This is a genomic window from Clostridium malenominatum (assembly GCF_039521365.1).
GTDB lineage: Bacteria > Bacillota > Clostridia > Clostridiales > Clostridiaceae > Clostridium_AW > Clostridium_AW malenominatum.
Genome location: NZ_BAAACF010000001.1, coordinates 1,614,797 through 1,672,467 on the forward strand (window position 1 = coordinate 1,614,797; position 57,671 = coordinate 1,672,467).

Here is a 57,671-nt window from a genome sequence, read left to right on the forward strand (position 1 = left end):
AGAATTACACCTATTAAATTATATAGCTAATAATCCTAGAGTAAATCCCCAGGGTTTATTATTCTATATCAAATATAATCCTTACTTGTATAATCTTTCTAATGCTGATAATATATAGTTATACATGTTATCAAGGGGGAATTAGTATGAAGAAATTAATAAAATCTTTCATGTTATTATTAACTTTATCCTTATCTGTATTTTTTTTAACTGGTTGTGCCGCAAAACCTGAGGACACAGTTACTAACTTTATGACTGCAATAGCACAACTAGATTTTGATAAAGCTGTAACCTATTTAAAAAATGATGGAAATAAAATTAATCTAAAATATGATGATGAAGATCAGGAAAAACTCATTAAATCCATTTTTTCTAAGATTGAATATCAAATAGATAATACTACTAAAGATGGTAGTACTGCTACAGTAAAAGCTAAAATTACATCTGTAGATTTGCCAAATATAACTACAAAAATGTTTACGGAGTTGTTGCCTACTTTAATGGCTCAAGCATTTTCCGGACAACCTATAAATGAAGATAAGCAAGATGAAGCAATCATGCAATACTATTTAAATGCCATAAATTCGCCTACTGCACCTAAAACTGTTACCGAAATAGAAATTAAATTAGTTAAAGAAAAAGAAGGTTGGTTAATTGAGCCAACTGATAATTTATTTGATGCTATGACAGGTAATATACAGAAAGCCTTTGAAGCTTTTCAATAAAGGCAATAAATACACATAGAAAACCCTGGAGTAAATCTCCAGGGTTTATTTTTTATTAATTTATAATCTAATTACTTAGTATAAATTTCACACTTTCTATTCCAGATTTAAGTTCTCAGCAGACGTAAGAATGGTATTCTATACTACTAAGGCTTTATATTTAGCCACTAATGCACCCTTTTCTTAGGGTGCTCTTCACATGTAATTAATTATTCATTATATACAAATTAGGGCATGGGGCATCTCTTGATCTCCATGCCTTAAAATAATTATCATAGAAAGCTATTTACAGAATAACTTTCACACTCTTAACAATTATATCTATTTTCCTTTCTTTCATCTTTAAACTAATCTCTCTGCCATAATATTAGCAAGATTTAATTTTTCTATTCTATTTTTAATTTGTTCATTATTGGTAGAATACAACTCTAAATCCTTCATCCTATTAAAATATTCAGCTCCTGCGAAAGTATATCTCTTCCTTCTGCCTTCCTTTGTTTCCATTTGGAAATTAGCGTAGGAAATTAAATCTCCTATAGCAGTAGCCTTAGGTAGGATAAGAAGTGGCATACCTAGCAAGTGTCTAACTGCATTATGCCCTGCTAAAGACCCTGTACACATTGCTTCAGTGTGGCCTACGAATAATCCTGACTTCTCTCCTGCACAAAGTAAATTATCTAAGCCTTTTACTCTCATATCGTCAGTTCTTTGGGCTACAGAAAGATATCTTATTGAGTTTCCTTTTCCTCCTGCATAAGGATCTATATATTTTGCTTTTTCTAGTCCCATAATTTTTCTAAGTTTATCTAGTGGGTAAAATGGAGTCATTAGTTTAATGTGACCCGTATCTAGGAGCACAATGTTTTCTGCAAACTCTCTTAAAGCATACTGTTGGCACACTTTTAATTTTAATTTATCTATGTTTATATCTTCTGGTGGTACCTTTAATACCACACCGCCTTTTTCTTCAATTTCTTTTAGTAAATCTTCTGCTATACTATCTTTACAAAGCTTACAAGAACCACTAAATGCTCCATATACATCTTCTTCCCTTTCACCTTGTAAATCTTCTGCTCCAGCTCTAGCACTTATACTTACTCTTGGTCCAAAAGCTGGGCATCTTAGTACACACATAGAGCAACCATTTCCATATCTCAAACAATTCCCCATAGGTCCTGTAGATCCCGTAGCTTCTATAAACACATCGCCTTTTACATAGGTTCCATCGGATAAATAAACTCCTATTATCTTATTCCCAATCTTTTCAACATCTACCACTCTACTTGTAAAGTTCAATTCTATACCTAGATTAATTAAATGATTTCTAACTTCTGGCTCTATCTTATTTACGTCGTACAACCATGCATGACCATGTCCTGGAAACTCAATATTTTTATGTCTAGTATTTTTATCTGTAATATTTATTAAGTCACCTGCTCCTAAGTTAATCAATTCTTCAGAAGCAGTGTATCTTCCGTTATTTCTCATTATTCCACCAACATTACCTAATCCAATTAGCATGTCTGTTTTTTCATATAAAAGCACCTTTGCTCCTGCTTTTTTTGCACTTATGGCAGCTGCACAACCTGCCCATCCTCCACCTATAATTATAACCTTCATAGTAATTTTCTACCCTCCAAAATATTTCTTGGATCTATTTGAAGCTTGCAAGATCTTTCAATAGTAAAGTACTTATTTTTTACACTGCAACTTCCACATACTCCTTCGCCGCAGCACATTTTACCATTATTACAACAAGAAAATTCAACGCTTTCGCCTACCAACTTCATTATATTATAATTAACAATGTCGGCAGCTGATGTGTGTATCACATTAACCTTTTCATTTTTTAAAATAGATATTAATATATTTTTAAGTTCTGGTGGGATTTCTCCCTTATCATCTATAACCTTGGTTTCTATATATTCGCAGTTGTATTTATCTACATATTTTTTAATGAACATATCTTCGTAGGGAGCTTTATCAACAATAACATATATTTTATTTCCATTTGAATAGAGCTTTTTTAAGACTGGAACTATTGGCGCTTGACCAATACCCCTAGAAATTACAACAGCAACTCCATCTTTAGTTTTTTCTAGATTTTTCATTCCTAAAATACCATTCCAATAGGGCCCTTTAAGCATTATATCTTCTCCAACTTTAATGCCATCAAGATTTTTTGTCTTTACTCCTTTTATCTCAATTGCTAGTACAATTCTATTTTCCTCTACATTTACTTCCATGACGGAAATAGGTGTTGAAAAGAAATATTCACTTTCTGGCTTTCTTAAAAACACAAAACTTCCTGGCCTATTTAATTCTTTGGCAAGCTTATGAGGTACTGATATTGTATATAACACCAAATCTTCATAAACATACTCTTTATTTAACAGCACACTCTCTATTTCACATCTTCCATCCTTAGGCTTTGTTCCATTCCATATAAATTCTTGATATATGCATACTCCTTTCCAATTAATGCAATCACAAAAATTTTCGCCTCTTAATTGGGAACATAATAAGCATTCTCCACTTTCTGCAAGATGGCATGGACAAAATTCACTTCCTGCGTCCATACAATCTCTTACTTCATAGTTCATCTTACCCCCCCTAATAATTGTTTTACCTACAATAACAATTTATTTCATAATTAGTATTTTGTTACTGAAAAATATCATTAATTATTTACCAATCATTATGTAAATTCACATTTTAATATAATGTCCGCATAGAGTTTACTTTTAAAATTTCAACAAAAACAATTTATTACAGCTTCTCTATTATATCTACAAAATTTAAAATATAACTATGTAATAAAACAAACTTTGTCTACTATAAATCCCATTATTTTATATAGTTTTTTTATTCATTTTAGCTATATTCAAAAAAAATACATACATTATTTTATGAAGCTAAATTGCTCTAATACCTTGATTTCGCATATTGCGGACAAGTTATAATTATGATATACTTTCTTCATTGGCAAAATACTTTGTCAATTCAAAAAATTTAATTGGGGGAAAGAATATGAGTAAACAATTAAAATTAGGATTGATTCCAAAGATCATTATCGGTATCTTACTTGGTGTAATTATCGGTAAATTTCTACCAGAAGCAATTATTCGTATCTTTGTTACATTTAGCTCAGGTTTTGGTAGCTTTCTTGGTTTCATAGTTCCACTGTTAATACTTGGATTCGTTACCGCCGGTATTGCAGAGCTAGGCACCGGCGCAGGAAAACTATTAGCTATAACTGTAGGACTATCTTATGGTTTCACATTAATTTCTGGTTTATTTGCTTATACCCTTGGTAAATCATTTTTGCCAAAGTTTATAAGTGCCGAAGCTGCAAAAACCATAGGAGAGGCTGGCGCTGAACTTAAACCTTACTTTTCTATGCCAATGCCACCTGTTATGGGGGTAACTACTGCATTGATATTAGCATTTATCCTAGGGCTTGGTATTGCTGCTATTAAGAGTGAAGATCTAAAAAAATTAGCTCTAGACTTCCAAAAAATTATAACAAAAGTAATTGAAAATATTGTTATTCCATTACTTCCACTACACATCTTGGGTATATTTGCAAATATGACAAAGTCCGGACAAGTTGTTTCGGTGTTCTCAGTGTTTGGAAAAGTATTCCTTATGGTAATAATAGCTCACATTACTATAATAGTATTCCAATTTGTTATAGGTGCAGCAATTGGCAAGAAGAACTTATTTGAATGTCTAAAATTCCAAGTTCCTGGCTACCTTACTGCATTAGGCACTCAATCTTCTGCAGCAACAATTCCTGTTAACGTACAGTGTTCTGAAAAAATGGGAATTTCCAAAGGTGTAAGAGAGTTTGTTATTCCTTTATGTGCAACTACTCACATGTCAGGTAGTACAATAACCTTAACAACCTGTGCTATGGCTGTTATGATGTTAAATGGAATGCCAATTCAATTTAATGGTTTCTTTGGATTTATAGCTATGCTTGGAATATCCATAGTTGCAGCACCTGGAGTACCTGGTGGAGCAGTTATGGCTTCCTTAGGACTTCTTGAGTCTATGCTTGGTTTTAACCAGACCATGTTATCTTTAATGATAGCACTTTATATAGCACAAGATAGCTTTGGTACTGCTTGTAACGTAACAGGTGACCAAGCTGTTGCCATGATAGTTGACAGAGTTTACGAAGATAAAACCGTTTCGGTTAGTGTATAAAAAGCAAAGTGGCTTAATTCTAAGCCACTTTATTTTTTATAAATAATATTTGTAAAAACTTTTATAGCTAAGGGCATAATAGTAATCACTGTTACTAATCTCATTAAGTGAAGCAAAGCCACCTTAGTTATATCTGCTCCATATGCTTCTGATATTAATGTCATATCTGTTATCCCACCAGGAGCACTACTAAATAGTGCTGTTATTAAATCAATTCCACTTATCTTATGTATTATAAAACCTAATGAAAGACTAAATACCGTTAATCCTACAACTAATATAACAGAAGGAAGTATTATCTTTTTTATCTGCTGCACACTGTCTATAGTAAAGTTTAAGCCAATCATTCCCCCTACTACAATTTGACTTAATAATTTAAAATTGTATGGTATCTCACCCTTTCCAGTGTAAATGTTATATATAGCTACAGAAATCATAGCCCCCACTAGGGCACCTGCTGGAATTTTAGCTTTTATACCAATAATTCCTCCAATAAACGCTATTAATAAAGTATAAAATATCTTTTCCATAAAACATCCTCCATAATATCCCTAAAAATTAACTTTATAACTTAAATTCCATATTATAAATATAATTGTAACACATTGTAAGGAAACTTCATATTTTTTAATATCAGATATAATATTATAGGAGGCTTATATATGGCTGTTAGTTTAAATTCCTTACACTACATTTATTTGTTGTTTATTATAGTTATCTTTCTGTTTATGACTTTTAAAAAAGATATTACTATAGTATGTGTTCTTGGTATTTTTACGTTGGGTATTTTTGCCACAGGCTCTATTTCCAGTGCAATCACTGGTATATTTAGTAGTTTTGCCTTAGCAATAAATGAGCTTATAGGAACTATTTTGATAATTTCTTTAATTACCGCCATGGGCGTTGTTTTGCAGAAAACTGGAATTAACGAAACTATGGTTAAGCCTTTTACTAAACTAATGAAAACTCCTACTCTAGCCTATTGGATTATCGGTATATTTATGATGGTAATTTCTTTGTTCTTTTGGCCTTCACCTGCTGTTGCTCTTATAGGTGCTATACTGGTTCCAGCCGCAGTAAAAGCAGGATTACCCGCTTTAGGCGCTGCCGTTGCAATGAATTTATTTGGCCATGGTATAGCTTTATCTGGCGACTTTGTAATTCAAGGGGCTCCTAATCTTACATCAGACGGAGCAGGTATTCCTGTAGGAGAAGTGGTTTCCGCTTCTGTACCTCTAGTTCTTATAATGGGTATTGTAACCACTGTAGTTGCATTTTATATGATAAAAAAAGATATGAAAACCGGGCTATTGAAATTAGATAGTAGCGAATATGATATAAATGATACTGATAGAGAGTTTCAATCTTTAATAAGTCCTAGTCTCAAGAAGATTTTTGCTATTATCATTACACTTACGTTTGCTATTGACATAGTATTAATGTATAAATTGAATCTTCAAGGTGGAGATGCAACTGCTTTAATAGGCGGAACAGCTTTAATAATATTAATTTTAATAACAGTATTTATAAAGAAAAAGGAAGCCTCTTCCCTTGTTATTTCTTATATAGTAGAAGGATTTACTTTTGGTTTTAAAGTATTTGGTCCTGTTATTCCTATAGCTGCATTTTTCTTTTTAGGTGATTCAGGATTTTTAAGTGTTTTTGGTGAAGTGTTACCTAAAGGTTCTTCAGGCCTTGTAAATGACCTAGGAGTATTTATAGCAAACGCAGTTCCTCTAAATGCTCCCATCGGCGCAACAACTCTTACTACCGTTGGCATAATAACAGGACTAGATGGTTCGGGGTTCTCCGGTATATCCCTAGCAGGTTCTGTAGCCAAAATATTTGGTATTGCACTAGGAAGAGGAACTGCAACCTTAACAGCTCTAGGTCAACTAGCTGGAATTTGGGTTGGAGGTGGGACCATTATCCCTTGGGCATTAATCCCTGTTGCTGCTATTTGTAAGGTAGACCCTTTTGAGCTAGCTAGACGTAACTTCAAACCTGTAGCTATAGGTTTAGTTATAACAACAATCCTAGCAATGTTCTTGATTTAGTTTATTTAAGAATTGAATTCACTCATATGCTTCCAATATCTTTTAGGCATCATTCTCTTTTGAAGCCTATGGTTTTTTCTCTCTTTAATTGAAACACTAGTAAAATACTCTTTCCATAACTTGTTATATAATTCATCATTGTTTATTTGAGGAATATCTTCTAGATATAGTGTGTGTATATGCCATTTTCCCTTTTCCTTAGAATATATTCCTCCTATTTTTCTTTTTATATCATGAATTATAAAGTTTTCCTCTTTAAATCTTTGAGAAAAGTGCGGCATTATAAGTTCTAATATATTGTGGTCTGGCTCTATCTTACTATAAAATAAACTTTCCCCAATAGACGCAAATCTTACAAAGCCTACCACTCTATGCTTTTCATATTCCACTTTTTTAATTACTTTATGAACTTCAAAAATCATGGCATTATACATATGTAAATCTACATCTTTTCCAATTTTAAAGGCTAATTTAGTATATTCAATGATTAGCCTTTCTATATTTTTTAATTCAGAAAGATGTAATAAATATATGTTCCTTAAAACTGCTCCAGATATCTTTATTTTGATAGCTTCATATACCTTTTTCCACTTGTTTTCATCTGAAGATATTTCTATTACATTATGTAAAAAATTATGTACATACTCTTCTTTCTTAAAGACAACCTCTGGTTTATCTTTGTTATAGTATACTTCATAAATAACCGTTAAAAGTCCTTCAAAACTTCCATCATACACATATACTGTCATTATATATCACCTAACAATCTACTGTTTCTTTCTAAGTCAAACAAGGATATTTGCTGATAGTTATCTTTACTATCACCATTCAATATTTTGAATTTAATACTCTCCTCCTGAAATTTTATGTCCCCATAATATTTACCCTTGCAAGTTACGAAATATTTAGCTCTTTTCAATACTACCCCAATACTTTTTAAATCTTCAAAAGCAATGGTATGTACCTTTCTAATTTTAATAATTTTATTTACAGACCTAACCCCAACTCCTGGTATTCTTAACAGTTGTTCTGGAGAAGCCTTATTAACTTCTATTGGAAAATACTCTAAATGATTTAATGCCCATTGAGTCTTAGGATCAAAGTCTAAGCTTAAATTGCTCTCTTTTCCATCTAGAATTTCATGAGAAGAAAATCCGTAAAACCTTATTAGCCAATCCGCTTGATAAAGTCTATGTTCTCTTAATAATGGAGGATTTTTTATATCAATTAACCTCTTATCCATGGATACAGGGACATATGCAGAATAATATACTCTTTTTAATCCAAAACTATTATATAGATTTTGGGAAAGATTTAAAATTTCTCTATCGTTTTCTTTTGTTGCCCCTACAATAAGCTGAGTGCTTTGACCTCCTGGAACAAAGTTAGGTGAGTTTTTATATTTAATCTTTTCCTCTTTATTGTTATCAATCTGATTTTTTATAAATTTCATAGGAGTTATTATACTACTTATTTCCTTTTGAGGTGCTAAGAGTTTTAAGCTATTATTGCTTGGCAATTCAATATTAACGCTAAGCCTATCCACTAATTCTCCTAATCTTTTAATTAATAGTGGATCCGACCCAGGTATGGCTTTCATATGAATATAACCATTAAATTTATGAACATTCCTAAGTAATAGAGCCACCTTTGTTAATAGTTCCATAGTATAATTTGCATTTTTATATACAGCAGAGCTTAAGAATAAACCCTCAATATAATTTCTTTTATAAAAATTAATAGTTATATCTGCAATTTCTTCTGGGGTAAAAATACCTCTTTCTACATCATTTGAAATTCTATTTACGCAATAAGCGCAGTCATAAGAGCAATAATTAGTTAGCAAAATCTTTAATAAAGATATACACCTACCATCCTCAGTAAAACTATGGCATATCCCTGACGGACTAGCATTACCTAATCCATTATTTTTATTTTTTCTATTGCTTCCGCTAGAGGAGCAGGACACATCATATTTTGCAGCATCTGAAAGTATTCTTAGCTTTTCCTTTAATTCCATAAATATCACCCCAATTACAATTATACAGAACATATGTTCTTTTGTAAATATAAAAAAAGGAGCTTTAAACTCCTTTTTGACTTTATCTATATAATTATTATTTAAACAAATCTTTAAACAGCTCTCCTATAGTAAATCCTTCCTCTGTATCGTTGAATTTTTTCAATTCTTCTTCATAGGGATTGCTTGCGTTTTTAATGCTTAATGAAATTTTCTTTCCTTCATTATTTATGTCAATTACTTTCACTTTAACTTTATCCCCTAATTTAAGAACATCATCTACCTTTAATATTCTATCATCAGATATTTCACTTATATGTACAAGACCCTCTATTCCATCTTCTAGCTCTACAATGGCACCGAATTCCAAGAGCCTAACTACTTTTCCTTCTAGAATTTCTCCTGTTTTATACTTTACATTTTTCCAAGGATCATCTTTTACATCCTTAAGCGCTAGAGAAATTCTATTCTTACTTCTATCTAAATCAGTTATAAATACTTCAACCTCATCTCCAGCAGAAAGAATTTCTTCTGGTTTGTTTACCTTTTTCCATGACAGATCATTTATATGAATTAATCCTTCTACTCCCCCTAAATCTACAAAAGCACCATACTTCATTAGTTTAGTTACTTTTCCACTTACCTTTTCACCCACTTTAATACTATTCCATGTCTTTTCTTTGCTTTTCTCTTTTTCTTCTAATTGAATTTCCTTTGAGGATAACACTAGCTTTTCTTTATCTTTATCAAATTCTATGATTCTTGCTTTAAGTTCTTCCCCTACAAAATTATTTAAATTATCTATATATTGTGTAGAAATTTGAGATGCTGGTATAAACGCTCTTATTCCTTTTATAAAAGCTATTACTCCTCCTTTTACGCCTTCCTTAACCTTTACAGTTAAAACAGATTTTTTTTCAAAAGCTTCTTCTAAATCATCCCAATTCTTAACTACATCTGCTCTTTTCTTGGAAAGTAATACATTCCCTTCACCATCATTAATTTCTAGTATATATACAAAAATTTCTTCACCAGCCTTTAATATGTCATGAGGATTAACTTCCCCTTCAAAGGTCAATTCATTTTTAGGAACTACACCATCTGACATATATCCTATATTCACCAATACTTCTTCATCATTTAATGATATTACTGTACCTTTAACAACATCACCTTTATTAATTTTTCTCATTGATTTTTCAATGCTTTCTATAAACTCTTTCATTGTAACATCCTTTTGCTCTTCCATTTAACTCTCCCCTATCTATAAGTTTAATCATATATATATTATACCAAACTTTTATAAAATAAAAAGGAATCAGAGTCTACTGATTCCTTTAAATAATAAATTACTTATTTAGCTTGTGATAATGCATCATTTACAGCTGTTAAAACTGCTTTACTAGAAACTGTGGCACCTGTAATTGTATCAATACCTTCTGTTGACTGCTTTTTGATTATCTCTGGTATCAAGTTATCTTTAACTCCATCAAATATTCCATCGGTTTCTTTATGGTCACCAACTTGAATATCTTTTATTTTTCCGTCAGTTACCTGTACTGTTACAGTTAAATCACCATTATGTCCTTTAGTTGTTGATTTATATTCACCATCTTTAAAAGCTGATTTACTTCCTCCACAAGCAGTTAATGTTAATACCATAACTGTTGTAACTATGCCTGCTAAAAATTTATTTTTCATTATATACTCCTCCGTATTCTCTAAATTATTTTACAAATCCTGCTGCATTTTTTCCTGCTATTCTTCCAAATACAATTAAGTCTGCTAAAGCATTTCCACCTAATCTATTTCCACCGTGGATTCCTCCAGTTACTTCTCCTGCTGCATATAGTCCTTTTATAGCTTGTCCTGATTTGTTTAAAACTTCAGTATAAGTATTAATTTTTATACCACCCATAGTATGATGAACCGCTGGCTTAATTTCTATTGCATAATATTTTCCGTTTCCAAATTCACGTGGCATATCTGCTCTTCCAAACTCAGCATCCTTCTTACTCTTTACATATCCGTTGTAATTATCAACAGTTTTCTTTAATGCTGCTGGGTCAACGCTTAGCTTCTTAGCTAAATCTTCTACTGAATCTCCAACAACTGCTAATTCCATATCGATATACTTTTCAATGGCTTTTAAACTCTTTCTTACATTATCATCAAACAATAAATATGCTGTATTTTCCTTTTGTGCTAAAACTGCTTTTGAAACTACGTCTCTTGTGCCTATTTCATTAGTAAATCTTTTTCCTTCACGATTTATAAGTATAGCACCATTTCCTCTAACAGCTTCAGTGATCATAAATCCATTACTTGGAACTGCTGTTGGATGAGTTTGAATTTCTTCCATCTGAATTAACTCTGCTCCTAGTTTTTCAGCCATTATTATTCCGTCTCCATTTGCTCCTGCATGATTTGTTGTTCCAAATCCCTTTAGATTTTCATTGTATTTAACAAACATTTCTTCACTACCGCCAAATCCACCAGTAGTTAATACAACTGCTTTAGTATCTATAGTGTATTCTTTTCCTTCTTTATCTAAAGCTTTTACACCTTTAACATTTCCTTTATCATCTTTTAGTATTTCTAATGCTGTATTCATTGTTCTTACATCTATTTTCTTTTCTTCAGCTGCTTTTTTCAAAGTTTTAACGATTTCAGAACCTACATCTGCACCGCCCGTTGGTCTATGAGCTCTATTTTCACTTGCTCCTCCTAGTCTTCCAACATCTGTCAAATCCGCTCCTAAATCTGCTAGCCACTCTACTGCTTCAGCTGACTTTTCAGCTAGTAATTTAACTAATTCAGGTTCCCCTTTATTATATCCACCCTTCATGGTGTCATTATAGAACTTTTCTACTGTATCGTTAATTTTATTTGCTTTTTGAAATTTGGTTCCTGCTGCATTTATTCCACCAGTGGCTCTAAGAGTATTCCCTCCAACCATAGGCATTTTTTCTAGAACTATTACATTGGCTCCCACATTTTTAGCCTCTACAGCTGCAGCTAGTCCAGCTCCTCCTGCTCCTATAACCACTATATCTGTTTTAACGGAATTTGATACAGCTGGTTTACTATTGCCACAACCTGCTAGTACCGTTGTTGTTATTATTGCTGCATTAACTACTGACATTAATTTTTTTATCTTCATAAATTATACCCCTTTCCAATCTACTTTGACCTTATTATATTGTTAATTTTATAACATTTCAATATTTGATTCATATTTTTATTTTTGGTCATTTTGTTCGGAAATTTACAAATTTATCTTGTACATATGCTTTGGTCTTCCAACCCTACCATATTCTAATTTAATAACAAGTTTACCTTCCTTGGACATATGCTCTAAATATCTTCTCACAGTAATCCTTGCCATACCAAGCCTTTCAGCAACTTCCTCTGCAGTAAAATACTCTTCTTTAAGAGATATAAGAAAATCCCATATTTTAAAATAAGTAAACTTGTTCAACCCCTTATCTAAATCTTCCGTGGAGGTCAATCCCTCTTTTTCTTCTTCTTCATGAGACATATTGTTAATCATTTCATCAATAATATTTTGTTCTATAGACTCATAGCTTTTTAGTTTTATAAATCTTTCTTTATAAGTCTTAATGGCTTCTTCAAATCTTTCAAAAGTAAAGGGCTTTATTAAATAATCAACAGCTCCATACATAAAGGCCTCCTTTACTGAGTTTTTACTTTTATCTGCAGTTATTAAAATAACGTCACAGTAAATTTCATTTTTTCTTAAAAACTTTAAAAAATCTAAACCATTTTCTCTTGGAATGTAAATATCCAATAAAATTAAGTCTGGTTTATCCTGCTTTAAGTATTCATGGGCTTCTTTTAAACTTCCTACAGAAGAAGATAACTCAAAACCTTCAATCTTGTTTAAAAACTTCCCATTAATGTCTCTAACCATGGGATCATCTTCTATAATCATAACTTTTATCATTTACTTATCTTTCCTTTCATAGGTATTTTAACAATAACTCCTGTTCCATCATTAACTTGATATTCTATGGTGCCTTTAGCCTTGTCTACAATATTTTTTACTATGTGCATTCCATAACCCCTTTGCCCTTCCTTAGTAGAAACTCCTCTTTCAAATATCTTATGCTTTATACTTTCCTCTATTCCGTGACCATTATCTTCAACTATTATATTTAAAAAACTTTCATCATTATAAATATTAAACTTAACTATACCACTACCATCTGTCTTTACGGCCTCTATAGCATTATCAACTAAATTTCCTACTATTGAAGATAGATCATCGGAATTTAATTCTTCAGGTAAAAAATCTAACTTTGCCTTATCACATATTAAAAATTCTACCTTTTCTTCTTCAGCTTTATTATATTTTGATAAAAGTAGTCCTTGTAATGGCAAATTATTTATATCTTTATTTAATATATCACTAATTTCTCTTCTCTTATTACCCACTTTTGATATATATTCTATTGCTTTATCATATTCTTCTAATTGAATTAACCCTGATATAGTATGAAGCTTATTCATAAATTCATGATTTTGTGCTCTTAAAGACCATAATATTTTTTTAATTCCAGTCAATTCTTCTGCTAGTTCTTTCATTTCTGTAAAATCTCTAAAATTTATAACCACTCCTAAGGGATTTTTATCATAATCCATAAGAATATTATAATTACAAATAATATTTCTATTATTATTTATTCTATTTTCAATATTTTTTATAGAGGTTCTTTTTTCTAAAACCTCTAAAATGGAATAATCCTTTATATAGTTTATGATATTTTTCCCTAAATCTTTATTGTTTAGAGACAATAATTGCGATGCCACATTATTATAATTTATTATATTTCCCTTAGTATCTACTGCCACAATTCCTTCCCGAATGCTTTCAATAATGGCTTCCTTTTGACTTAACAATAGTGCTATTTCCTCAGGTTCTAACCCATATATGCTTTCCTTTATACTATAGGCTAGAAGCGAAGCTCCTAATATTCCAATAGTTAAACTTAGAATCAAAAATGGTATGAATTTAGAAAACTTTTGATATATTTCTTTGTTAACATTTCCAATCAATATACCTACTACCACAGCTCCAACTTGAACTCCATCTTTATATACTGGAGCAAATCCCCTTAATGAAGGTCCTAAGGTTCCTACCGCTTCGGATACATAACTTTCTCCGGTAGATAGCACCAATTCTTCATCTCCTCCTACAAAAGGCTTACCAATATTTTCTTCATAGGGGTGAGAATATCTCACTCTATCCATATCAATAACAACAATGAACTGCACATTTGTTTGTAGTCTTAATCTTTCTACATAAAATTGAATTGAGCCTCGAGTATCTTTGTCTCTTAAATCATTTTTTATTAAATCTATAGTAGAAACTGTTTTAGCAAGCTTTAGCACTTCTTTTGAGCGTTCTTCTTTAATGAGCCTTCTCATTTCTGTAAAAGATAAATATCCCGTAAGCGTTATAACAATACTTAGTATCACTGTTATATATGTAGTTATTTTGCTTTGTAGCTTCATACTTCCTCCTATTATTGTATATTTATAATTTCTTTCTTAAAACTAAAAATCAATGAAATAAAAATAAGACTTAAAGCTGTAATAAACATTAAATTTATCAACGAAAACTTATCTACTAATCTCCCTCCTAGTACCATAGATATTGGAGTAACTGCCATAACCATAGTGCTAGACAGAGCATTAACTCTACCTAAATATTTTTTTAATACAATCTTTTGCATTAATATATTAATAGTTATGTTAATTATAGCATTAAAAATACCCATTGCTCCCATTGAAACTATTGTATATATTATTAGATATTTTACATTAACTAAACCCTTAAAATTCAATATAAGTAAAATGGATATCATAAGTGTTGTAGCACTATACAATATAGTTCCTGTGACTATTCTTTTATTTGATTTACTTATTTTCGATAAGCTTGGCAACATCATGGCTCCTAATATGTAACCTGCACTCCCTGCTCCTTGAACAAAGGATAGAGCTATAGGTTCTGTTTTTAAATGTTGATTTAACATATATGGTATAAAAATTACTATCAAAGGAGTAATAAAAAAATTAAGTACTATAGAAAAAGTCAATATTAAGTATAAGGATTTTTCTTTCTTTATTATTACAAATGCCTCTTGTAAATCTTTAAATACACTGTTTTTTAGATGATTTTCATTTAAAATTGTACATTTTCTTGTTTTAATAAACATTTCCCATATCCCAGAGATTAAATAAGTTAATGCGTTAATTATAAATACTCCTCTAATCCCAACCACTCCATAAAGTAACCCTCCCATTAAAAGTCCCACACTACTTGAAAAGCTTTGTATCATAGAAATTAGAGAATTTGCATTGGTAAGTTCTTCTTCTTCAACCACATCTGGTATTATAGACATGGAAGCGGGATAAAAAAAAGCTCCACATATACTAATAACTGCCGAAGAAATATAATAAACACCTATGCTTTCAATTCCCATATACATTATAAGAGTTAAAGAAAGTAACGTAATTCCTCTTATGATGTCTGCCATATATATTATTTTAATTCTATCTACTCTATCTGCAATTACTCCTCCATAAGGTCCTAATAACAAATGTATAATAGTTCCTATAGATATGTATATAGACATTTGAAAGGCGGAATTTGTTATTTTTAAAATATGCCATCCCACTGCTAAATTAAATATTTGATCTCCTAAATCTGAAACCATCTTACCTAAAAAAAGAAGAGTAAAACTTTTATTCTTAAAAACTTCAGTATTTCCCACAAATCATCACTCCAAACTAATTTCACAAATTATCCATGCATTTTAACTATACAATAAAAAGCAGAAGCTTAAAACCTCTGCCTTCACATTATTTCTTATTTAATATCATAATCTTATCAATTAACCCAACTTTATAGTAATTATCAGATTTTAATGGCTGTTTAAATACTAATTTATCTTCCTCAAAAATAAATACAGTTCCCACATTATCTCCCTTATATATATCGTGCTTAATATATTTTGGAGGCTTAATAACTGAAGTATAGTTTTTGTCTTTTCTAATAGGTAATATTATATCTTGATCACATATTAAGCTCACTTTATTTTTTCCTTCTGGAGCATAACCTAACTTGTCGCCCTTTGAAAAAAATTTTTTATATTCATAATCTTTCTTAACTGAATTAAATATTTTACTAGTATCACTCCATCTTTCAGGAGAATTTAATACAACTATAACTATGTCGTTACCATCCAAAGTTACAGATGTTACAAGACATTTGCCTGCTCCTCCTGTATACCCAGTTTTAACTCCATTAGCCTCTGGAATTTGCCATAATATTTTATTGATATTATGGAAACTTCTAGTGAATCCATATTTTTCACTATTAATTTCTTTCTCTCGTACTATTTTATCAAATAAAGGGTGTTTTTTACTTTGAGCAGTAAGAACCGCTAAATCGTAAGCAGTTGAATAATGTTCAGGATTATCTAATCCGTGAGGAGAATGAAAATGTGTATCTACTAACCCTATTTTTGTAGCATACTCATTCATAAGTTTTACAAATTCTTCAACAGTTCCACTTATACCTTCTCCTAGAGCTATAGCCGCATCATTGCCTGATCTTAGCATTAATCCATATATAAGTTCCCTTATAGTTACCTTTTCTCCCTTTCTATATCCTACTGTTGAACCTCCTATGGCAGCCGCTCTAGAGGATATTTCCACCTTTTTATCTAAGTCTCCATAATCTAGAGCCACTAGAGCAGTGATAATTTTTGTAGTACTTGCCATAGGGACAATTATCTCAGAATTTTTTTCTACTAAAACAATTTTTGATTTTGCATCTAATGCTATATAAGCTAGGGAATTTATTTTCGTATTTTTTTCCTTTGCCTTTGTAGTAAAACTAGCATTGGCTTTATAGGAAGCTGTAGATATGGATATAAAAAACATACATAAAGGAATAATTAATATTTTAAATCCCTTTTTCATTTTATCACCTCTTCCTCTGCTTATTATTTTTTCACATATTAATTAAATTACTCATATAAATTCTTCCATATGATTTGTATAGTTTTAATCAAGGTGGTTATAATTATAAACATCTAACGGAGGAATAAATATGTTTAAGATATTAATAATTATTATGATTTTCACCACTATTTTTATTATGCCAATTCCAATTAAATTTTATTTATTTTATGATGTTAATAAATTAACTCTCAAAATATACAATAAAAATATAAAAATAAATTCTGAAAAGTTAAAAAAAGATAGTATAAAGTTAAATAAGGTGAAAAAGAAAAAGAAGATTTATTCTGCTGATATTAAAACTCTATGGTGTATATTGAAAAAAAACAAACTAAAACCGTCTATTAAACTAAACGTGAATTTGAATTACGGATTAGATGATGCTGCTGTAACTGCAATATTGTTTGGGTTAATTTATAATTTTTATAGTCTTATAGAATGGTTTTTTTATTCAATACTAAAAGTAAAAGACATGAATTTTCAGTTAACACCTAATTATAATAAAATGCTTTTTATTTTAGAGCTAAATGGAATAATTTATGTTAGTTTAGTAAAAATTATCTTTATATATGTAATATTAAGAAAAAGCTATAATAAGAAAACAAAAGATATTGAAGGAGGAGTAGTATATGGATAATCATCCAATTGAAAATCTAATGAAAAGTACTATGGAAAATTTAAAGGGCATGATAGACGTGAATACAATAGTCGGTGATCCTGTAGAAACAAAGGACGGTTCCTTTATTGTTCCAATATCAAGAGTTTCCTTTGGTTTTGCTTCAGGAGGAAGCGAATTTTCTCAATGCCTTACAAAAGACGACCAAAAATATCCCTTTGGCGGAGGTTCTGGCGCTGGAATAACTCTTAAACCTGTAGCATTTCTAGTAATGAAAAACAATACCGTTAGACTGCTTCCTTTAGAAAGTCATAGCTCATATGATAGAATAATAGACACAGTTCCTCAAGTAATTGACATGTTTAAAGAATACATGAGTAAGGATTGTGAAAGCAAGATAGAAAAGAACTCCCCATATTGCTCTAATGAAGAAGAATAGAACTGCTCAATTGAGTAGTTCTATTCTTCTTCATACATATTTAATACCTCTTCTAAGTTAGGCATTTGCTCAAGACTTTCTAGTCCAAAGTTTTTTAGAAATTCTTCTGTAGTACTGTATAATATCGGCCTACCAGGAACATCTAATCTTCCACAATCTTTAATGAGATTTTTTTCAACTAGGGTTTGCACAGCACTATCACTTTTAACTCCTCTAATTTCATCGATATCTATTCTAGTAATAGGTTGTCTATACGCGATTATTGCCAAGGTCTCTAATGCTGCCTGAGATAGGGACTGTCGTGTGTTTGTTTTTAATAATTTCTGCAAAAAAGAAAAATTTTCTTTTTTTGTACAGAGCTGAACACTATCTTCTATTTCTAAAAGTCTTATCCCTCTATCCGCTGATTCATAATTCACTTTCATATCTTGAATTAATTCTTTTGCAAAATTTAAGCTACACTCTAAAATGTTACTTATCTCTCTAATTTTCAAAGGCTCACCACTTGCAAATAATAGAGATTCTATAACTGAAATATAATTATTTTTAACGCACTTTCCTTCCAAATCCATTTGATTCAAGCTTATTTTACTCATCCTCATCACTCCTACGAACAATTATTTCTACAAAATTCCCGTCTTGCAATACATTTACTATCTTTAATCTAATTAATTCCAATAACGCTAAAAAGCACACCACTATTTCCATTTTATGTTCACATTGCTTAGCAATATTTGAAAAGGTTGTTCTTTTATTTCTTCTAATAAAATCTTTTATAAAAACCATCTTATCTTCTATTTTATATTTATCTACGGGTATTTCCTTTGGCATTAAATCTATGTTGATTCTATTAGAATATGTTCTCATAAGTTCATTGAATAAATTATAAAGTTCTAACATAGTAATACTTTTAAATATATTATCTTCAACTACTCCTTCTTCTATAATTTCAGGCTTTTTAGTAAATATTATTTCTTCAGAAGCCATTCTTTCTCTTAAAAATGCTGATAGAGCTTTGAATTTTTTATATTGTATAAGCTTCTCTAACAGGTCTTGTTCCGTATATTTTTCTTCCAATGCTGCAGCAACTTCTTCATCATGCATTTTAGGCAACAGTTCTTTAGACTTAATATTAATTAAAGTAGCTGCCATTAATATAAATTCAGAAGTTAATTCTAAATCCATTTCCTTTAAAGAATTAATATATTCTATGTATTGATTTGTAATCTCTGAAATTTTTATAGTATAAATGTCAAGTTTATTTTCTCTTATTAAATGTAGCAGTAAGTCGAAAGGACCTTCAAAATTTTCAATTTTTAAATTTAAAGCCATTTCAAATTCCCCCCTTTTATTCCTGTACATAGACTTGCTTTCTTAATATTTTTAACTATTTCATTAATTTCTCTACCACTTTTTCCCTTGATGGATTTAATAAAGTTTTCGTCTAATATCTTAGAGTTATTTAAATTTTTTTCAAAATTAATTATTTTATATTTTAGTTTCTTATTCCATAATAAAATTACCCTTTCAATATATGTACTTTTCTCTAATATATTATATATATTATAATTATTATTTTGAAGCTGTAATTTCTCTACAATATCTTTTTCATATAAATATCTACCCATTCCTTTTTTTATCTCCTTAGGTATTATGGAATTATTTATTAGAATACTCTTGTCCTCTTCTCTTTCTAACGAGTAGAAAAGGTTTAAAATTCTTAATAAGATATTATCATAACTTTCTAAAGTATTAGGTTTTCCTAATACTTCTTTGTTAACTTTAAAAATGTTTAATTCATTTAAGTAACATAAGGCCTCAGTCCATGTATCTTCCTCTAAAATCATAAGAATTTCTTTTACTATTCTATCTACGCTTAAGGTGTCGATAGCACCATTTTGGATACATTGAATTATTTCATCCTCATCTGAAATTTCAAGACCATATCTCATAGCATATTTAACTGCCCTAAATATTCTTGTAGGATCTTCTAAATAACTATTCTCATGTATCTTTTTTAGTCTTTTATTTACTAAGTCCTCTTTACCAAAATGATAATCAATTATTTCTCCATTTAATAAATCTATAGCCATAGCATTTATAGTAAAATCTCTTCTGAAAAGATCATCCCTTATATTTGAGGGCTGTACAATTGGTAATCCTCCATTATTTAAATATTTTTCCTTTCTACATCTAATCAAATCAATACTCTCTCCATTTTTAAAATGAAGAGTAGAGGTATTAAATTTTTCATGATAGGTAAAAGAAATTAAATGATTTTCAATATAGGGTATTATTATCTTAGGATCTTCTTCTAATCCAATGTCAATATCTCTAACCTTTTCTCCTAAAATTAAATCTCTGACCGCTCCCCCCACTAAATAACCCCTTATATTCTTCTCTTTTAATATATTAATTAATAAATACACTATAAACAACTTATTATTATCCAAATTTTCTATTATCAATTTTAACTTCCCTTCAATAAAGTTCAGATGGAGTTTTCACTCCATCTGAACAAAGTTTTACTTTATATTCCATTGTTGAAAAGATTTCTAAAGTTATATTTTAAATTATCTAAAAGTCCTGATTTCTTAATATCTCTATCACAATAAATGTTAATTTTTGCAATTATATTTTCATTTGAGTATATTTCGCAAACTCCAACTACTTCACCTTTATTATAATGTTTCTTTTCTAAATTTACCACCAATTTTTTAGTTATTTTATCCTTATTTCCTCTTTCAGCTACATAATTAAAGTCTTCTGTTGCTTTTGCCATAAAGAAGTTATTTTCATTTTTACCTAGTTGTACCTTCTCTATATCTTCATCTTTAGTAAGAATTTTCTTACTCTCAAATTTAGAAAAGCCATAATTCATAAGCATACTTGCATCTCTATTTCTTACTTTATATGTTGGAGCACCCATTATAACAGACAGCATTCTAACTCCATCCCTCACAGCAGTAGCAGATATACAGTATTTAGCTTCATTTGTAAATCCAGTTTTTAATCCATCACAACCTTTAAAGAATCTAACTAACTTATTATGATTTACTAATCCTATGGGACTTTTTCTTCCTTCAGATATAGTTTCCATATAAGTTCCTGTATATTTTAAAACTGCAGGGTGCTTTATAAGTTCCATTGACATAAGAGCAATATCATAGGCAGTAGTTAAGTGTCCTGGCGCAGATAAACCACTTGGATTCTTAAAAGTAGTATTCTTCATTCCCAATTCTTGAGCCCTATCGTTCATCATCTTTACGAAACCCTCTTCACTACCTCCTAAATATTCTGCCATGGCGGTAGCAGCATCATTACCCGAAGCTATGGCTATACCTTTTAAAATTTCCTCTACAGTTCTTATTTCACCAGTATCTAATAACATTGAACTATTACCGTTCTTCCCCTTATTCTTAGCATTTTCACTAACGGTCATTTTATCAGTTAGTTTAATTTTGCCAGAATCCACTGCTTCCATAGCAATTAACATAGTCATTATTTTTGTTACTGAAGCTGGAGCAAATTTTTCGTGGGGATTTTTCTCAAATATTATTTTACCTGTGATTGGTTCCATAAGTATTGCAGAAGAGGCTTCTACTTTTATTGCTTCTCCTTCAGCCTTTGCCTCTAGTGGTAAATACACGCTCTGAGCAGCAAGGAATGTAAAAATTGATAAAACACTAATTAATTTTTTAAAATTCAATTTCATAAAATGTTCCTCTCCTTTCAGAAATATTTTTCCCAGCCCTTTAGAATTTATCCCTTAAAAGAGAGTAATAATAAAAAACCATCTTATTTTTCAATAAGATGGTTTTCATTCTTTAAATATTTAATCTTGTTTAAATACTACAATTAATAGCATTTTAAATCTTTCAGTAGCTAATAGAGAGTGAGGTATTCCCGAAGGCATTACAATCACTTCACCTTTTTTCACGTTAAACTTTTCTTCTCCAATAGTTATTTCAGCTTCTCCATCTAATACATGCACCATTGCATCTCCTGCGGAAGCGTGTGAACTAATTTCTTCATTTTTATCAAAGGCAAATACTGTAATGCTTGAAGCCTTTCCTTGAGATAGGGTTCTGCTTATTACTTTCCCTTCTCCATATTCAACTAAAGACTCCATATCAAAAGCTTTAGAAAACTCTATATTTTTGATTAAATTTTTATTCATAAAATCACCCTCCATATATTCTTCTTAAGCTAAGTATATTATATTATTTACCAAATATCCGTAACCTATGATACAAAATATAATTTACTTTACTATTCCATATATAAGAGGAATGTCTTCGGCTCTCTCTACAGAAATTTCATAATTGTTTAATATATTATTTACTGCTTTCTCGCCTTTTTCTTTATCATTAGCATAAACATACGCTAATGTATCTCCCTTTGAAATTTTATCTCCAACCTTTTTAACCAAAACCAAACCCACAGCTAAGTCAATTATATCTTCTTTAGTAGCTCTTCCAGCACCTAGTTCAGCTGCTATTATTCCCATTCTTTCAGCATGTATTTTACCAACATATCCGTTTTTATCGGAAATAACTGGAGTTATGTATTCAGCTCTAGGTAAATTTTCAATATGTTCTATTGAAGTATCTTCTCCACCTTGTGCTCTTACAAACTCCTTCAGCTTCTCTAGAGCCTTACCGTTTTCTATTGTTTCCATAAGGAGCCTTCTGCCATGAGCTTCATCCTCAGCTTTTCCTGCTAAAACCACCATGTGAGAACCTAAGGTTAAACAAAGTTCATATAAATCCTTTGGACCTTTTCCTTTTAAAGTATCAATAGCTTCTTTTACTTCAAGAGCATTTCCTATGGCATATCCTAAGGGTTGATTCATATCAGAAATAACAGCTACGGTATTTCTACCTACACTTTTACCTATAGAAACCATTTCCTCTGCCAGTTGAAAAGCAGCTTCTTTATTTTTCATAAAGGCTCCTTCCCCTACTTTAACATCTAGCACAATGCAATCTGCACCTGCTGCAATTTTCTTACTCATTATACTTGATGCAATTAAAGATATATTATCAACGGTTGCAGTTACATCTCTGAGAGCATATAATTTTTTATCTGCTGGTGCTAAATTACCCGTTTGACCACCTACCACAAGCTTTATCTTGTTTACATTGCTTATAAACTCTTCTTCAGACATTTCCACTGAGAAACCTTCAAATGATTCTAGCTTATCAATAGTTCCCCCCGTATGGCCAAGCCCTCTTCCTGACATTTTAGCCACAGGTATACCTAAGGCTGCTACCATGGGTCCTAAAACTAGAGTAGTAGTATCCCCAACACCACCAGTACTATGTTTATCTACCTTTATTCCTTCTATAGAAGAAAGATTTAAAACATCTCCCGAATGAGCCATAGCCATAGTTAAATCAGCCGTTTCTCTTCTATTCATCTTTTGAAAATAAATAGCCATAAGCAGTGCAGAAGCTTGATAATCTGGTATCTTTCCTTTAGTATAACTATCAATAAAGTAATTTATTTCTTCCGTTGTAAGTTCTTCACCATTTCTCTTTTTTAATATAAGGTCATACATTCTCATAACATTCACCTCTTCGGTTACATTCTTTTAATATATTCTTTTATTAAAGTAACAAATTTACCCTTTGCTTTATTAGCTGTTTCTACAACTTTTGAATGATCTAAAGGCTCTAAGCTATCTCCTAAGGCCATATCTGTAATACAAGATACTCCTAAAACCTTCATCCCCATATGATTAGCTACTATAACCTCCGGTACTGTTGACATTCCAACTGCATCTCCACCTATTAGCCTAAGCATTCTAAGTTCAGCCGATGTTTCATAATTTGGACCAGATATAGCAACATATACTCCCTGTTGAATTTTTATATTTAAATCCATAGCACACTCTTTAACTAATTTTATATATTCTTTATAATATGGATTAGACATATCAGGAAATCTTGGTCCTAATTCATCATAGTTTTTTCCTATTAGAGGGTTATTGCCTATAAAATTTATGTGGTCTTCTATAATCATTAAATCTCCAGGTTCAAAGCTAGGGTTCATTCCTCCAGCTGCATTGGATACTATCATATTCTCTATTCCTAATGCCTTCATTACTCTTATTGGAAAAGTTACAGTTTCCATATCATATCCTTCATAATAATGAAATCTTCCGTTTAAAGCCAATACCTTTTTGCCCATTAATTCCCCTATTATTAACTCTCCCGCATGACCAACTACCGTTGATACTGGGAAGCCAGGTATTTCTTCATATTTTATAATCCTTTTATTTTCTATCTCATCTGCAAGAGTTCCAAGACCCGTTCCTAAAATTATTCCCACGTTAATTGGAGAATTATCTATTTCTACTATATATTCTTTAGCTTTATTTATTTTTTCTATCAAATCCATTTATATCATCCTTTCATTATATTTGTTTTATAATTTCTTTTATTAATGATGTGAAGGTAGATTTTACTCTGTTTGAAGTTTCTATTACTTCAGAGTGACATAATGGTTGATCTAATATTCCTGCCGCCATGTTAGTTATACAAGAAATTCCAAGTACCTTAAGACCACAATGCCTTGCTGCAATAACGTCTGATACTGTAGACATACCTACTGCATCTGCTCCTAGTATTCTTGCCATTTTAACTTCCGCCGGTGTTTCATAAGTTGGACCAGTAAACATCATATAAACACCTTTTTTAAGCTCTGTATTTAATTCTCTACCAATATTCTCTACCAATTTTATTAAATCCTTATCATAGGAATTGCTCATATCTGGGAATCTAGGACCAATTTCCTCCTCATTTCTGCCAATTAAAGGATTGCCGAATGCAAAATTAATATGATCCTCTATTATCATTAAATTTCCAGGAGTAAATTCTTTATTTACACCGCCAGCTGCATTAGTTACAATCAACGTCTCTATGCCCATATATTTCATAATATGAATTGGTAAAGCTAAAACCTCCATAGGATGACCTTCGTAAAAGTGAATTCTTCCTTGCATCATTACAACATCTTTTCCCTGTAGCTTACCAAAAACAAACTGTCCTGCATGACCAGCTACTGTGGACTTAGGCATGTTGGGAATATCTTCATACTTTACACATACTTTTCCTTCAATTTCTTCCGCTAAATCTCCTAAACCGGACCCTAATATTACTCCAATTTTAGGTGTAATATTTATTTTGCTTTTAACAAACTCTACGCTTTCTTTTATTCTTCCTAAATTCATTTTTTCTTCCTCCTATAAAAATCATGCTCTTGGATGAGTATTCTTATATACTTCAGCAATTTTATTTTTTTTAGAAATTGTTGAATATACTTGAGTAGTAGCCATATCGCTATGGCCTAATAGTTCTTGAACTGATTTTATATCAGCTCCATTTTGTAATAGATGAACGGCAAAAGAATGTCTTAATGTATAAGAATTAATATCTTTTTTAATCCCGGATATCTTTGCACATTCTTTAACTATTTTCCAAAATCCCTGCCTAGTCATTTTACTATTTTGCATATTTAAAAACAAGTAGTCTAAATTATTTGAATTTAAATTGTCTCTTATTTTTAAATATTCATTGAGACAATTTACAGCATAGGATCCTATTGGGATTATTCTTTCTTTATTTTTACTACCTTTACATTTAATATAACTTAACTTCAAATCTATGTCAAATATTGTCATATTCAATAGTTCTGTAACCTTTATTCCTGTAGCGTACATCACCTCTAGCATTGCTTTATCTCTAATCCCTTTTTCGCTAAGCTTATCTGGAGCATTGAGTAACTTATCTACTTCATCTATTGCCAGTACCTTAGGTACGTTTCTTGTAATTTTAGGAATTTCATAATCCTCTATAGGATTTTCCTCTATTAATCCCTTTCTTTTTAAATATTTATAAAAATTCCTTATAGACACTATATTTCTAACAACAGAAGAATTAGCTCTTTTGTTTTTCTTCATTTCTTGAACATAAGCCATTATAGAAATTTCATCTACAGAAATTAAATCCTCATCCCTACTTTGTATGAACTCACTAAATCTTCTTATATCTCTTATATAAGCATCCATAGTATTTTTACTAAAATTTCTATTATTTAAATTCTCAATATATTTATTTATAAGTTCCTCCATTGTTTTTCTCCTTATTTAAGTATTCTATAGTTTAAATATTCAACAAAAGATATGAAATACCTTCATATCTTTATAAATTGCTTAACTATTAAATAATAATTTAAAATAAATAGTTTGTTCTTATTAATCATATTGTTTACTAAAATACTATTTTCATAAACGATTTTTTTATTAATATAATTAAATAAAATATAATCCAGTAGTTCTGGCAATAATAATCCAAAAAACATAATAATACAAAAACATTTTAATAATCTTATAAAAAATTCATAAATATAATAGCTGTCTTTCATAATACACCTCTTTAAAGTCTTATATTACTAATTTTAATATATTAGGAGTTACATAAGCTTCAAATACAAAACCTATACCCATAAAAAGTATTATTATTAAATAACATAAGGAGTAAGAAACTATTCTACCAGCCAATGTATCTTTATATCTTCTATTCATTTTTTCTTTTAAAAAATGAAGTGAAAATTCCATTGAAATAACAGAAGCTATAATAATGCAAGGTAAATAAAATAGATTTTGTGGTAAAATTCCTAATAGACACATAATAATGCCTTTTCCTCCCGTGCTATCTACAATAAAACTAATGGTAAATCCTAAAGTATACCCTTTTATTAAATTAATTAATACTATAAGAGGCACACCAATTATAGTCATACCTAGGAACCAAATAAATAAAAGAAATGGAATGTTATTACTTATAGCTTGAAATAATACACCTTTATAATTAACATTTTGTTTCAATAAATAGTCCATAAAACTGTTCAAATAATTTATTAATTCACTTTTATATACCTCTCCCATATGTCTTACACTATACATTCCAATTAAAATTCCTGCAAAAATACAAACCAAAGTAATTATGTAAAGAGCAATATTTCTTCCAATGTGTTTATTTATTACCTCTGATATTTTTCTACCAAACATATTTTTTCCCCCTTTGTTATCCATCTTTTTATAATTATGATTATAGTTTTTAGTATATGATTAAATATTTCTTGATTTAATAAAATATTTTATATTGCAAATAATATATTTGAGGTGATGAAAATGAATACAGCATTAAGAAAAAAAGCTCTAGCTTTTTTAGTTTCAACTTTAGTAACTTCAAATTTATTAGCTTGTACTAATACAAATAATAAAAACAATACTATTAAACAAGATATTAATAAAACGCAAAATGCGGTTGAAAACAAGGAGCAAAATACTGCAGAACTCACTCAGAGAGCTGATAAAATTGCCAAAGAGTTAACTAATATAAAGGGAGTAAATAGCGCTAACGTGCTGATTTCAAACGAAAGGGCCCTTGTAGGCATCGATATTAATAAAAATTTAGAAGGTAATGCTACTAACAACTTAAAAACTGAGGTTGAAAATAAAGTTAAAAGTGTTGATTCAAAAATTAAAACTGTAGCAGTATCAGCGGATGCTGACACTTTGCAAATAATAAGAAATATTGGTCAAGGAGTTAGTGCCGGAAAACCATTATCTGAGTTTGGAAATGAAGTAGAAGAGTTGTTTAGAAGAATTCTTCCTAAATAAAGCAAAACCCAAAAGTAGGTAATTTACTTTTGGGTTTTTACATTATTTATAGTCTATATTTTCTTCTTCACTTAAATATACTTTTTTGTGAACTCTAGGAGTAGAGGCAATAATTCTTCCTTTTCTTATAGAATACAATATTGGTTCTTGAAGTCTTATTGCGTTGAATTCATCTTCTGAAGGAAGAATTATTAAATTTCCTTCTTTCCCTTCCTCTATTCCGTATATATCTAATATATTTAAAGTTTTAGCACTATTTATTGTTATTAAATCCATAGAGTTTTTTATTTGCTCATATCCCATTAGCTGACAAACATGTAGTCCTAAAAATAGTACTTGAAGCATGTTTCCAGCTCCTAAAGGATACCAAGGATCCATTATATCGTCGTGTCCAAAGCATACATTCATATTCCCATCTATGAATTCTTTTACCCTAGTTACACCCCTTCTTTTAGGGTAAGTATCAAATCTACCTTGAAGATGAGTATTAACTAAAGGGTTTGCTACAAAATTTATATTTGACATTTTAAGCAATCTGAAAAGCTTATATGCATAAGCATTATTATAAGAATGCATTGCTGTAGTATGACTTGCCGTTACTCTTTCTCCTACTCCATATTCGTAAGCTCTTGTAGCTAAAACTTCAATAAATCTTGATTGTTCATCATCTATCTCGTCACAATGTACGTCAATTAACTTGTTGTATTTTAATGCTAGCTTAAATACTTCGTCTATGGATTGCACTCCATACTCTCTCGTAAATTCAAAATGTGGTATTGCCCCAATAACATCTGCTCCCATTTTTATGGCTTCTTCTAATAACTCTAAACCTTTAGGATAAGAAAGTATACCTTCTTGCGGAAATGCTACTATTTGAAGTTCAACCCATTCTTTCATTTCTTCTTTAACTTCTAGCATAGCTTTTAATGCAGTTAAACTTTGATCCGTAGTGTCAACATGAGTTCTAACAAACTGTATTCCATTAGAAATTTGCCACTTTAAAGCTTTTTTAGCTCTTTCTTTAACATCGTCCTTAGTCAAGTATTCTTTTCTTTCAGCCCAACACTGTATCCCTTCAAATAAAGTGCCGCTGTTATTCCAACGTGGCTGTCCTGCCGTTAAAGTAGCATCTAAGTGAACATGAGGCTCCACAAAAGGAGGAAGTGCAAGCCCTCCCTGCCCATCAACAACTTCTTCTCCTTCTGCTATTAAATTCTCTCCTATAGCTTTAATCATTCCATCTTTAATTAATATATCATAGATGCCTTCTTTATTTCTTAATCTAATATTTTTTATTAACATAAACTTCTCCTTTATTACTTATTACGCAGCAACTTTATTTTCCTTTGGTTTTACTTGTCTATTTACAATTTTGTTTATTACTACAAAAGACATAGCTCCTCCTAGAACCCCATATATTGGAGCTATTCCTGGAATAAATTTTGCTGCTAAACTTCCTATTAACCAACTAAGTATTGCTATCCAGTTTACACTTTTAAATTCGGTACTTTCCATACTTGAATATTTTCTTTTGTTTATTACAAAGAAATCCGCTATTATAATTCCGCCTATGGAAGGTATTGCAGAGCTAAGGAAGGTTAACCATCCTACAAAGTTATTATTTAACCATATTGCAAATACTGTTCCAATTAGTCCATTAACTATAACTAATTTATTTTTTGGAAGCTTTGTTATATTTGAAAATCCTAATCCTGAGGAGTATATTGCGTTATCATTTGTAGTCCATATATTCAATCCCAAAACTATTATGGCAGGAATTATAAGTCCTTGCAGAAACATCACTTCCGATATATCCGCTTTACCTGTAGCTGCTGCTCCTACTGCCCCAAATATGAACATTAGTGAGTTTCCTATGAAAAATGCAATTATTGTAGTAAGTACACCTATTTTTTTAGTTTTCGCAAATCTAGTGAAATCAGGAGTTAAACTTCCTCCACTTATAAAAGAACCTACGCACATAGTTAATGCAGTAGTAAATGCTAAAGTTTCTTTAGGTTGGTAATTTATAAAGGAGGCGAATCCTCCAACAGAGTTTGCAGCAGTTATAGCCGAGTAACTTCCTAGTATTACTATGGCAGGTACTGCTATAGTACTTATTATAGTTAAGGTTTTTATTCCGAAATAAGCACTAGAAGTCATAAGTATCCCTGATATTAGTACTAATACATATAAATTTATTCCCGTTACCTTCTGGACTGGAAGGGCAAACATTGCAACTCCAACTCCAAACCATCCTATTTGTGTAGCTCCTAAAAGAAATGATACCAAATATGATCCTTTTTCTCCAAAAGAATATTTGGAAAGCAAATGGGTAGATAGACCTGTTTCACAGGATATATATGCTAAGGCTCCTGTGTATGATCCTAATATTAAATTACCACATAATACAGCCAATAAAAAGTTTTTCAGAGTTAATCCTGTTCCTAAAGTTCCACCTGTCCACATACTTGCTGAAAAGAAGGTAAATCCCAACATTACAACAAGCATTGAAAGAAATCCTTTCTTGTCCCCCTCTGGAACTGCTACTAATGAAAAATCATGATCTTTTTTAGAATTTGTACTCATTTATTATTCCCCCATTCTTATAATGTGGAACAACTAGCACAACAAAAAAGACTTTTGTCTCTTAGCGACAAAAGTCTATAATATCTAGCAAAAAGCTTACACCTTTACTACTTGATACCTTTGTCAGCCTCACGGGACTGCATTAAAAGTACTAGTTATTCAATTCTTTCTATATTGTACCATATAAATTTTTGTTGTCAATACTATTATTTTACATTACCCTATTTTTTAGTCTTAATTTATCTGCCACCATAGCGATAAACTCTGAATTCGTTGGCTTGCCTTTTCCATTATGTATTGTGTAAAACCTAGTATTATCAAGGGTTAGAGTGATATCAAAATTGTTTAAATTCACTAATTCTCTTCAATGTTTATTGGTTTACTATTATATTGTTAGTAGGATTTTTAATCCATATTTCTTACTATGATTTTACAACTATTTCATCAAATAATCAACCTTTAATTTAAACCTAAATAACTTTTAAATTAATACTTGTAAACACTAAGTTATCTTCCACCAACGTACATTTTATAATTCCTTCTCCAACTATATTTCCTCTAGCACTACACCAATTATTCATCTTAGTTTGGATACTTACAGAGCCTTCTCTTTCCCATAATAATTTATCAGCAGTTAATCCTGTTACTTCTACTCCATCTTTAAATAATTTAGCACTTATAGTTGCAGTTTGCCCAACTGTTAATTCTACTCTTGGAGAACTTAACTCTAGTTTATATCCATTATGCTGACCTTCTCCTCCTGTAGAAGCAGGAATTATTTCTATGACTTTAGAGGCAGTTACACCATTCCATGTAGCAGTTATATCAACAGTTCCAGTAGCAACTCCCAATACAACACCATTATTAATAGTAGCAATGTTCTCATTGTTTGAAATCCATGTAACTACTGCATCTGCTACTACTTCTCCATCATCTTTAGCAATAGTATTCAATGTTATCTCTTTTCCTACTTCAACTGAATTAAGTCCAGTTATCTCTATAGTTGGCGGTATATATCTGTGCTTTTTAACTTCAATTTCTAATGTATCTCTATAAATTAAATCATATCTTACTGTAATTATTGCCTTTCCTTCTTTAAGTCCTGTTACAAGTCCCGTTTTTTCTTCAACTGTTAATATAGTTTCATCACTACTATAATAATCTACTTTATAACTTTCTACTGTTACTGGTTCACCATTTTTATATATTTGATAATTTAGTTGTATTTTATTACTCTCATTTAAATACATGATATTATTTTCTTCATTTAACATTTTAATTTCTGTTTCTTTAATACCTTCTGCACTTTCTACAATTAAATTTAATGTCCTTTCAACATTATTATATTTAACTGTTACAGTAACACTACCTGCACCTATAGCAGTTATTAATCCTGTTTCAGTTATGGTTGCTATACTGCTATTGCTAGACATATATATTAATGAAGGATTTTCTACAACTACCCCATTATCCTTAGCAATTATATTTAATTGTAAGGTTTCATTTACTTTAATTATTTTCTCTGTATTTAATATCTCTAAAGTGTAATTGTGAGTATTATTTTCAAAGGCATCTGCAATTTCATTTATTTTATCATCATTATTATTAAACATATCCTTTTCAGCAAATATATAAATAAGTCCCTCATTCTCACTACTCTTTCCTGTAACCTTCCAAGCATATCCCATCTTAATAAATCTTTGTCCATCTTTTATCTTCTTAGTTATCTCATTTTCTTGGAGTACAAGCATTATTTTACCGTCAACAATATTAAATCCAGTATTATTTATAATTCCTTGAGTACCTGTATCTATAACGCTAGGAAATTCTTTCACTTCCCCATTAAAATTGAACTTAATACTATATTTACATAACCTTATAGCCCCTTTATCATAGTTTTTATAATAATTTTGTGGCTTATGTACTACTATCCAGTTATGACCTAAAGCATTTATAATGCTTCCCTGCTTCAATACATTAACATTAGTAATTATATACTTATTATCTTCGCTATCTAATTTATCATCATACTCTTTAAAAAATCCTATTTTTTCATTTCCATCTACAATTATATTTAACCCGTACTGACTCATGTAGTCATCAACCATTCTAGTCATACTATCTAATATACTCATGAATTATTCACCTACTTTCTTTTTAAATACATTATCTATTTCTAGTAAACATTAAACTAAAACTACTATATCCCTCTGCATCATTTTCAGATGGTAGAGCCGATATTCTCTTCTTTATATTTTCTATTTGTAACTGTAAATACTTGTAGGCTTCATTAGTGGACATTAAGTCTTTATTATCCAACTTTCTCATTAAGTCCGTATCATTGCTCAAGGCTTCAAGTACATCTAAAACGGTATATAATAAACCCCTTTGCATAGTGTTTTTATCATAGTTGTCATTGGGTGACAATTCATTTTCCTCTAAAAATATTGTATATTCTTCATCTGTAAAATACTTTTTATTGCTTAATTCTAGTTTTAATCTATCTAATATTTTCATTGTTATTACCTTCCTTTCAAAAATAAAAAAGGTAAGAAAACTCTTACCTTTTTATTGCTAAATATTAATTCCAATACTAACATGTATTACATCTAAATCTAGATACTTGTTAATATCATTTATTGGTTTATTATTAGAATCCCTAAACTCAATTCCCTCATTTTTCACAAAAATATTTATTATTTTATTACTTAGTCTTACTTGATGCTTGTATTTTTTATAATCGTCAATTTTATTTAAACTATCTATATAATCTTTTAACTTCATTAACTCTAATTCCTTAGGAACAATTTTCTCATATCTTTGAACTTGAATCATATATTCACTTGGATTTAAAATTTTTATCTTATCACCATTATATTTAATTATGTATATACCATCACCAGAAGTCACTTCAATAAAACCCTCATAAATATCAACCGCAGGATTTTCTTCTTTATATAATGCTACGTAAATAGATATGCCTTTATCTTTGGCTTGTCTTATATCCTCATTATAATTAGTGCTAAATTCAAAAAGATTCCCTCTTACATCTATTATATTATTTATATCTAATTTATCAATGTATTGCGTAACATCGGCAAGTATCAAATCATCTTTATATTTCTGTAAAAAAGTGTTATGATTTTTTACAAAAACATTATTTTTATATACAGAATCTAAAGATAACAATTTCTCTATCATATCTTCATCTTTATAATCTATATATATTCTATTATCACACTCCACAAAATCCCCACCTTTATGTATTAGTCTTTATATCATATCATAAATACACTATGGTTTCAAATTCATAAATAGTTAGATTTTACCTGGTGCTAAAAATTTTTATAGTACATAGCAACTTATATTATAAAATAATATCCTGTCAGTATAGCAAATGGTTTTTTATACAATAAAAATGGATGCTTATTATTTAGCATCCATATGTTCCAATATATTATTATATTTAAACTAGTTTATTATTTATCTATATTTTTATCCTGTTCTTATTTCTTTTAATAATATATACAGAAATGAAATTTATCCTCTTCTTTCCCTATGAACACACAATTAATACTTTCTTCAGAATATCCTAATATTGGTATAGACATTTCTTTATATGCATTTGAATACATGTAAAATATATCTTTTGTTTTTTTACTATCCCCGTAACGATTCAAAAACGGAAAATATCTTGACCTTTCTATATTCAGATTAGGGCTATTCCCATTACCTTCACCTAACTGCATTATTTCACTAAACCTATCTACTGCATTAAACCATCCTATTACAAATGCTCTATTACCTTTTTTTCCTTTTTGTACTTCATTAGATAACCAACTATAGTTTTTCTCAAATGCGTCATGCCATGTCATTTTATTAGTATATGTACCAAACTTACTTTTAAAATTTCTTAAATATTTTACTTCAATTATAAAATCTTTTGATTTTATAACTATATCAGACGACCTTCCTTGGAAATTAAAATTAGCCATATTTCTAAATTGATATCCTAGTTTAATTGCTATATCGGCTTCTGCATATTCATTGTTAGCAATTACTCTTAAACTATCACTGTCAAGATTTTTATACCTTTCATTAAATTCATCAATAATAAAAAGACAATTCGATATTAAATATTTATCAATCACTATTTTTACCTCTATTCTTTAAAAATACAGTGTAATAATATTATAATCGTGAAAACAAATCAATATATCAAATCATTCCTGTTTTCCCTAATATTTCTCTGCGGGTAAAAATTGTGTTTGTTAACCACGAACCTACTCAAAAGGGGTAACGAGCCACTAAACACTAAAAATCCACATAAAAAAGCATCACTACAATATTTTTACAAACTTTATAGCAATGCTCTTGAATTATAACCTGCATATTCCTCATTTATACCAATTACACGTTATTGATAATATATATCATATAATAATACAACTTCGCTAAACACACGTTTAGTTATAGTTGCAACATTTCCGAATAAACCTTATAACCATTGATACCCCTGCATTATATCAACTTCGCATTTTTATTTAGTAAACTTCCATATTATCAATTACATTTATGCAGTATATTTATACATAAAACAAACGTTTTATCGTGATTATACGCATACTTATTCATTTTATGTATAATTTCTTATTGTATTAATATTGAAATATACCTTGCATTTTGCCTCATATTTTACCTTGTATAACCTATATTTTAATGCAGTTATGTCCAATTATCAATATTCCCTAGATAATCCTTACTAATATTTACTACTGTGTTGTGTCCAGAAGTGCTTGTATGTGTGTTTGCTTATGGTATTTTTAACGGTGACACATTGTCACTATTAATCCTTTTGTTTATGTATTTATAGTAGTAACAGGGCAAACATTAGGGAACAAATGCCTTCATATACCCCCACCCAATATTAACCACTACATTCCGCCAACAATCCATACCATAACACTATGCAAACACTACACGAACAAATCACCAATAACATACCTCTAAACCCTTCTAACCCTTGATATAAGCCACTTTAATTGCCATCAACCATAATTGCTACTAAGCCATTTAACACACCTCAAACACACTCATAGCCCTCTAATTTCCTAAAGAATTATTGAATAACATTCTCAACATCATTATCCTTAATAACTTCATTTTTTAATCTTTCTAATTCCTGTATTTTATCTCTAGTCAAATCACTTTTCTCTATTATAGTTTCTATACTTATTGCTCCCATTTCTCTTTGTTTCTTCAAGTTGTCCAATAATTCTGCTTGATTTACTGGTCTACTGTAATTAAACTCTACATCTATATACTCACTATCATTAAATATAATATTATTTCTATTTAATAATATATTCCATTTCTTAAACCTTTCCTTTAATCCTCTTCTGAACCACTTCTCATTCAGCATAGCCATAATGTCGGCTAACTGATAAAGTAACTTCAATGATACTTCTGATACATTGGCAACATTACTATTACCCATAGCAATTGATGGCATATGTCCAATAGTGTTCAACTGTTGTTGTAAAGTACCTAAGTATAATTTAATAGTATTATAATCCATTTCAGCATTTTTAAATTCAAACTCACCTGCATCTAAGTTTAAAGCATATCCTACGGCATCTGATGGAATACTTCCTTCTATTCTTTGCCCTACTGCAACTCCTATAGGATTTAATGAATAACAATATATACTATCACTCATTTTAGATAACATATCTTCCATTTCATCAAAAATAGGCTTTAAGTCCTCTAGCATACTTCTATTTTCACTATTCTTCCAATGTATAGGTAATCCAGTTAAATTCAATTTACTATCTCTTAATTCTAATTCTCCGCCTTCATTATCCCATATCTCCACTCTATCCTTATAGTAAATATTATAATAACTAACTTTATTACTTCCACTTGTCCAATGCTCTATAAACCCTATATAATCCCCTGTATCCTCGCTAAATATAGGAAATCCATCTGTACTATCAATTAATTTACTCTTAATTTCCTTTTCTTCTGTATCCCAGTATACGTACTCAAATACTTCTATGTATTTATTAACGTTATCTAATATAGTAAAGTCTAAAGTGCTATAATCAGCATTTCTATATATATTTTCATATGCCCTTACCTTATCTTTACTACCTACTAAGTTTAATGGCTTTCCTAAAAGATAGGTACTATGGAAGTTTAATAATGTCTTTGCCTGTTGTAATACTAATTTAGTAGTAATATACTCTTTACCCTTCCATTTAGCATCTTCCTTAGTTAATATTTTATGTTTACCACCTAAATACTCCCTATTGTTTATAACTTTGCTAATCCTGTTTAAATGCTCTGCTTGTCTTACTTCCTCTTCAAACCAAATATCGCTGCCATCATATTTATCCAATATATATTTTTCTATTCTTTGCATATTATCAACCCTTTCTGTAATTTAAAATTTCTAACTGTCCTCCATGAACGATTAGAATTAAATTTTGAACAATTAGAAATTATAATAACCCAACGTACTTTTCCCCTTTAAAAGGGAAAACCTCTAATCATTCAAAATGAATGTTTAAAAACCGTAATAGAATGGATTTTTAATACTAACTATTGCTAATGCAGTAGCCATAACTGTATCATCGTGTCCCGTTCCACTTGCTCCCATTCTTCCATTTTCATTAATCTCATATATTTTCATTTCTTGCAGTAATCTTCTACTATTTATTTTTAATTGACCTGTTTCAAATAACTCCACAAAGTCATTAATTATTAAACTCTTTGTTTTATTATTCGTATCAAATCCAACCTGCCAAACTAATCTATTAAAGTTATCATAACTTTTATACTTGCTCATGTTCATGTAATGATATTCATATCTAAGTCTTTCTATAGCACTATGTCCACCACTTGCCTTTTCAACTGTTATAAGTCCTTTATTATAATAATGTCCAATAGCATTTATTATTTCAGCCATTTCATAAGGCTTTAACTTGTTATTATAAAACTCTGCTACTTGCTCTCCATCTTTATTAAACACCTCAATTACACTATAATCCTGCCCTACACCTTCTGAAAGGTCACAACCTATATAATATTTTTCTCCAACTTTAGGTATCTTCCAAATAAAAAAAGACCTCCCATAATGCAGTTGTAATAACTGTGGTAAGTCCTTAATATTATCTTTAGGAATATATGTAGTTTTATTATGAATAATAGCCTTTTCTACTTCATCAATCCTCTTATTGCTAAAAACATTACTTCCAGTAGATATAAAGGCTTCAAGGTCAGTTGATGGATACTCTTGATGAAATGCTTCAAGCCCACTAGATGCTACTTTCAACCTTCTCCACATTAATTGTTCCATAGTAGCCCCTAAGTCTTTTAACATTAATTCTTCATCTTCTAACTCACTATCCTCTAATAGTTTCCCATTTCTAATTTTATATAATTCTACTGCCTTAATATAATCCTTCTGAAATAAACTACTTCCATTTATCCAATTAAAAAAGAAACTTTTATAACTGTTCTCATGGTTCTTTGCTTGAAAATATAGGTCATGGAAATAATTCAAACCATTAGCCGTACTTTCTATTATTAATTTTCCTTCTGGTGCTAGTGCCTGCGTAATACTATTTAATTGTTTATCTGGCATCTTCCAAAATGCAAACTCTGATAAATGCACTAAATGAAGAGTATCACCTCTACCTACATCTTTATTACCTGCACATACACAAGTAATCTTTGAGCCATTCTTCAACTTTATTTCTTGCCTATTGTTTGCTACTTCCTCTGGCTTCAACCATTTAGGCAATGAATTAAACTGTTGCTTTAATTTATCAAATATAGCATTACAACTCTTTTGGTCATGGCTAACTAATAAACACGCACTATTAGGATATACGATACATTGCCTAATACTTAAAGCAACTGTAACAACACTTAATCCTAACTGCCTAGATTTTAAAACTATATTAAACTTTTCTAATCCATCAACAAATTCCTTCTGCTCCTGTGTCAATATAAATGGTACTGTTATTGTATCTTTATTTACTATCTTAATAAAACTTTCTATCCAATGGATTTTATTGCTATCTTCCCAAAGTAACTTTAATTTCTTAGCATTTTCCTTACTCAAAGCCATTAGTTAACACCACTCAATGCAGGAATATTAATTCCCTGTAAGTAGTTATTTATTTCATCTTGTCCACTTTCAAAGAAATCGCTTTTGAAGAATTGCTCACACCATTTAGCACTATTCACATCACCTTTTTCTATTGCCTTTTGGTACATACTATTATAAATTTCCAATATTTTAACTGCTCTTTGTGCCTTTAAATAAGATTTTATTGCCTCCTGCACATCTTCCTCTAATAACCATTCACCCATAGCATGGTCATATTCAACTAAAGAATTATGCCTACAATTATTATCATAATCCTCTTTGCTCTTATCCTTGCTATTGACATACCATTTTACAAAGTAAGATTTTTTATTTGCATTTGCTTTTATATGTTCTTTTATCTCTCTTAAATTTCTCGCCATATCCCTCACCTTTCCAAAAATAAAAAACTACCATCTATTTTAAGAAGGTAGTAATTCACTTACTTTTATTCATTTTTTAATTTTATCTAAAAGAAAAATGTATAATACGTTTTCTAAATTTTGTGATATACTAAATATTAGAGGAAGGAAGGAAAAATATTTCCCTCCTAAGATATAATTATTTGAAAAAGTGTTCACCTTTTGGGAGTTGGTGGACTCCTTTTCTTTTTTTGCTATCCTTTTAATTTTTCATTCTCTAACTCTAATAATCTAATTTCATTTTTTAATTGAGATTTTTCTAGTTCATTGATTCTTCTGTCATGTTCTCTCAATTCCTTCTGTATTTGTAACTGCACTTCTGCAATATTATTTACTACCTCTGCCATGCTATTAGATACTTTCTGTAAATCACATTTAATATCTAACATTTCATTTTTCAACTCTACTCTCATATTATCAAAAATCTCTTTTATCTCTTTTATAATAACTACTTCATTTGCATTACTCATATTTATCTATCCTTTCTAAATAAAAATTACTTTGTGCCAACAATTACAGAACTACTAGAGCGAATTAGTGATTTTTGACCGATAGGGAAAAAAGCACTTAGTCGCTCTGTACTTCTGTAATTATCAGTATTGTAGTTAGTAAGTGAATTAATTTCCATTACTAATACCAAATTTAAACTAATATGTTAGTCGGCTGAATTTTCGCTACGCTCAAAGTCAACCGCCTTTCCTACGGAATTATTATTTTTTATTTATTATTTTATAAGATTAACTATTATTTATATCGTTTTTAAGTATACTGCTATAACTCTCCCAAGATAAAGAGAGCGACCTACCTCTAAAAACCATACAACCTAGTCATATCAATGATTATGAGGTTTTCGTTACCCTTCTCCGATGTCGTGGTTTTGGGCAAAAACTTACCCTCGATGTCGAGGTGCTAATTTCTTATCTTAAATAGTGTGACTAAATACTGTAACTGCTCTATGTCATTACCTCTATAATAAATTAATGGATTAACTAATATAAAACTTTTCAAATAATCTGATTGCTTTTGGACACTAGCGAATACATTATATTCATTGTATTTTAAGGAATAAAAATCACTTTTAAACCTTGCCATTTGAGTTTTATTGTAATTTAACAATTCAACTATATCTGCTATTGTTAATACTTCTAGTTTATTTTCATCTACTTCATTAGTATTCTTGCAAAGGATATTGTATTTCCAATTTACATATGGCAATAACTTAAATACTATTGCTAATTTTTTGTGACCTCTTCCTGGAATTTGATTATATAACTCTCTTGTAGCCTTAGTATATATTCTTGTGTAATCCTCTAAATTAACATTTGTAAACTTCTTATAATCACTTTCTTTACCTCTCCAAAAGTAATAAAAATTAATATATAATTTTCCATCATGCTCTTTCATTAGATTATTTTCTAACATCTTATTATAAAATGTATTAAATGCTTTATCTCCTACATTAAGCAAACTTCTTAATCTTCTCTTATCAATGTAAGTCACATTATTATCTAGCATTAAGACACCTTCCTTTTTTACATAAGTGCCTATGTATATAAATTTCACTAAATCATTATCATTAAGATTTTCCTTTAAAAATTCCATATTCTTGAAGATAAAAAATACAAAATTGCCACTAATCTTATCCTGCAATTCTTTAAATTCCTTACTTAATTTATCCTTTTGAGCAAATACTTTTCTTTCTCTTATATCCTGCAACTCTGTAATTTTAAAATCTTCACTTAATACTTCTCCTGTAGCATTATCTATTAAAGTACAATTTTTCATAATTCATATTTCCCCTTTCAAATTAAAAAGGCATGAGTTATTTCCCATACCTTCATCGTTATTAAATGCTATAGCAACAAAAATTTTTATTTGTTACTGCTAAACTAAATATTTTATTTTTTAAATCTTTTTTACTTACATTAAATTCATTTCTTTCAAATGCTTTAGTACAATATTCAAATTCTCTAACTAACTCAAATTCTTCCTGTGGCAATAAAAAAGGTAAGTTAAATAACTTCTCTAATCCTTTAAGGTCTATATTAGTTATCAACTTACCATCTTTTATCTCTATTTTAGATTTTAATTTATATTTGTTATTTACTCTCTCAAAGTCTTGTTTAGGATATTTTTCTAAGATTTTATATAATCTATTTAATTCTAGTAACTCTACTAGGTAATACCTGCAAGTTTCTTCATTGAAGTAATAACTCAAATATGTACTATCTATTGCTAAAAGGATTAATAAGGCTTCTTCACTTAAATCACTAATATCATAGTTATAATAACTAATAATCTGCAACAAAGTACTACCACAAAATTTCTTTGTGTAATTGCTCCTGCTAATTCCTAAAATACTATTAATATTGGCACATTCGGTATTAACTGCATCATGGTTACTTAAAAGTACAGTGTGATTTCCCCAACACTTCCCCTGTACTAAGTCCACATCTACTGCTATTGCCATCTTATCACTTTCTATAATTTCCCCAAGCCCATAGAAATTATAGAAATAGTTTATTTTATATCCCTTGATTTTTTCCAAAAGAATACAACTAAATAAACTATCTAAATCATCACTTAGGCATAAGTCAAATTCACCTATTTCATTATTATTTACCCACTCTGGAAATTCTTTTTTAAATTCACATTTCATAATACTGATGCAAGTATGCTCTTACATCTTCCCAAGTTTTATTGTATCTATAGAATTTCCTCCCTATTTTGAAAACAATATATTTTTAATCCTCCCTATTGTTTAAAATAGGGAAGATTAAGTATATACACTATACATCTTTTCACCTTCCTTTTGCTCAAATATTTTGCTTATCTTATTTACTTGTAATCTTTTTAACTTCTTCTTTCATTTCTTCTACTTCTTCAATGTTATTATCATTTTGTTTTCTTTGTGCAATTGTATAAACTGCATTTACATATCTTTTGCACCAATCCTCTGTATAGTTTTCTTTTCTATTCTCTATCATACTAATAAAATTTTTAGTAATCCCCATTTCTTTACCTAGTTCTGTTTGCGTTATTCTGTGCAACTGTCTTAAAAATTTTAATTTCTCTGCACTTAGCATATTAATCACGTCCCTTCCTTAACTTTTGACCTTTTAAAAGAGGGATAGAGAAAAACTCCCTACCCCTCAACTTTTTATTAAACTATAGTCTTTCTTAAAACTACTAATCCATCATCTGCAAGTAACTTAACTGCATAAATCATATCAGTTACTACATCTGTTGCTTTAGCCTTTGCAATTCTTTCTAGTTCAATATTTATATCTCTTTTCATCTTGTAGCCTAAAGCACCCTTTTTAATTATGTAAGTAATGCATTCATTTTTTACGTTATCATATGTACCATGATTAGCCACATAAACTGGAATACCTCTCCAATATCCTAGTAAGCCACCTACAACTATTCCACTTCCATCGGCTACATAAGTTTTAGCCTTGTCTACAAACTCTGGCATTGAATAGAAAGAGTTTACTATTCTACTGTTAATTACTATTCCTGCAAATTCCTCTGTGTCTATTTCATCTTCAAACATTGCCATTGCATTGGATAATTCTACGTTTGTTACAGATACTCCATCTACTGTTGCAACTTTTAATAATGTCTGTTGTGCTTCAGATGCTAAATCTGTATCTAACTTTCTAGCAAATATTTTACTGTGTTGTGCTCCATTTTCGTCTACATGATTTCCAAATGCAGTTAAATCCACTATATCGTAAACCCTAGATGCAAAACCCACTTGTTTAATTGTTGCAGTTGAATCCTCCTGCTCTAATTCTGTTACGTCTAAAATATCACCTTTAACCATTTCTTTCATTTTGGTTATGTCTAAAGTTTTAAACTTTGGAAAATGAATTGTATCTCCTACTTGAGAGAACTCTGGAACATCTCCCATATCTACTGCTAGATTTAATAACTTCACCTTTTCCTTAAACTTTGCAGTTACTATTCCTTTAAATACTTCTGGTACTATAATGTTTGCCATAATTAATCTACTTCCTTTCATCTTTTCAATTTTATTGTTTATTTATCTATATAAAAAAAGAGCAGTTACCTTTTAGCAACTACACTTTCATTACATACTTGTTAACCTGTTGTATAAATCTGCATTAGTATTATATAACTCTGCCCTTTCAGCATAACTCATTTTACTAAATTGCTCTTTTGTTATGCCTACATTAGGGTTTTTATTATGTTCTTTAGGCTTAAAAGAGCCATTAAGAATGTGATTGTTCAAAACTTCTTTCACTTCTCCTAAATAACTTCCTAAATCCTCTGCCCCTTGCATATTGAGATATTTTGCAAGTTGCTTTGGTAGACCGTTACTTTCTAAAGTTTCAGTAATTTTAAATTCCATTTCCTTCTTTGTAATTTCCTTTTCCTTATCCTCTAAGACTTTTAATCTTTCCTCTAGTGCTTTTTCTTCCTCTGTTTTTGGCTTTGGTCTTAGCGTAGTTAATTCTTCATCTAAAGACTTTATTTTTTTAGTATAATCTGTTCTTACTTTATCTGTTTCAGATTGCAGCACTTTTTGAACCCCTTGTAATTGTTCCTCTGTTAAATTTAATTCTTCAAACATATTTAACCTTCCTTTCAAGTTCTTTAATAGTAGCCCTGCACGAGTTCCAGTATTAAAGCCCTATTGAATATTTTAGTTATTTTAATAATTTATCTTAATGCTATAGAGCATTATTTTCTTTTAGGTAATTGATTATTTTGTCTACTATGTTTCTACTCACTTTTCTATCGTTAATAATAAAATGAGATAGTGTGCTTTTATGTACTTCTATCCTATTTGCAATATAAGTGTATTTAACTCCTGTGTTTTCACAAAACTCTATTAAACACTTTCTTACCTCCCCTGTAGTCACTTTGTTTACCTCCCTTATTTTTCATGTTAATTAAACTAATTTTTATATCTGTTTTATCTTTGTAATATATTTACACCAACGAAAATTGCTTTTAAAAAGAGTGTAATTAACTTAATAACTACACTCTAATTTGGGGGAATTATGAACTTAAAAAAGAATTTCTATATAAATTATGATAATTTCAAAAATAAAAAGCACTTCTAAAATTATAGAAATGCTTTACTACGCATAAATTCCCGTAGTCCATTACTTTTTTACTTGTTTTAGAGGAGTACAGGACTTGAACCTGCATCAAAAGTAATAAAAATTCCCTAATTATGATTTTTAGAGTTTTGGACTTTTAGGATTAAAAATCCTAGAGTAAAAATCTAATTTATAGATGCTTATTTTAAGATTTTTGTAAATATAGATTACCTCTCCCTTAGAGGGCATTAAGGATTTTATTTAACTTTCAAGAACCTAGTGCTATCAATGGTTTGGGGGTTTGTTATTTTTTTAAAAAACGCTATGTCCCTTGATAACACTAGGTTTGACGCTATGTACACGTTTTTTTAAATTATCCCTTATTGGCAACATTTATTGCAATATTTTTGAGAAGTGTTTTTATCATTGTTGTCTCGCTCTATTCTCTCTCCACAATATGCACAAGATAAACTATCTTTGGCATTACTCTTTAAATTTTCAATAATTACATCTCCAAAGCACTCCCACAGGGTAGTTTTAAAACTTGCTTTCTTATGGTTGTATAGACAATGATTTGCACGATTTTAGTATCTTAAACACCATACTAATGTATTTCAATATTGATATGTATAATGTCTTAAATCTCATTTAAACGCATTTTAGAACTATATATTGTAATAGTTACTCACTTGATTAAATTTATTTTTAATCTTAATAATTTCTCACATTCTCACTACTCATAAAAAGGAAAATAACATCAAAACAGTCCTAAATTCAGTAACGTCAATGGTTTGAGTGGATTTTCTAATTTATAAACTTTTATCTTTGCTACGTATTTTCCTCATCCTCTCTCTGTTGTTTTTTCTATTTTGCTCTTCCCAAATCTTTCTGGCACACTCCTCACAGTATTTTGTTCTGTTAGAGACTTGCTCTATTAATTTACCACATTCCTCGCATTGTTTATATCTCTTTTCTTTTCTCTCACCTTTTAGTTCTTTTATGTAATTCTTCAAGTACCCATTTAAACTTTTATTTAATGTTTTCTTTCAAACTAAACACTTTACTTTTAACTAACTCCTGTTATACTGCCCTGTTCCTAGATGGGCATAGTTTGTCCCTTGAAGTAAGGACAAACAAAAAAATAATGTATTTCTACACTGCCCCGCACCTTCCTTTAATCACAAGGTTAGGTATACACTGTTATTGTTATTGCACATAACTTATTAAATACTGCCCTAATAAGCCCTACAATGTAGGTAATGCAATAGTCCATGCTTTCGCACCAGTAAACCTCCGCCGTCTTATTTATACTGTTTTACGGTCTTACAGTTGACGGGCTTATCCTACAATAACAGAAATAGTATTAAGTCCGAGTATATTTACTTGCATTGGCTCACAACACCTATACAATTTATTTTAAGTTGTTTGTATGCTTCAACAACTGACCTACTCCTTAAAAAAGGCAATAGGAAACTAAGCCTTTACAAATCCATTTTTTTGAAATATAATTTATCTAAGGTTACAAAATGGAGGATAAAGGTTTTCGTTAATCTTTATTCAGTTTTATGGGTAGTTGTCGCTACCCTTTTTTCTTTTGCTACTCATAAAAAGGAAAATAACAACAAAGTACGTTCTAACTTAGTCATATCAATGACTACTGGGGATTTTGCTCGGTCTAGTCTTATTTTTCTCAACGTGAAGCCCTCTTAACGCTCTCTAGTGTGCTATACAGTAGAAAACAAGCCACGTCTTACTTATCTATGTTAAAAATTAATACCACTCAATTTCACCATTCATCTTTTGATATACTCTTAACCACATACCACTTTTAAAATTAACTTTTATACTGCAATTTACATTTTTCATCTTGAAATCTTCATAGTTTAAAATTCCTTCTCGCCACTCTTCCGACATTAAGTTGTAATAATAGTTGAATAACTTATCTTGCTTAGCAGTCATTTTTCTCCCCCTCTTAAATTATCTTTTCATATTCTCCAATGGACTAAATTGTTGGTAGTTTTTTCTTATATCTTCATCACTTAGGTCTAAATACGCCTTTTCTGTTACTGTAACGCTAGAATGACCTAATAATCGACTTAGGGTGTAAATCGAGCCACCTGCCATTAAAAACCGTCTAGCATAATTGTTCCTAATTCCATGAGCAGAAGTATCCTTCAACCCTATCCTATTGCAATATTTTTTAAAGTTTTTTTCAAAATTATTTACTTCTAACCGAGTGTTTCTTTTGGTGGAAAATAATAAATCACTTTCAACATATCTATCCTTGTACTGTATCCATCTCCTTAGTAACTTTGACATCGTTTGAGAATAAAACACATATCTATCTTTTCTGCCTTTTGTTATATCTTGAGGTATTAAAATCGCTCTCCTATCTAAATCGACATTATTTACCTCTAAAGAAAGAGTTTCACCTATACGCATACCTGTATCCATAATGAGTTGAATTACTACATAATCTCTAAATTCACTATATTTAGTTGTGTCTATATTCTGCAATAGCCTTTTAAACTCTTCATCTGTAACCTGTCCTTTTGGCTTTCTATTGTTTTTAAATTGCTTAATCTTATCCATAGGGTTTGCTTTTATAACCCTTTCCTCTACACAATAATTAAAAAATACCTTTAAATTTCTTATATAGTTGTTAATAGTTGTAATGGATACTTTCTTTCCATAATCTTCTCTATTTTCTGGCATATTAATATATTTAGTATTTTGGTCAAATACAAAGGTATATTTACCCCTATCTTTTGTATAAGATATATAGTCCCTACAAATCTCTTGTGTAATGCTTTTAATGTCATTAACATTATGGTTATCTTCGGTATACCTAGCAAATAATCTTAAAGTAGATTCATAAGATGATATTGTTTTTTTTCTTAAATCTTTTTGTTTGCAGTAAATCATAAAATCATCAATAGCATAATGAATATTATTATTTTTTTTCATAACGCAAAAAGACCTCCAATGCTTATTTATTATAAACATTGAAGGTCTTAGATTGTTTATTGGTCTAATTTTATATTAGTTGGTTTAAGCGTATATTTTCAATTCTCTCTAAACCATTGATTTTACTAGATTACATTACCCTATTTTTTAGTCTTAATTTATCTGCCACCATAGCGATAAACTCTGAATTCGTTGGCTTGCCTTTTCCATTATGTATTGTGTAGCCAAAGATTCTATTTATAGTATCTATTTGCCCTCTAGACCAAGCTACCTCTATAGCATGCCTAATAGCTCTTTCTACACGGCTTGCGGTAGTATTATACTTCTTTGCTATAGATGGATATAATTCTTTAGTTACTGCGGATAACAACTCCATATCGTTAACTACCATAGTTATAGCTTCTCTTAGATACATGTAACCCTTTATATGAGCTGGTACGCCAATTTCATGTATAATATTAGTAATTTCCGCTTCTAAGTCTATAGGTTCATTTCTATTAACTCTAACTACTGATGGTTCTGATATTGAAACTGCTTTTTTTGTTTCGTCACTTGAAATTGTATTATTGAACATTTGCCTTATTCTTTTAGTGAATACATCCATATCAAAAGGTTTAACAACATAATAGTCTGCTCCTAAACCTATAGCTCTCTGAGTTATTTTGTCTTGACCAACTGCAGATAAAACTATTATCCTAGGCATAGGGTGAATATTCATGCCATTTAATCTTTCTAAAACACCTAATCCATCTAAATGTGGCATTATAATATCTAATACCACCAAATCTGGCTTCTTCTCCTCAATTAGTTTTAATGCTTCTAATCCATCTTTTGCAATTCCAACAACTACAATATCTCTCTGATTAAGTAAATAATCATTTAAAATATTGCAAAACTCTTTGTTATCATCTGCTATGACTACCGTAATTTTTGAATCTTCCATTATTCTACTCCCCTTCACATAATTAATTCCCATATCTTAGCAATTAAATAATTCGACAAAGATTAAAGAAATCCTTCTAAAAGATGGAAAAAATTTATAAAAATAAAAAATAATAGATAGCTTGATGCTATCTATTAATTTTTTATTTTAAAATATCCGAGTCCTTAATCATCCATTCTATATAAATTCCATATCCCGTATCAGGTTTATTTATTAATACATGAGTTACAGCTCCGATTATTTTGTCTCCTTGAATTATAGGACTACCACTCATTCCTTGAACTATTCCACCTGTTTTCTCTAATAATTCTTTATCTGTTACTTTTATTATCATGCTTTTAGGACCGATAGAGTTTTGTGGTAATAATTTTTCTATATTTATATTATACATTTTAGGTTCCTTTTCGTCAATTGTTGTTAGTATTTGTGCTGGTCCTTCCTTAATTTCATCTCTTAAAGCTACTTTCATTTTTTTATTATATTTATTTTTCAATGATACATTACTAACTCCAAATATTCCACATTCAGTATTTTTTCTTATTTCTCCCAGTGTTACATCTTCATCTACGAATATTCCTTTTAATTCTCCAGGAGTTCCCTTTACTCCTTTCCTTACAGATATTATAGATGAACTAACTATTTCACCAGAGTTTATACTTAACATAGTTCCTGTATCTACATCTGTTATTGGATGACCTAATGCTGCAAATATTCCCGTTTTATCATCATAAAAAGTTAAAGTTCCTACTCCTGCTGTTGAATCCCTAATCCATAATCCCATTTTAAAACTTCCATCTTTAGTTTTTACAGGAATTATCTTTTTATTAATTATTGTTCCTTTTCTATCTATAGTTACATTTATTTCTTTTCCTTCACAGCTACTTATAAGTGAACTAGCTTTTTCGGAATTTATTATAGGCTCTTCATTAATTTTTATAATACTATCTCCAATTTCTATTCCCGCCACCGCTGCAGGACTATTTATCTTACCGTTAGAGCCTTCTAAATCAGATAAAGCTACAACTAATACTCCTTTTGTATTTAACTTTACTCCTACTGGCTGACCTCCTGGATAAACGGATAATTCCTTAGGTACAGATTTTAATGATATTGATTTAATTTTTAATAGGCCTAATATACTTACATCTATATTTCTATCTTTCTTATCAAAACCTTGAGATGCTTTTACACTTTTGTCTTCTATTAATTTTATAATACTGCTAGATTTTAATACTTCTCCTTCTCTTATAAACATAGTTCCAGGTATTTTAAAAGCTTTATAATATGCAACTGAAGACAATAACAGGACGGATAAAGCTATATTATTTATAAATTTAAATTTTACCTTTTTTTTCATGTGAGTACCTCCTGTCTTTTTTAATGTTCACAATTAAGTTGCCCTTTTAAAGCTTTTATTATGCTATAAGTTCAATGCATTAATGGAATATGTTTCCTTTTAACTCTTTTTTTATTTAACAAAAAACAAAAAAAGGTCACAATAATATTAAGTATTGTAACCTTTTTAATAAAAATTATTTCTTTATTTTTTTAAAATCAGCTAATCTTACCATTTCCTCTGCATTTTTTAAAGTTAGTTCTGTAACATCGCTTCCTCCAATCATTTTAGCTATTTCATTTCTCTTTTCTTCTTGAGATAACTTAATAATTTGAGTAAAGGTTTTGTCCTCTTTAATTTCCTTACATACTAAATAATGATTATCAGACATACACGCTATTTGAGGTAAGTGAGTTACACAAAATACCTGATGTTTATAAGAAATAGAATACATCTTTTCTCCAACACTTTGAGCAATTCTTCCACTTATACCAGTATCAATCTCATCAAAAATTACCGTTGGTATTGCATCTTTTCCTACAAATATAGCTTTTAATGCTAGCATAATTCTAGATAACTCTCCTCCAGAAACAACTTTCTCTAAAGGTTTTACAGGTTCTCCTGGGTTTGTAGAAATTAAAAATTGCACTAAATCCATACCTTTTTCACCTAGCTGTTCTTTAAGTTCTACAGATACTTTAAAAGTACTCTTTTCAAGCCCTACAAAATTCAATTCGCTCTTAACTTTTTGTTCTAGTATAATAGCTCTTTCTTTTCTGATTTTATGTATGTCTTCTCCATAAATCTTTAATTCTTCTATAATCTTATTTTTCTTTTTATTTAAATCTTCTATTATTTGTCCACTATTTTCTAATTCTTCATATTGAGCAAAAATTTTATTTCTATACTCCAATATTTCTTTTATGTTTTTTCCATATTTCTTCTTTAGAACATTAAATTGATATAATCTACTATTTATGGAATTTAATTCATCTTCATCATAATAAATAGATTCTTTTATGTCTCTTATAATATGTATTTTTTCTTCAATAGTGTAATAAGCCTCCTGAAGTGACTCAGAAATCTCCTTAATTTTTTCCATATGCATTTGAATAGTTTTTAAATCTCTTATGATAAAATTTAAAGCTTTAAGAATAGACTCATTTTCTCCTACTCCATTATATAAGGCTTCGTAGGAGTAATTTAATGTTTTATTTATCTTTTCAGAGTTAGATAAAATATTAAATCTTTCCTCTAATTCTTCCTCTTCTCCAATCCTTAATTTTGCATTATCTATTTCTTCTATTTGATATTTAAGAAAATCTATTAGTTTTTCTCTTTCTCCATCCCTACCAGAAAGTTCATGAATTTTATTTTCTATTTCTCTAAGTTCATTATATAAATTTCTATATTTATTTAACAAAGGTTCCAGTTCTTCTTCTCCAAAACCATCTAAATAATTAATATGATTTGTGGAATTAAGCAAATTCTGATTTTCATGCTGACCATGTATATCAAGCAAAGTTTCAGTAATTAATTTTACATTGGATATTAAAATTGTTCTCCCATTTACTTTTATAATACTTTTTCCTGATTGAAAAGTTTCTCTACTTATAATTATCCAATCTTCATATTCAATTCCTTGTTTTATAAGCTCCTCTTTTGTTTTTTCATTACTAAGAGTAAATATGGCTTCCACAAAGGTTTTGTCTGTTCCAGTCCTTATTAAATCCTTATTAAATTTACCACCCAAAACATAATTTATAGCATCAATTAAAATAGATTTACCGGCTCCCGTTTCACCGGTTAATACATTGAAACCATCATCAAAAGAAATGCTTAAGTCTTCAATTAATGCAAAATTTTTAATATTTAACTGAAGGAGCACTTTTTTTCCCCCTATTCTTTAATCATTTTTTTCATTCTTTGGGTTATAGTAATTGCTTGTTCTTGAGTTCTTACAAGAACAAATATAGTATTATCTCCAGCTATAGTACCTGCAATACCTTCAAATCGCAATGAATCTATTGCTTCTGCAGCTGCTGATGCTGAACCTGATAATGTCTTTATAATTACAAAATTATCAACATTTTCTACGTTTACAACGGACTGAGTAAATATATTAACTAATTTATTTGATATATTATTCTCAGCCTGATTTATAGTAGCATACTTATAGTTTCCACTTGAGGATAATACCTTTATTAATTTTAATTCTTTTATATCTCTAGAAACTGTAGCCTGGGTAACATTCATACCTGATTTCTTTAATTCTTCTGCTAATTCTTCCTGAGTTTCAATATCTCTTGTAGCAATTAGTTCAAATATTTTAGCATGACGAGTTACTTTCAAATATATCACCTACTTATCCATAAATTATAACTTTAGTTTTTTTCTTAATAAGCTAAAATAGTCGTTTTGAAGGTAGCTTAATTTGATTATTTTACACTTATAAGGTGAAGGTTCTATAACAATACTATGAATACCATCTAAATTAATAATTTCTTGACCATCAATAGCTAAGTGTACACTACCAAACTTTTTTTCCATTTCTATATCTACTTTACTATCTCCTTCTAAAACTATGCTTCTGATTCCAAGGGAATGACTGCATATAGGAGTAATACAAATAACATCCATCGTTGGGTAAATTATCGGCCCACCTGCTGATAAAGAATACGCTGTAGAACCAGTAGGAGTGGATATAATAACTCCATCTGAAACGAACGTAGTATAATAATGTTCATTTACACCTATCTTATATTTTACTATTCTACCTACAACATCTTTAGCTATAACAATATCATTAAGTGCAATAAAAGGAACCTCTCTATTAGGTATTCTGCATTGAATCATTTTTCTCTCTTCTATGTCAAAGTGGCCCTTTAGTAAAGACTCGACTGCTTCTTTCAAGTATGTACTTTCAGCCTCCGCTAAAAAACCAAGATTTCCTATGTTAATACCCAAAATAGGAACATTGTGCTTCGCTAAAAACTTAGATGCCTTTAAAATAGTGCCATCTCCGCCTAGTACAATAACAACTTCTAATTCCGAAGTACTTTCATCCTCTAATCCAATAGAATCTTTAAATATTTTAATGTTTAAAGATTCGTTATTGCTCTTTAGTATTTCTATTAGATTATTTAGTATTTCACCCTGACCATCCTTGCTTGTATTAACGTTAATGCCAATATTTTTCATAACTTACCTCTAATCTAGCTTTCCATGTGATTGTTCTACTATTTCTTTTATACTATCTACGGAAAAGTTCTCAATGTAATTTTGATCTTTTGTAAAATATATTAAATATTCAATATTACCTTCTGGACCCTTTATAGGGGAATATTGAAGGCCTTTTATTTTTAAATTTGATTTATAAATAAAATTCACTATTTTCAATATTACTTCCTCATGAGTTTCTTTTTCTTTTACTACTCCTTTTTTGCCAACCTTTTCTCTTCCTGCTTCAAATTGCGGTTTTATGAGCGCCACCATTTCTCCACTAGACTTCAATATATTTAAAGCTGCTGGAATTACTTTTTCCAAGGATATAAAAGACACATCTATACTACCAAAATCTGCTTCTTCCCCAATATCATCAATAGTTACATATCTAAAATTTGTTCTTTCCATACATACAACTCTCGGGTCCACTCTTAACTTCCAAGCCAATTGACCATATCCTACGTCTATAGAAAATACTTTTCTTGCACCATTTTGTAGCATACAATCTGTAAAGCCTCCTGTTGATGCCCCTATATCCATACAAACTTTATCTTGAAGCTCTATTCCAAAGCTATTGATAGCTTTTTCTAACTTATACCCGCCACGACTTACATAGGCCATGGCTTCCCCTCTAAATTCAATATTAGAATCTACTTTTACCTTTTCCCCACATTTATCTACTCTAATTCCGTCAACAAATATTTCTCCTGCCATAATACTTGCCCTAGCTCTTTCTCTTGATGAAAAAAAACCTTTATCTAAAAGTATAATATCTAGTCTATCTTTTTTATCTGACATGAGTTACTCCTTTTCTTACATCATTTTCATAACACTTTGTATAATACCATTTGCATCTAATCCATTAATTTTAAACAACAAATCTACTGCACCATGAGGAATAAACGTATCATTAAAGCCTAAGTTTATAATTTTATTTCCCTTGTTAAGTTTGTTTACATAATTTAATACACTAGACCCAAATCCTCCGTTTAAAATATTATCTTCAATTGTAATTATCTTCTTTCCTTTATAACATAAATCTTTTAACAATTCCTCATCTATAGGTTTTACAAAGTTTCCATTGATAATTCCTATTTTAATACCGGATTTTAAAAGTTTTTCTCTAGCAATCATAGCTTCATATATCATTCTTCCCACAGCTATTACAACAATATCTTCCCCATCTACTATTACTTCCCATTTACCTTTTTTAAATTCCTTTAAAGGTTCTAGTTCAATATTATTATCCCCACCACGAGGATATCTTATAGCTACGGGAGATTTTTCTTTCATTGCCCATCTTAGCATAGGTTCAATTTCCTCTATCTTTTTAGGCGCCATAACAGTCATATTAGGCATTTGGCATAAATATGACAAATCAAATACTCCTTGATGAGTTTCTCCGTCAGCGCCAACTAAACCTGCTCTATCTATAGCTAATATGACAGGTAATTTTTGAATACACACATCATGAAGAATTTGATCATAAGCCCTTTGCAAAAAAGTAGAATACACAGCAAAAACAGGCTTTAATCCTTGAGAAGCCATGCCTGCTGCCAAAGTTACTGCATGTTGCTCTGCAATTCCAACATCGAATATTCTATTTTTATATTTTTCTCCAAATTCTTGAAGCCCGATACTTTCGCCCATAGCCGCAGTTATTGCAACCAAGCTGTTATCTTCGCCACCCAACTTTACCATTGCATTCCCAAAGGCTTTTGAATAACTCATAGTCTTGCCACTATTCATTTCACCATTTCTGCAATCAAAGGGACCAACTCCATGAAACTTTCCTGGATTACATTCTGCAAAGCTATAGCCTTTACCTTTTTTAGTTATTACATGTATTATTACTGGTTCATCAATTTCTCTTGCCTTTTTTAAGGTTCTGCTTAATTCTTTAATATTATGACCATCGATAGGCCCAAAATACTTTATACCCATATTTTCAAAAAGCATTCCTGGCACTACCATTTGCTTAATTCCATTCTTAACTCTTTCTAAGGTTTTAGCCATACCTTTACCAATATTTGGTATTTTATTCAAGACAGCTTCTACATCACTCTTTAACTTATTATAGCTAGGTTCAACTCTTATCTTGCCTAGATATCTAGAGATACCGCCAACATTTTTATCTATAGACATTTGATTATCATTCAATATTATTATCATTTTTGTTTTTCTATACCCAATATCATTTAAAGCTTCAAGAGCCATACCTCCAGTAAGGGCTCCATCGCCAATTACTGAAACCACTTCAAAATTTTCATTTTTTAAATCTCTAGCCCTTGCCATACCAATTGCTGCTGAAATTGAAGTGCTGCTATGCCCTGTTTCAAAATGGTCATAAGGACTCTCGCTCCTCTTTGGAAAGCCGCTTAACCCTCCATATTGCCTTAATGTTCCAAACTGATTCTTTCTACCAGTAAGCATTTTATGAACATAGCTTTGATGTCCTACGTCCCAAATTAGCTTATCTTTGTTAAAGTCAAAAACATTATAAAGACTTATAGTTAATTCTACTACTCCCAAATTTGACGACAAATGTCCCCCTGTTTTAGAAACATTTTCAATCAAAAACTCCCTTATTTCCTGAGATAGTAAATCTAACTCTTCAATGGACATTTTTTTGACTTCACTTATATTTTTAAACTCATCTAGTATTTTTCTCATGTTCATCTATCCTTCTTTATTATATATACTATTCTTGATACCTTGTCTATTATTCTCTCAGACTCATTCATTGCAAAGCTTTTGCCTAATGCTTTTCCTCCAATGGTGGCAGCAGCGATTAGTGCTCCTATCAGTGCAGTGGTAATAGTAACGTTAAGCCTTGGAAACATATGGGTCACTTTACCTAATATAAGCACCCCCACTGAACCGCTCACTATACCACAAACGTCACCTACAACATCGTTACAAAAGTTAGATACCTTATCAGCATTTCTAATTAATTTTACTGCTATTTTAGCACCTGGTATTTTTTTTGCAGCTTTAGCATGAAAGGGTTTTTCTTCAGCTGCAGTTACAGCTACTCCTATTATATCAAAGATTATTCCAATAAAGATAATAAAAATTAATATAATAAAAGCTACTAATATGTTAACATTTCTTAGTAGCACATCGGAAAGAAGATTTACACTTCCTGATATTAATATTGTCCAAAAAACTATTATCAAAACCCATTTATTATTTCTATTGGAAGATAGCTTGTTTCCATTTTTTGATTCTTTAATATTTTCTCTTTTCGGATATATATCCAAAATTCTTCCTCCTTAAAATAACTAAATAACATTTAGGGAAAAAGTGGTAATATATTAAGTAAAACTTGCGGCTTAGGTCCAGTAGGATTTCCCATAGAATAATCAAAACGTCGCCATTTTGACGGTTTCCCTTTAATATCCTATCTGCTTTGTCACCAACAACAGGACTGGATTGCCACTTAGTCCGCACTGCAATCCTCAAGATATTTCACCTTGGAACAGTCTAGGAGATTTCCTCGACAGTTAGATATCCACCTAGCCTCTTTTGCAATATGGGTTTCAGTAAACAAAGCCCTCGAACCTTTGGCCAAAGTTCTCAGGTGATCTTACCTCTCCCCACACTACTCAAGGCAGGCTACACTGCACATAGCTTTTATACCACGATGCAGGTTTAATCCAATTTCGTGTATTAGGCGACTAACCTAATACACAAAGAATGGTCTCCACGGCAGTAGGGTCAGTTGTCGCATGCCATTGCGGCCGCCCCATCTCCCTTACTCCCAGCACCAGCCCATGACTGGGCGTCATAAGCCAGCACAAGGAACTTCATCGATATGCCCTTTGACGGATTTTTAGCCCCGCCTTCAGAGGATACTTTCCTGACTAGAATACTGCACCACATTTTCCCTTATATACAATTTTATATATATTAATTTCGATATTTTCAAATTAAATACAATTAACAATAAGACATTTTACATCATATTCGAGTTTAAGTCAATGGCTTAATGTTCTCTTTTTAATAAGAACAAAGTTAAACTCTTTAAATCATCAGTATTTCTTTTTATGCTATTTAATAATTCCAAACATTCATTAGTCAATTTATTACTTAAATCTTTACACTTTTCTAAGCCATATAATTTAATAAATGTAGATTTATTTTGATCACTATCTTTGTTAACTGTTTTTCCTAGGGTAGTTGTATCTCCAACTATATCTAAAATATCATCTTTAATTTGAAAAGCCAAGCCTAATTTTTCTCCAAATTCTCTCAAAATATCTAAATCTCTTTCTTCTGCTCCCCCTAGTACTGCCCCAGATAGTATTGCCCCTTTTATTAGCTCTCCAGTTTTTTTACTATGCATATAGAAAATTTCTTCTTCGCTAGCTACCTTATTAGTAGACATTATATCCACCACTTGACCACCTATCATTCCATTAGCCCCTGAAGCTTTTCCTATTATATCAGCTGCTTTAATCCATGTTTCTCCCTTAGATAATGCTTCATGGATCATTATGTTAAAAGCTTCATTCAATAATGCATCTCCTGCTAGAAGCGCTAGAGCTTCTCCAAAAACCATATGGTTCGTAGGCTTCCCCCTTCTTAATGAATCGTTATCCATAGAAGGTAAATCATCATGAATAAGTGAGTAAGTATGTATCATTTCTATGGCACAGGCGCAGGGCAATACTTCCTTATAATTCTCCTTATAAAGAGAGTAAGCTAAAAGAGTAAGTATAGGTCTTATTCTTTTACCACCTACTTCTAGACTGTATAGCATTGATTTATAGATAATTTCATTAAAACCTTTTTTATCTTTAAAATAATTCACTAGCCAAAGATCTATTTCCTTCTTTAGTTTTTCTATCTCCATTTTATATCTCCTCCACTTGGAAGTCTCTTTCAATATTTTCCGTTAATATCTTAATTTTACCCTCAGCTTCATTTAAAATCTTATATAGTTTATTGCATAAGGCAATTCCCTCTTCGTAGTTTTTCATAGAAGCCTCTAAAGCTAATTCCTCTTTATCCATAGTCTCCACTATAGTTTCTAATTTTTTTAAAATATTTTCGTAGCTTTCAATTTTCTTAGCCATTAAATATCATCCTTTTTATTTTAATATTATATTTTACTAATTTTAAATTTCTTTCTTCCATTTTTCATA

General features: G+C 30.2%; 59 protein-coding genes (1 of these 59 cut by a window edge). 6 read left to right on the forward strand and 53 right to left on the reverse strand.

Features of this window, described 5'->3' with window-relative positions; translation table 11 throughout:
• Positions 1-146: 146 nt before the first annotated feature.
• Positions 147-725 (forward strand): DUF4878 domain-containing protein, encoded by a 579-nt coding sequence (locus tag ABDZ69_RS08215; RefSeq protein ID WP_343768643.1) that lies wholly within the window; start codon positions 147-149, stop codon positions 723-725.
• Between the two features lie 342 nt (positions 726-1,067).
• Here ABDZ69_RS08215 and ABDZ69_RS08220 read toward each other — a convergent pair whose 3' ends face one another.
• Both ABDZ69_RS08220 and ABDZ69_RS08225 read right to left on the reverse strand, forming a co-directional pair.
• The gene (locus ABDZ69_RS08220; protein ID WP_343768645.1) at positions 1,068-2,345 is read right to left on the reverse strand and encodes an FAD-dependent oxidoreductase; all 1,278 of its coding nucleotides are present in this window, start codon (positions 2,343-2,345) and stop codon (positions 1,068-1,070) included.
• Positions 2,342-3,328: a sulfide/dihydroorotate dehydrogenase-like FAD/NAD-binding protein gene (locus tag ABDZ69_RS08225; protein ID WP_343768647.1), complete on the reverse strand. Its 987-nt coding sequence runs from the start codon at positions 3,326-3,328 to the stop codon at positions 2,342-2,344. The genes ABDZ69_RS08220 and ABDZ69_RS08225 overlap by 4 nt, the downstream gene beginning before the upstream one ends.
• Before the next feature lie 427 nt (positions 3,329-3,755).
• Between ABDZ69_RS08225 and ABDZ69_RS08230 the strand changes: the two genes are divergently transcribed.
• Positions 3,756-4,937, forward strand: coding sequence for a dicarboxylate/amino acid:cation symporter (locus ABDZ69_RS08230; RefSeq protein ID WP_343768649.1), 1,182 nt, complete (start codon positions 3,756-3,758; stop codon positions 4,935-4,937).
• A 29-nt stretch (positions 4,938-4,966) separates the two neighbouring features.
• Here ABDZ69_RS08230 and ABDZ69_RS08235 read toward each other — a convergent pair whose 3' ends face one another.
• Positions 4,967-5,467 carry an AbrB family transcriptional regulator gene (locus ABDZ69_RS08235; RefSeq protein WP_343768651.1) on the reverse strand — a complete coding sequence of 167 codons (501 nt, stop codon included), beginning with the start codon at positions 5,465-5,467 and terminating at the stop codon, positions 4,967-4,969.
• A 132-nt stretch (positions 5,468-5,599) separates the two neighbouring features.
• On the opposite strand from ABDZ69_RS08235, the gene ABDZ69_RS08240 reads away from it, so the two are divergent.
• Positions 5,600-6,994, forward strand: coding sequence for a hypothetical protein (locus tag ABDZ69_RS08240; RefSeq protein ID WP_343768653.1), 1,395 nt, complete (start codon positions 5,600-5,602; stop codon positions 6,992-6,994).
• Between the two features lie 5 nt (positions 6,995-6,999).
• On the opposite strand, the gene ABDZ69_RS08245 is transcribed toward ABDZ69_RS08240, so the two are convergent.
• From ABDZ69_RS08245 to ABDZ69_RS08285, 9 genes are all read right to left on the reverse strand, one after another.
• On the reverse strand, positions 7,000-7,743 hold the full coding sequence (locus tag ABDZ69_RS08245) for a TIGR03915 family putative DNA repair protein (RefSeq protein WP_343768655.1): 744 nt from the start codon (positions 7,741-7,743) through the stop codon (positions 7,000-7,002).
• Positions 7,743-9,014, reverse strand: a complete 1,272-nt coding sequence (locus tag ABDZ69_RS08250; protein ID WP_343768656.1) for a putative DNA modification/repair radical SAM protein — start codon at positions 9,012-9,014, stop codon at positions 7,743-7,745. Before ABDZ69_RS08250 ends, ABDZ69_RS08245 begins: the two co-directional genes overlap by 1 nt.
• 97 nt (positions 9,015-9,111) lie before the next feature.
• Entirely contained in the window at positions 9,112-10,263 is a 1,152-nt protein-coding gene (gene rpsA / locus ABDZ69_RS08255) for a 30S ribosomal protein S1 (RefSeq protein ID WP_343768658.1), read from the reverse strand.
• A 104-nt stretch (positions 10,264-10,367) separates the two neighbouring features.
• Positions 10,368-10,715 (reverse strand): FMN-binding protein, encoded by a 348-nt coding sequence (locus tag ABDZ69_RS08260; protein WP_343768660.1) that lies wholly within the window; start codon positions 10,713-10,715, stop codon positions 10,368-10,370.
• 25 nt (positions 10,716-10,740) lie between these two features.
• Entirely contained in the window at positions 10,741-12,177 is a 1,437-nt protein-coding gene (locus tag ABDZ69_RS08265) for a flavocytochrome c (RefSeq protein WP_343768662.1), read from the reverse strand.
• A 105-nt stretch (positions 12,178-12,282) separates the two neighbouring features.
• Positions 12,283-12,981: a response regulator gene (locus ABDZ69_RS08270; protein WP_343768664.1), complete on the reverse strand. Its 699-nt coding sequence runs from the start codon at positions 12,979-12,981 to the stop codon at positions 12,283-12,285.
• The gene (locus ABDZ69_RS08275; protein ID WP_343768666.1) at positions 12,978-14,552 is read right to left on the reverse strand and encodes an ATP-binding protein; all 1,575 of its coding nucleotides are present in this window, start codon (positions 14,550-14,552) and stop codon (positions 12,978-12,980) included. The genes ABDZ69_RS08270 and ABDZ69_RS08275 overlap by 4 nt, the downstream gene beginning before the upstream one ends.
• An 11-nt stretch (positions 14,553-14,563) precedes the next feature.
• Positions 14,564-15,814, reverse strand: coding sequence for an MFS transporter (locus tag ABDZ69_RS08280; RefSeq protein ID WP_343768668.1), 1,251 nt, complete (start codon positions 15,812-15,814; stop codon positions 14,564-14,566).
• An 88-nt stretch (positions 15,815-15,902) separates the two neighbouring features.
• Positions 15,903-17,027, reverse strand: a complete 1,125-nt coding sequence (locus tag ABDZ69_RS08285) for a D-alanyl-D-alanine carboxypeptidase family protein (RefSeq protein ID WP_343768671.1) — start codon at positions 17,025-17,027, stop codon at positions 15,903-15,905.
• 130 nt (positions 17,028-17,157) lie between these two features.
• Here ABDZ69_RS08285 and ABDZ69_RS08290 point away from each other — a divergent pair, with 130 nt between their 5' ends.
• Together ABDZ69_RS08290 and ytfJ are read left to right on the forward strand one after the other, a co-directional pair.
• On the forward strand, positions 17,158-17,703 hold the full coding sequence (locus ABDZ69_RS08290; RefSeq protein WP_343768672.1) for a DUF2953 domain-containing protein: 546 nt from the start codon (positions 17,158-17,160) through the stop codon (positions 17,701-17,703).
• Positions 17,696-18,121 carry a GerW family sporulation protein gene (ytfJ, locus tag ABDZ69_RS08295; RefSeq protein WP_343768674.1) on the forward strand — a complete coding sequence of 142 codons (426 nt, stop codon included), beginning with the start codon at positions 17,696-17,698 and terminating at the stop codon, positions 18,119-18,121. Before ABDZ69_RS08290 ends, ytfJ begins: the two co-directional genes overlap by 8 nt.
• Positions 18,122-18,141: 20 nt before the next feature.
• Here ytfJ and scpB read toward each other — a convergent pair whose 3' ends face one another.
• From scpB to spoIIM, 10 genes are all read right to left on the reverse strand, one after another.
• Entirely contained in the window at positions 18,142-18,717 is a 576-nt protein-coding gene (gene scpB, locus ABDZ69_RS08300; RefSeq protein WP_343768677.1) for an SMC-Scp complex subunit ScpB, read from the reverse strand.
• Positions 18,710-19,453 (reverse strand): segregation/condensation protein A, encoded by a 744-nt coding sequence (locus ABDZ69_RS08305; RefSeq protein ID WP_343768678.1) that lies wholly within the window; start codon positions 19,451-19,453, stop codon positions 18,710-18,712. Before ABDZ69_RS08305 ends, scpB begins: the two co-directional genes overlap by 8 nt.
• Entirely contained in the window at positions 19,444-20,499 is a 1,056-nt protein-coding gene (locus tag ABDZ69_RS08310) for a tRNA nucleotidyltransferase/poly(A) polymerase family protein (protein WP_343768680.1), read from the reverse strand. Before ABDZ69_RS08310 ends, ABDZ69_RS08305 begins: the two co-directional genes overlap by 10 nt.
• 152 nt (positions 20,500-20,651) lie before the next feature.
• Entirely contained in the window at positions 20,652-21,836 is a 1,185-nt protein-coding gene (locus ABDZ69_RS08315; RefSeq protein WP_343768682.1) for a D-alanyl-D-alanine carboxypeptidase family protein, read from the reverse strand.
• Between the two features lie 120 nt (positions 21,837-21,956).
• Positions 21,957-22,301, reverse strand: coding sequence for a cupin domain-containing protein (locus ABDZ69_RS08320; protein ID WP_343768684.1), 345 nt, complete (start codon positions 22,299-22,301; stop codon positions 21,957-21,959).
• An 84-nt stretch (positions 22,302-22,385) separates the two neighbouring features.
• On the reverse strand, positions 22,386-23,690 hold the full coding sequence (locus tag ABDZ69_RS08325) for a pyrimidine-nucleoside phosphorylase (RefSeq protein ID WP_343768686.1): 1,305 nt from the start codon (positions 23,688-23,690) through the stop codon (positions 22,386-22,388).
• Between the two features lie 17 nt (positions 23,691-23,707).
• The gene (locus tag ABDZ69_RS08330; protein WP_343768688.1) at positions 23,708-24,526 is read right to left on the reverse strand and encodes a purine-nucleoside phosphorylase; all 819 of its coding nucleotides are present in this window, start codon (positions 24,524-24,526) and stop codon (positions 23,708-23,710) included.
• 16 nt (positions 24,527-24,542) lie between these two features.
• A complete protein-coding gene (locus ABDZ69_RS08335) occupies positions 24,543-25,358 on the reverse strand; it encodes a purine-nucleoside phosphorylase (RefSeq protein WP_343768690.1) in 816 nt (271 codons plus the stop codon).
• A 21-nt stretch (positions 25,359-25,379) separates the two neighbouring features.
• Complete coding sequence (gene xerD / locus ABDZ69_RS08340; RefSeq protein WP_343768691.1) at positions 25,380-26,258, reverse strand: site-specific tyrosine recombinase XerD; 879 nt, start codon at positions 26,256-26,258, stop codon at positions 25,380-25,382.
• A 312-nt stretch (positions 26,259-26,570) separates the two neighbouring features.
• Positions 26,571-27,197 (reverse strand): stage II sporulation protein M, encoded by a 627-nt coding sequence (gene spoIIM, locus ABDZ69_RS08345; RefSeq protein ID WP_343768694.1) that lies wholly within the window; start codon positions 27,195-27,197, stop codon positions 26,571-26,573.
• A 123-nt stretch (positions 27,198-27,320) separates the two neighbouring features.
• Here spoIIM and ABDZ69_RS08350 point away from each other — a divergent pair, with 123 nt between their 5' ends.
• Positions 27,321-27,812 carry a YhcN/YlaJ family sporulation lipoprotein gene (locus ABDZ69_RS08350; RefSeq protein WP_343768697.1) on the forward strand — a complete coding sequence of 164 codons (492 nt, stop codon included), beginning with the start codon at positions 27,321-27,323 and terminating at the stop codon, positions 27,810-27,812.
• Between the two features lie 42 nt (positions 27,813-27,854).
• On the opposite strand, the gene codA is transcribed toward ABDZ69_RS08350, so the two are convergent.
• The 31 genes from codA to xseA all read right to left on the reverse strand — a co-directional run.
• A complete protein-coding gene (codA, locus tag ABDZ69_RS08355) occupies positions 27,855-29,114 on the reverse strand; it encodes a cytosine deaminase (protein ID WP_343768699.1) in 1,260 nt (419 codons plus the stop codon).
• A 21-nt stretch (positions 29,115-29,135) separates the two neighbouring features.
• Positions 29,136-30,398 (reverse strand): cytosine permease, encoded by a 1,263-nt coding sequence (gene codB / locus ABDZ69_RS08360; RefSeq protein WP_343768700.1) that lies wholly within the window; start codon positions 30,396-30,398, stop codon positions 29,136-29,138.
• A 211-nt stretch (positions 30,399-30,609) separates the two neighbouring features.
• Entirely contained in the window at positions 30,610-30,753 is a 144-nt protein-coding gene (locus tag ABDZ69_RS08365) for a sporulation initiation factor Spo0A C-terminal domain-containing protein (protein WP_425544630.1), read from the reverse strand.
• Positions 30,754-30,868: 115 nt separating this feature from the next.
• The gene (locus ABDZ69_RS08370) at positions 30,869-32,533 is read right to left on the reverse strand and encodes an Ig-like domain-containing protein (protein ID WP_343768702.1); all 1,665 of its coding nucleotides are present in this window, start codon (positions 32,531-32,533) and stop codon (positions 30,869-30,871) included.
• A 31-nt stretch (positions 32,534-32,564) separates the two neighbouring features.
• Complete coding sequence (locus ABDZ69_RS08375) at positions 32,565-32,915, reverse strand: hypothetical protein (protein ID WP_343768704.1); 351 nt, start codon at positions 32,913-32,915, stop codon at positions 32,565-32,567.
• Positions 32,916-32,972: 57 nt separating this feature from the next.
• Entirely contained in the window at positions 32,973-33,644 is a 672-nt protein-coding gene (locus ABDZ69_RS08380) for a hypothetical protein (RefSeq protein WP_343768705.1), read from the reverse strand.
• A 269-nt stretch (positions 33,645-33,913) separates the two neighbouring features.
• A complete protein-coding gene (locus tag ABDZ69_RS08385; RefSeq protein WP_343768707.1) occupies positions 33,914-34,549 on the reverse strand; it encodes a hypothetical protein in 636 nt (211 codons plus the stop codon).
• 968 nt (positions 34,550-35,517) lie between these two features.
• Positions 35,518-36,822: a phage portal protein gene (locus ABDZ69_RS08390; protein WP_343768708.1), complete on the reverse strand. Its 1,305-nt coding sequence runs from the start codon at positions 36,820-36,822 to the stop codon at positions 35,518-35,520.
• A gap of 144 nt (positions 36,823-36,966) precedes the next feature.
• Positions 36,967-38,535, reverse strand: a complete 1,569-nt coding sequence (locus tag ABDZ69_RS08395; protein ID WP_343768709.1) for a phage terminase large subunit family protein — start codon at positions 38,533-38,535, stop codon at positions 36,967-36,969.
• On the reverse strand, positions 38,535-38,936 hold the full coding sequence (locus ABDZ69_RS08400) for a hypothetical protein (protein WP_343768710.1): 402 nt from the start codon (positions 38,934-38,936) through the stop codon (positions 38,535-38,537). Before ABDZ69_RS08400 ends, ABDZ69_RS08395 begins: the two co-directional genes overlap by 1 nt.
• Before the next feature lie 233 nt (positions 38,937-39,169).
• Complete coding sequence (locus ABDZ69_RS08405) at positions 39,170-39,445, reverse strand: hypothetical protein (RefSeq protein ID WP_343768711.1); 276 nt, start codon at positions 39,443-39,445, stop codon at positions 39,170-39,172.
• Between the two features lie 439 nt (positions 39,446-39,884).
• Positions 39,885-40,760: a hypothetical protein gene (locus ABDZ69_RS08410; protein WP_343768712.1), complete on the reverse strand. Its 876-nt coding sequence runs from the start codon at positions 40,758-40,760 to the stop codon at positions 39,885-39,887.
• A 61-nt stretch (positions 40,761-40,821) separates the two neighbouring features.
• Positions 40,822-41,634 carry a hypothetical protein gene (locus ABDZ69_RS08415; protein WP_343768713.1) on the reverse strand — a complete coding sequence of 271 codons (813 nt, stop codon included), beginning with the start codon at positions 41,632-41,634 and terminating at the stop codon, positions 40,822-40,824.
• Between the two features lie 175 nt (positions 41,635-41,809).
• Positions 41,810-42,061 (reverse strand): helix-turn-helix domain-containing protein, encoded by a 252-nt coding sequence (locus ABDZ69_RS08420; RefSeq protein WP_343768714.1) that lies wholly within the window; start codon positions 42,059-42,061, stop codon positions 41,810-41,812.
• Positions 42,062-42,138: 77 nt separating this feature from the next.
• Positions 42,139-42,981, reverse strand: a complete 843-nt coding sequence (locus tag ABDZ69_RS08425; protein ID WP_343768715.1) for a hypothetical protein — start codon at positions 42,979-42,981, stop codon at positions 42,139-42,141.
• Between the two features lie 90 nt (positions 42,982-43,071).
• Complete coding sequence (locus ABDZ69_RS08430) at positions 43,072-43,575, reverse strand: hypothetical protein (RefSeq protein WP_343768717.1); 504 nt, start codon at positions 43,573-43,575, stop codon at positions 43,072-43,074.
• A gap of 100 nt (positions 43,576-43,675) precedes the next feature.
• Positions 43,676-43,867, reverse strand: a complete 192-nt coding sequence (locus ABDZ69_RS08435) for a hypothetical protein (protein WP_343768719.1) — start codon at positions 43,865-43,867, stop codon at positions 43,676-43,678.
• 992 nt (positions 43,868-44,859) lie between these two features.
• Complete coding sequence (locus ABDZ69_RS08440; RefSeq protein ID WP_343768721.1) at positions 44,860-45,063, reverse strand: hypothetical protein; 204 nt, start codon at positions 45,061-45,063, stop codon at positions 44,860-44,862.
• Between the two features lie 757 nt (positions 45,064-45,820).
• Complete coding sequence (locus ABDZ69_RS08445) at positions 45,821-46,009, reverse strand: hypothetical protein (RefSeq protein ID WP_343768723.1); 189 nt, start codon at positions 46,007-46,009, stop codon at positions 45,821-45,823.
• An 18-nt stretch (positions 46,010-46,027) separates the two neighbouring features.
• On the reverse strand, positions 46,028-47,017 hold the full coding sequence (locus ABDZ69_RS08450) for a tyrosine-type recombinase/integrase (protein WP_343768725.1): 990 nt from the start codon (positions 47,015-47,017) through the stop codon (positions 46,028-46,030).
• 130 nt (positions 47,018-47,147) lie between these two features.
• The gene (gene spo0A, locus ABDZ69_RS08455) at positions 47,148-47,960 is read right to left on the reverse strand and encodes a sporulation transcription factor Spo0A (RefSeq protein ID WP_343768728.1); all 813 of its coding nucleotides are present in this window, start codon (positions 47,958-47,960) and stop codon (positions 47,148-47,150) included.
• Positions 47,961-48,102: 142 nt separating this feature from the next.
• Positions 48,103-49,317 (reverse strand): SpoIVB peptidase, encoded by a 1,215-nt coding sequence (gene spoIVB, locus ABDZ69_RS08460; protein WP_343768730.1) that lies wholly within the window; start codon positions 49,315-49,317, stop codon positions 48,103-48,105.
• A 175-nt stretch (positions 49,318-49,492) separates the two neighbouring features.
• A complete protein-coding gene (gene recN / locus ABDZ69_RS08465; protein ID WP_343768732.1) occupies positions 49,493-51,184 on the reverse strand; it encodes a DNA repair protein RecN in 1,692 nt (563 codons plus the stop codon).
• 11 nt (positions 51,185-51,195) lie between these two features.
• Positions 51,196-51,648: an arginine repressor gene (locus ABDZ69_RS08470; protein ID WP_343768734.1), complete on the reverse strand. Its 453-nt coding sequence runs from the start codon at positions 51,646-51,648 to the stop codon at positions 51,196-51,198.
• Positions 51,649-51,672: 24 nt separating this feature from the next.
• On the reverse strand, positions 51,673-52,497 hold the full coding sequence (locus tag ABDZ69_RS08475; RefSeq protein WP_343768737.1) for an NAD(+)/NADH kinase: 825 nt from the start codon (positions 52,495-52,497) through the stop codon (positions 51,673-51,675).
• Between the two features lie 9 nt (positions 52,498-52,506).
• Entirely contained in the window at positions 52,507-53,319 is an 813-nt protein-coding gene (locus ABDZ69_RS08480) for a TlyA family RNA methyltransferase (RefSeq protein ID WP_343768740.1), read from the reverse strand.
• 15 nt (positions 53,320-53,334) lie between these two features.
• Complete coding sequence (gene dxs / locus ABDZ69_RS08485; RefSeq protein ID WP_343768743.1) at positions 53,335-55,194, reverse strand: 1-deoxy-D-xylulose-5-phosphate synthase; 1,860 nt, start codon at positions 55,192-55,194, stop codon at positions 53,335-53,337.
• Between the two features lie 2 nt (positions 55,195-55,196).
• Positions 55,197-55,784 (reverse strand): hypothetical protein, encoded by a 588-nt coding sequence (locus ABDZ69_RS08490; protein WP_425544631.1) that lies wholly within the window; start codon positions 55,782-55,784, stop codon positions 55,197-55,199.
• A gap of 725 nt (positions 55,785-56,509) precedes the next feature.
• Positions 56,510-57,379, reverse strand: a complete 870-nt coding sequence (locus tag ABDZ69_RS08495) for a polyprenyl synthetase family protein (protein ID WP_343768744.1) — start codon at positions 57,377-57,379, stop codon at positions 56,510-56,512.
• Position 57,380: 1 nt separating this feature from the next.
• A complete protein-coding gene (locus tag ABDZ69_RS08500) occupies positions 57,381-57,602 on the reverse strand; it encodes an exodeoxyribonuclease VII small subunit (protein WP_343768745.1) in 222 nt (73 codons plus the stop codon).
• Between the two features lie 26 nt (positions 57,603-57,628).
• On the reverse strand, positions 57,629-57,671 hold the 3' end of the coding sequence (xseA, locus tag ABDZ69_RS08505) for an exodeoxyribonuclease VII large subunit (RefSeq protein WP_343768747.1). 1,154 nt of this gene lie beyond the right edge of the window; only the last 43 of its 1,197 coding nucleotides appear in the window; the start codon falls outside the window, past its right edge; the stop codon is at positions 57,629-57,631.

Bases quoted from the DNA above. Each gene is read 5' to 3' on its own strand.
- ABDZ69_RS08425 (WP_343768715.1), bottom strand. From the start codon at position 42,981: ATGGCAAACATTATAGTACCAGAAGTATTTAAAGGAATAGTAACTGCA.
- ABDZ69_RS08225 (WP_343768647.1), bottom strand. From the start codon at position 3,328: ATGAACTATGAAGTAAGAGATTGTATGGACGCAGGAAGTGAATTTTGT.
- ABDZ69_RS08260 (WP_343768660.1), bottom strand. From the start codon at position 10,715: ATGAAAAATAAATTTTTAGCAGGCATAGTTACAACAGTTATGGTATTA.
- xerD (WP_343768691.1), bottom strand. From the start codon at position 26,258: ATGGAGGAACTTATAAATAAATATATTGAGAATTTAAATAATAGAAAT.
- spoIVB (WP_343768730.1), bottom strand. From the start codon at position 49,317: ATGAAAAAAAAGGTAAAATTTAAATTTATAAATAATATAGCTTTATCC.
- ABDZ69_RS08430 (WP_343768717.1), bottom strand. From the start codon at position 43,575: ATGTTTGAAGAATTAAATTTAACAGAGGAACAATTACAAGGGGTTCAA.
- ABDZ69_RS08480 (WP_343768740.1), bottom strand. From the start codon at position 53,319: ATGTCAGATAAAAAAGATAGACTAGATATTATACTTTTAGATAAAGGT.
- ABDZ69_RS08390 (WP_343768708.1), bottom strand. From the start codon at position 36,822: ATGCAAAGAATAGAAAAATATATATTGGATAAATATGATGGCAGCGAT.
- ABDZ69_RS08230 (WP_343768649.1), top strand. From the start codon at position 3,756: ATGAGTAAACAATTAAAATTAGGATTGATTCCAAAGATCATTATCGGT.
- ABDZ69_RS08420 (WP_343768714.1), bottom strand. From the start codon at position 42,061: ATGCTAAGTGCAGAGAAATTAAAATTTTTAAGACAGTTGCACAGAATA.
- ABDZ69_RS08290 (WP_343768672.1), top strand. From the start codon at position 17,158: ATGTTTAAGATATTAATAATTATTATGATTTTCACCACTATTTTTATT.
- ABDZ69_RS08215 (WP_343768643.1), top strand. From the start codon at position 147: ATGAAGAAATTAATAAAATCTTTCATGTTATTATTAACTTTATCCTTA.
- ABDZ69_RS08475 (WP_343768737.1), bottom strand. From the start codon at position 52,497: ATGAAAAATATTGGCATTAACGTTAATACAAGCAAGGATGGTCAGGGT.
- ABDZ69_RS08235 (WP_343768651.1), bottom strand. From the start codon at position 5,467: ATGGAAAAGATATTTTATACTTTATTAATAGCGTTTATTGGAGGAATT.
- ABDZ69_RS08285 (WP_343768671.1), bottom strand. From the start codon at position 17,027: ATGAAAAAGGGATTTAAAATATTAATTATTCCTTTATGTATGTTTTTT.
- ABDZ69_RS08270 (WP_343768664.1), bottom strand. From the start codon at position 12,981: ATGATAAAAGTTATGATTATAGAAGATGATCCCATGGTTAGAGACATT.
- spoIIM (WP_343768694.1), bottom strand. From the start codon at position 27,197: ATGTTTGGTAGAAAAATATCAGAGGTAATAAATAAACACATTGGAAGA.
- spo0A (WP_343768728.1), bottom strand. From the start codon at position 47,960: ATGGAAGATTCAAAAATTACGGTAGTCATAGCAGATGATAACAAAGAG.
- scpB (WP_343768677.1), bottom strand. From the start codon at position 18,717: ATGAGTAAAATAAGCTTGAATCAAATGGATTTGGAAGGAAAGTGCGTT.
- codB (WP_343768700.1), bottom strand. From the start codon at position 30,398: ATGAGTACAAATTCTAAAAAAGATCATGATTTTTCATTAGTAGCAGTT.
- ABDZ69_RS08375 (WP_343768704.1), bottom strand. From the start codon at position 32,915: ATGAAAATATTAGATAGATTAAAACTAGAATTAAGCAATAAAAAGTAT.
- ABDZ69_RS08415 (WP_343768713.1), bottom strand. From the start codon at position 41,634: ATGAAATGTGAATTTAAAAAAGAATTTCCAGAGTGGGTAAATAATAAT.
- ABDZ69_RS08245 (WP_343768655.1), bottom strand. From the start codon at position 7,743: ATGACAGTATATGTGTATGATGGAAGTTTTGAAGGACTTTTAACGGTT.
- ABDZ69_RS08445 (WP_343768723.1), bottom strand. From the start codon at position 46,009: ATGACTGCTAAGCAAGATAAGTTATTCAACTATTATTACAACTTAATG.
- ABDZ69_RS08500 (WP_343768745.1), bottom strand. From the start codon at position 57,602: ATGGCTAAGAAAATTGAAAGCTACGAAAATATTTTAAAAAAATTAGAA.
- ABDZ69_RS08250 (WP_343768656.1), bottom strand. From the start codon at position 9,014: ATGGAATTAAAGGAAAAGCTAAGAATACTTTCAGATGCTGCAAAATAT.
- ABDZ69_RS08410 (WP_343768712.1), bottom strand. From the start codon at position 40,760: ATGAAAAATTGTACTTTAATAGATAATGCTACAGGAGAAGTATTAAGT.
- ABDZ69_RS08370 (WP_343768702.1), bottom strand. From the start codon at position 32,533: ATGAGTATATTAGATAGTATGACTAGAATGGTTGATGACTACATGAGT.
- ABDZ69_RS08330 (WP_343768688.1), bottom strand. From the start codon at position 24,526: ATGGATTTGATAGAAAAAATAAATAAAGCTAAAGAATATATAGTAGAA.
- ABDZ69_RS08405 (WP_343768711.1), bottom strand. From the start codon at position 39,445: ATGAGTAATGCAAATGAAGTAGTTATTATAAAAGAGATAAAAGAGATT.
- codA (WP_343768699.1), bottom strand. From the start codon at position 29,114: ATGTTAATAAAAAATATTAGATTAAGAAATAAAGAAGGCATCTATGAT.
- ABDZ69_RS08265 (WP_343768662.1), bottom strand. From the start codon at position 12,177: ATGAAGATAAAAAAATTAATGTCAGTAGTTAATGCAGCAATAATAACA.
- ABDZ69_RS08325 (WP_343768686.1), bottom strand. From the start codon at position 23,690: ATGAGAATGTATGACCTTATATTAAAAAAGAGAAATGGTGAAGAACTT.
- ABDZ69_RS08320 (WP_343768684.1), bottom strand. From the start codon at position 22,301: ATGAATAAAAATTTAATCAAAAATATAGAGTTTTCTAAAGCTTTTGAT.
- ABDZ69_RS08315 (WP_343768682.1), bottom strand. From the start codon at position 21,836: ATGAAATTGAATTTTAAAAAATTAATTAGTGTTTTATCAATTTTTACA.
- ABDZ69_RS08220 (WP_343768645.1), bottom strand. From the start codon at position 2,345: ATGAAGGTTATAATTATAGGTGGAGGATGGGCAGGTTGTGCAGCTGCC.
- rpsA (WP_343768658.1), bottom strand. From the start codon at position 10,263: ATGGAAGAGCAAAAGGATGTTACAATGAAAGAGTTTATAGAAAGCATT.
- ABDZ69_RS08400 (WP_343768710.1), bottom strand. From the start codon at position 38,936: ATGGCGAGAAATTTAAGAGAGATAAAAGAACATATAAAAGCAAATGCA.
- ABDZ69_RS08305 (WP_343768678.1), bottom strand. From the start codon at position 19,453: ATGGCTTTAAATTTAAAAATTGAAAATTTTGAAGGTCCTTTCGACTTA.
- ABDZ69_RS08275 (WP_343768666.1), bottom strand. From the start codon at position 14,552: ATGAAGCTACAAAGCAAAATAACTACATATATAACAGTGATACTAAGT.
- ABDZ69_RS08335 (WP_343768690.1), bottom strand. From the start codon at position 25,358: ATGAATTTAGGAAGAATAAAAGAAAGCGTAGAGTTTGTTAAAAGCAAA.
- dxs (WP_343768743.1), bottom strand. From the start codon at position 55,194: ATGAGAAAAATACTAGATGAGTTTAAAAATATAAGTGAAGTCAAAAAA.
- ABDZ69_RS08240 (WP_343768653.1), top strand. From the start codon at position 5,600: ATGGCTGTTAGTTTAAATTCCTTACACTACATTTATTTGTTGTTTATT.
- ytfJ (WP_343768674.1), top strand. From the start codon at position 17,696: ATGGATAATCATCCAATTGAAAATCTAATGAAAAGTACTATGGAAAAT.
- ABDZ69_RS08395 (WP_343768709.1), bottom strand. From the start codon at position 38,535: ATGGCTTTGAGTAAGGAAAATGCTAAGAAATTAAAGTTACTTTGGGAA.
- ABDZ69_RS08350 (WP_343768697.1), top strand. From the start codon at position 27,321: ATGAATACAGCATTAAGAAAAAAAGCTCTAGCTTTTTTAGTTTCAACT.
- ABDZ69_RS08495 (WP_343768744.1), bottom strand. From the start codon at position 57,379: ATGGAGATAGAAAAACTAAAGAAGGAAATAGATCTTTGGCTAGTGAAT.
- ABDZ69_RS08450 (WP_343768725.1), bottom strand. From the start codon at position 47,017: ATGAAAAAAAATAATAATATTCATTATGCTATTGATGATTTTATGATT.